Raw genomic sequence first — 57671 nt, forward strand, 5'->3', positions numbered from 1 at the left:
GTCGGCGACGGCGTCGCCGGTGTGCGCGGGGACGTCGGTCTCGGGGATGTCGAGCGCCGAGTGCACGACGGGGTAGTACAGGTTGCCCGCGGTGCGCTGCACGATCTGCACGGGCTTCGAGCATTGCACGGCTTCACTCGCGCGCTGCCACGGGTTGCGTCCGGAGCAGCGCAGGCCGTGGGTGCCGAGCACATCGAGCAGGTCTCGAACGGCTCCACAGCTCTTCGCGGTGCAGGCGATGGAGAGCGCTTCGAGCCCGGATGCCCGTTCGGAGACCAGGAACTTCAGCTTCTCCCGCTCCCCGCACTGCCGCCGCTCGCCCCCGTCCCGCCGCGAGTGCGCCCAGAACCACCAGTCGACGTCGCTGAGGTGCCCGGCCTGGCAGATCTGCACGAACCGCATCGGCGCCAGCGTCCGCGCCAGGGAGCAGGAGGGGCAGCGCGGCGCCTGCCCGTGCTTCTCGTCGGCGATCCGCCACCGCTTCATCCTTCGGCACGCTCCGCAGAACAGCCAGGACGGGAAGCGGATGTACGGCGCTCCCGGGGCTTCGGCGACGTCGAAGCGGTCGTTGGCGGTGGCTGGCGCGGCGTAGAAGCCGGAGACGCCGAGGCGGTCGGCGAGCCGGGCCGACTCGATCGGCTGCCGGCCTCGGGTCGGCCAGTCGCCGATCCCGGTGGCGACGAACGACTCGCCCTGGATGTCGAAGACGGCCCCGACTCCGAAGGGCACCACGGTCTGCGACTGGCGTACCCGGAGTGTGCGGCTCACAGGTCGGCTCCCTTCACTGTCACCTGGCATTCACGGTCGACGTTGCGCATCGAGTTGGGGGTCTCCCACAGGCCGTAGATCTGCTCGAAGCTCTTGATGAGGTTGGACTGGCCCTTGCCCTGGCTGCGGTAGTACAGCTCGCGGCCGTCCTTGCGGGCCTGGCGCGCGAGGTCCTCCCAGTCGGCGAGCAGCCCGGTGAGTTCCTTGTGGACCACCTCACGGACGCCGGGTTCCGCGGTTTCCGCGCGGTCGGCCAGTTCCCCGATCAGTGCCTCCACCTCCGGCATCCGGTCGAGGACGTCTCCGGCCTGGTTCTCGGCCGCGAGTCCGAGGCGGTGTCGTACGAGGACGACGAGCACCGCGTGCAGGGCGCGGCGGCGGGAGGGCACGGACCAGGGGGTGACGCTGGTCGGCTCGACGTGCCGGTAGAGCGCCCGGTGGTAGACGTCGAAGGTCTCGTAGTGCGAACGGTCCCGGGGGCGGGTGGCGTTGAAGAAGGTCACCACGAGGCCGGGTACGGAGTGGCGGCCCACTCGGCTGGTGGCCTGGATGTACTCCGCGGTCGTCTTGGGCTGGCCCTGCATCAGCATCAGTGCGAGTCGCTTCACGTCGACGCCCACGGACAGCATGTTGGTGCAGGGCAGGAAGGACACCGACTTGGCGTCGTCCCAGCTCTTCTCCAGCCGGTCCAGCAGCACGGGCTGTTCCGAGCGGGGCAGGTTGCTGGTGAGTTCCTCGACCTGCTGGTCCGGCAGCGGGCGTACGCCGTTGCCGGAGTCCAGTCCGGCGAGCTGGGCGGGGATGTCGTCGGCGGCGGCGGTGACGGTGCGGCCGAGTTCGCGCAGGCTGTGGTGGTAGGCGACGAGCGTCCAGTAGGCGTCACGGTGTTCTTCGGGCAATTCATACGCGCCCTGGAGCAGGGCGGCGGCGGTGGCGACGGAGGCGCGGCCGGCGGTGTGTCCCTGGGCCATGACACCGACGTAGCGCCGGCCCGGCCGGGTGGTGTCGGGTTCCGCGAAGTAGGAGTGGCGGGCGTCGAGTCCGGCGGGCGGGAACAGCTGGACGTCTCCCCCGTACAGGGCGCGGACCTGTTCACCGGAGCGGCGGATGGTGGCGGTGGACGCCACGACCTTCGGCCCGGTGCCGTCCGGGGCGGTGCACAGGCCGAGGACGGCGGCCTCGTAGAGGCCGACGGTGGTGCCGAGCGGGCCGGTCAGCAGGTGCAGCTCGTCCTGGATGATGAGGGATGGCGGCCGGTGCCCGGTGCCGGCTCCGAAGAGCCGTCCCGCGCGGGACTCCCAGGCCAGCCTGGCGAACTTGTCGACCGTTCCGAGGACGAACGTCGGCGGCCGGTCGTACAGGTGCTCGTCCACGACGGCGACGGGCAGTTCGTCGTGGAAGAGGCACTCGTTCCTCGGGCAGAAGAAGGCGAAGGAGTCGGCGGCGGCGCGCACGCCGTAGTCGTCGATGTCGGGTGACTTGTGAGCGGGCAGGATGCGCGTGCCGCACCATGGGCAGCGGTCCAGGATGAATACGTCGTCCGGGGTGGCGGCCGCCCGCGCGGTCTCGAAGTCGCGTCGCGCCTTCTCGTAGGTGTTCGCGGTGGTGGTCTCACCGACCCACAGGCCGATGGAGAACGGCTCGTCGCCGTAGGTGGCCGGGTCGGCGCGACGCATGGACTCAAGGGCGCACACGGTCGTGGCGGCGCGCTGGAACTGCTGGGTGGTCAGCAGACTGAGTGTGTAGCGGCTGAGCACGGCCGTGCCCCCGCCGTCGGGCCCGCCTCGGCGCAGCACCATGACGAACGCGGCCAGCAGCAGGTAGGCCTCGGTCTTTCCACCACCGGTCGGGAACCAGATCAGGTCGGTGACGGCGCGGTCCGGGTGCCGGGGATCGGCGGCTCCTTCGACGGCGAGCAGGAAGAACGCCAGCTGGAAGGGACGCCAGGCGGCGTCCGGATGCGGCTGCGGGTCCGGGGGCACGCCGTTGTCGTGGCGGGGACGCCGGGTGCCGGCGAGATCGGCGGCGGAGTGGCGCATCTGCAGCGCCATGGCGTGGTTGGCGGCCCGGAACGCGTGCAGCAGCTCGGGGCGTGCGGGGTCGCAGAGTGTGCGCACGCCGGACTCGATGCGGGCAACGGCGGTGCCGATCCGTCCGAGGACGCGCTCGGCTGCCGCGCGGCCCCACTCGGGTACCTCCGTGTTCAGCTGTCCGACGTACCAGGCGCGGTACGCCGACGCGAACTCGGCTAGGCCCTCGCGGAGTTGTTCGACGGAGACGGAGGGGTCGGCGAGGTGGGCGAGTTTGAGTACCGGGGTATCGGTGAGTCCGGCAGCTCGTACGCCCGTGACCTCCGCCTCGGGCATGACGGCCGCCCGGAGCCCGGTCACCGCCTGCCCGTCGTCGTCCCGCAGTTCTTCGACGGCGCACCCGTGCCCGACGGCGTGGGTGCGCACGTGCCGGTACTGGAGGCGCAGTTCCTGCTCCTCCGCATCCCGGCTGGCGAGACGCACACTCGGGTACTGGAGCACCTGTCCGTCGACAGGCCGGGCCCTCAGCTCCACCTGGAATAGCATGCGGTCCCAGTGGGCGTTCTTGCCGAGGGCGGAATCGTACTGGGCGGCGTTGACGAGGGCGACGGTGACGAGCTTGCCACTGCCGAAGGCGCGCCGGGTGATACGGAGTTCGGCTCGCGCGTCCAGCACGGAGACCGCATCCCGGCCGGGACCTAGGAGGTGTGTCTCGGCGGGTATCGCGACCCTCTGCCATGTCCGTCCGCGCCGACCGCTGTGCGACTGGGTCAGATAGCGGGCGGCTGAGCACTCGACCTCGAGGGTCTCGGTGTCGGTGTAGAAGCTGAACCCGAGGGACGACGGCAGCCAGGAGTTCGACTCGGGCACGGGGTCGCCCGCCGGTGCGGTGTCCTCGGCGCCGCGCTCCGTACCCGCGCCCTCGAACTCCTCCTTGGCGAGGTCCAACTGCCCCTGCAGATCGGCTTCCTGCGGGTAGAGGGTGCCCATGAGGTACTGCCGGTCGGGTGGCGCGTCGAGCGTCTCGTCGTCGCCGTTGACCGGACCGACGAGTTGTCGCCGCAGGTAGGAGACGAGTTCCTGTCTGGGATCCATGGCATTCCTGGTGATCGTGAAGGGAAGAGGGGACGAACGGGCGGCCGTCGGGCTCAGGAGGACCGGCGCCAGCGGTCGCGCAGGAGCCCGCGGCTTCGTTCCGCTTCCTGCGTCGCGGCCAGCCGTGCCTGCGCCTCGTTGAGCTGTGTCTGCAGGTCGGTGATCCGGAGCCAGGCGCTGTGCTCGCTCTGCGCGATGCGCTGTGCCGCCTGCTGCTCGGCCTCCTCCGCGTGACGGCGGGCCGCTTCGACGAACCGGTCGCGCTGCTCGAGGGCCGCCTCGGCGTCCCGCAGCCGGGCTTCCAGCTCGGCGATAGGCAGTCGGGCACCCTGGCGGTACTCCTCCCGCGCCGACGCGGCAGCCCGTTCCTGTTCGGCGACGGCCGCCTCGGCCTTCCGTACTCGGGTCTCCAGCTCGGCGACCCGCGCGCCGGCGGCGCGTTCACGCTCGTCGGCAGCCTTCTTGGCCTCGCTCAGCCGCGACTCGAGATCCGCGATGCGTGTCTCGGCACCTTCGCGGTACTGGCGAAGACGCAATTCCAGGACGGCGGTCCGGTCCCGCTGCTCCTGCACCGGCCGGGCGGTCGCCTCGGCCTTCTGGGCTCTGTGCAGCACCGACTGGTACGCCGCGTGGTGCTGCGCCTTCAGCTGCGCGACGCGTTCCTCGGCCTCGGCACGGATGCGCCGCTCGCGCCGGAGCAGCAGGGCGTCCATGCGCGCGAACAGCACCTCTTCCCAGGCGTCGAGTTCACGTTCGACCTCCGTCCGGACGGCCGCGACCCGCTCGTCGGCGGCACTCCGCTCCTCGTCCCGCCGCCGCTCGTGTTCCCGCGTCACCGAGGCGAGGTGGCCCTCGCACGCGTCGTGGTCCCCCGTGGACGGCAGCTCAGCGGCGGCCGGCGGCCAGGGGTTCGGGCCGGGATCCACGGAAGCCGACGCCGGGCTCTCGTCCCCTGGCTCTGCCTCGTCAGCCGGGACCGCAGTCGTGGCGACGTCGCTGTCGTCCCCTGCCTCCGTGTTCCGGACCCGCTCGGTCAGTGCCGCCACGAACTCCCGGAGTGCGTCGCTTATGGCGAGGCGCGCCCCTGAGTGAACCAGGGGGTTGGCGGCCAGGTACCCGCGAGGAGTTGCCCCCGCCAGCCTGTCCGCGAGCGACTCGAAGAAGTGCTCGGGACGGAGTCCCAGCTTCCTGACCGCGGTGAAGACCTCCACGAGTGTCTCGAGGGCTTGGACGACAGGACGGTCAAGAGTGCCCCGGTGCCGTGCCGCGCGTACCACTGCGTCGGCGGCCGGCGTGCCGAGGAGCACGGACAGTTGCAGGTGCCCGAGCGCCAGCAGTGCGTATTCGGCACGCCAGGCCACTCCCCCACCCAGCGGCGGCTCCGTCAGCGCCAACGCCTTGCCCCAGTCGGCGGTGGCCTGCGGCGACTCGGTGTCCGCATCCCTCGCGCCGGCGGACGGGGAGGGCACCGGTGTGTCCGCGACCGGCTCCGGCTGTGCTTGCGCACCTGGCGGAACCACCGCAGAGGCTTCCTCCTCCACCTCTTGCGTGTCCGGATGCCGAGTCTCGGCGGGTGCGACGGCGAGGAACTCCCGCAGCGCGTCCCGTACGGCCAGTCGCGACTCGCGGTTCGTCAGCGGCCGGCGCACGAGGTAGTCGCGGGGCGTGGCACCGACGAGCGCTTCCGTGGGTCGGTCGAAGAAGTCACCCGGCTGCTGTCCGGCCGTGACGAGGGCGTCGAAGACGCGCCGCAGCACTTCGAGGGCTGTCAGCACCGGCCGTGACAGGCGTCGGCCGTTACGGGCGTCCCGCGCCACGACATCAGCCGGCTGTCCCAGGAGGTCGGTGAGGTCGTCGTTGCCCAGCGCCGCCCGGGCGTAGTCGACGAGCCACCGGTCCTGGTCGACGGGTGCCTCTGCCAGGCGACGGGCGCGCTCCCAGTCGGCGGCAAGGGCTTCCCGCTGCGCCTCGGCGTCGCCGGCCGCTTCGGTTCGTGCCTGCTCCTGCACGCTCGTCGCCCCGGTGCCCTGCGGTTCCGCCGTCGCGTCGGCTTCCGCGGGGGAGTCGGTCAGCGCGTTGTCCGCGCCCGCTTGTGCCGGCTCCGTTCCGACGACGGGTGTGCTGGCGGTCTCGTCCGCCTGCCTCTGGCGTACCAGGACCAGGTGTTCCGCCGTCGCCTTGCGAAGGGCGAGCCGGACCCGGGCGGTGCGGGCGGCGTGCGTGGCCCGAGCGATACGAGCAGCCTTCCGGGCCTGGGCGGCTCGTTCCGCCTCGCGCTCGGCCCTTTCACACGCGGCGTCCAGATTGACGAGGCCCGCCTCGCGCAACCGGAGTAGCAGCACCGGCTTGGTCTTGCCCTCGATCTGCCGGATGCGCTCCCTGGTCACACCGAACTCGCGTCCCAGGTCGTCCAGCGTCGACGGCTCGTCACCGTCGAGGCCGAGACGGCGCACGAGGATGCGCGCCTCCCGTTCGGTGAAGGTGTCCACCACGGCCAGCACATCGTCCACGTACAGGGCACCGACCACCTGCTTCTCCAGCGACGGCGTGGTGTGGGTCTCCGCCACGAAGTCCGCCAGGGTCGCCCCGTCGCCCATGACACGGTCCAGAGAGTCGGTCCGACGGCTCAGCCGCCGCGCCTCTTCCACCTTCTTCAGGCTCAGGTCGCACAACACCGCCACGTCGGCCGCGGTCGCCGGCCTCCCCTGCGCGGCAAGAGTCCGCTCGGCGTGCGCCACCTTCCGGATCTGCTCCTTCATGTGAACCGGGATCCGGATGAGAGCGCCCTCGTCGTCCACGCCACGGCCGAGCGACTGCCGGACCCACCAGGTCGCATACGTCGAGAACTTGTAGCCCTTGGACGGGTCGAACTTCCGCGATGCCTTCATCAGCCCCAGGCAGCCATGCTGGAACAGGTCGTCGTAGTCCAAGCCCTGCTCCAGGTACGGACGTATCAGGGAGTGCACAAGACGAAGGTTGTGGACCACCAGGCAGTCCCGGGCCCGGATCCTGAGGTCGCTCCGGGGCAGCGTTTTCAGCTCATCCTCGCTCGGCTCCGCCCCGATCCGCTCGGCTCCCCCTCGTATCAGCACAGCGAGCCCAACCTCGGCCTCTGCACTCAGCAGACGATTTTCAGGGCGTCTCTCGAACCGGTCGGCACGCAGGACTGCCAGGGCCGCCTTCACAGCGTCGGCGACCGCTCCGGTCACCATCGAGTCCGGCACTTCTTCCTCGTCCGCACCTGCGGTTGCCGCAACGCCGCCGGCTGTGACGGCTGCACCCCGTGTCACCACCGTCGACGACGACCCTGGCCCGGTCGACCGCTCGTCACCCTCGTTCCCAGGGACGTTCCTGTCGTCCCGCACCTTGGCCCACGCCCGAAGAGCGGTCTCCTCCTGCCGGTCAAGACCGGCCAGTCGGACCACGCCGTCCATCAGCCGCGTCGTCACATACCCGTCGTCATCGGCATAGCGCAGGAGCAACGCACGCACCGGCGCGAGACGGGCGAACACATTTTCTCCACCCTTCCATGCAACCTTTTCCACATCCGGACGGTCGATGTCTGCATGCACCACCGACCTCTCGACGGGCACTCCCAGCCTGGCGAGTTCCTCACGCAGCCGCTCCCGCTCGGCATCACCCAGTCCAAGCTGATGCGCTTGCGCAGCGAACGCCTCATCCGGCACTACGCCGTCCACGGCGGCACGCCGAAGTCGAGCCAACAGCTCGGTCAGCGCCGCCCTTGTGACGGCTACCCCTTGCGCACCGACGGGTTGATGCCCCATGTCGCCCACCCCCAGACCAACTACACGCAAGAGCGTAGGTCTGACGCGTTAACAGTGTCAACAGATCTGAAAGCTATACACGTTGACCCCTCTCGTGTACGGTGACCGCAACAGCACGCTCCGCTATGGAACTTGAGCACAGCGGTGGCATATACAGGGGGCAAGTCCCTTTGTGGGACGGTGAGTAGAGGGCAGAGGAGCGACCGTGGGCCACGAGCTCATCGATGCCAGATTCCGTATCGGGCAGGTCATCGGCAAGGGCAACATGGGGGAGGTTCACCGGGCCGAGGACCTCCAGGCCCCGGAGGGCAGTGTCGACCGCGTTGTCGCCGTGAAGACGATCCTGCGCAGTCGTACGGGCGCTCTGATCGACACCGGCGCAGACAACAAGGCGGTGGACCGCTTCGCCCGCGAGGTCCGCATCATGCGCCGCCTCGACCACCCGAACCTGACACGGCTCATCGCCGGCGGCGTCACCGAAGACAGTGGACTGCCGTATCTGGCCATGGAGTTCCTCGACGGCGAGACGCTCCGCGACCTCGTCGAGGAGGAACGCCAGCTGCCCATCTCCTGGGTGGCTGCCATCGGCGCCCAGATCGCCGACGGCCTCGCCACCGCACACGCCGCCGGCGTGGTCCACCGCGACCTGAAGCCGTCGAACGTCATGCTGACGCGGGGCGGGACCATCAAGGTCCTCGACTTCGGCATGGGGTGCATCGTCGACGACCCGGACGAGGCACGGCTCACCAGCACGGGTGTCAGCGTCGGCACCGCCCGCTACATGGCTCCCGAACAGTTCAAGGCCAGGCAGATCACCCAGGCCGCCGACCTGTACGCGCTGGGCTGCGTGCTGTACGAGATGCTCGTCGCCGTACCGCCCTTCACGAGCGAGTCGCCCTACGAACTCGCTCACAAGCACCTCGAGACCGAACCGACGCCCCTCGCCGTCATCCGCAGCGAGATACCCGCCGAGCTGATCCGCCTCGTCGGCCGACTCCTGGCGAAGGATCCGGCGGACCGCCCCGCGGAGGCGGCAGAAGTACGCGACGCGCTGCTCCCGCTGGCCGTGCAGGGTCCGAACGCACCTCAGCTCCCCCACTGGAGCGCCCTCGACCCGACGCTGCCCCTGCCCACCTCCGGCAGCCGCACCGCCGCCCCCTCGTCCGCACCCGCCCCGCGGCCGACCCCAGTGACCGCCTCCGGCACGGCCATGGACGTCTTCGGCGTGCACCGTGCGCTCATCAAGGACTACCGCTCCTTCACCGAGGGCGGCACCGTGATCCGCGACGACCGGGTCGCCGCGTTCGTGGAGAAGGACCTCGACGACAAGTCGCAGTGGCCCGATCCCTGGCTGTCACTCAACCCGTTCTTCCACAGCGGCGGCACGGTCGTGGAACTCGTCGGGCAGAACGTCCTGCACCCCGAGTGCGCCCGCATCTTCCAAGCCGGGAAGACGGAGGGTGGCACGGTCCCGGACGGACGGCCGCTCACCCTGCACCAGCACCAGCGCGAGGCCATCGAGGCCGCCGACCGACGTGCCTCGTACGTGCTCACCACCGGCACCGGTTCGGGCAAGTCGCTTTCCTACATCGTGCCGATCGTCAATCGGGTACTGCACGAGCGGGATACGGAAGGCCCCAAGGCCCAGAAGCGGGTGCGCGCCATCATCGTCTATCCGATGAACGCGCTCGCCAACAGCCAGCTCAAGGAACTGGAGAAGTACCTCCGCGACGGCTACGGCTCGGGCCGAGAACCGGTCACCTTCGCCCGCTACACGGGTCAGGAGGACGACGAGAAGCGCAAAGAAATTCGCGACAACCCGCCGGACATCCTCCTCACCAACTACGTGATGCTGGAGCTGATGCTGACCCGGCCCGCCGACCGGGCCAGCCTCATCAAGATGGCGAAGGGCCTGGAGTTCCTGGTCTTCGACGAACTCCACACCTACCGCGGCCGGCAGGGCGCCGACGTGGCTCTACTGATCCGCCGGGTCCGCGAGGCCTGCCAGGCTCCGCACGTGCAGTGCATCGGTACCTCGGCCACCATGTCGACCGAGGGCACCGTGGAGGACCAGAAGCGGGTCGTCGCGGGTGTGGCGAGCACGTTGTTCGGTACGACGGTCAGCCCGGAACACGTCATCGGCGAGACGCTGGTCCGCGCGACCGGCGAGGCGCCGGAGGCCGTCCCCGCCGAGCGTCTGACGTCGCCTGCGGCCCCCCGCGCGTACGACGATCTGGTGCGCGACCCCCTCGCTCGCTGGATCGAAACGCGCTTCGGACTTGCCACGGACGAAGCGACCGGCCGACTGGTGCGTCGGCAGCCCACGAAGATCGAGGTCGCGGCGCGTGAACTGGCCGAGCGGTCGGGGGTCGCCAAGGACGACTGCGTGAGGGCCATCGAAGCGACCCTCGAGGCCGGCTCGCAGGCCAGGCACCCGGTCACCGACCGTCCTCTGTTCGCCTTCCGGCTGCACCAGTTCCTCTCCAAGGGCGACACCGTGTACGTCACTCTGGAGGACAAACTCTCCCGTCACCTCACCCGCTCCTACCAGCTGGAACAGCCCGGCAGCGGGGGCAAGTTGCTCATGCCGCTGGCCTTCTGCCGGGAGTGCGGCCAGGAGTACATGACGGTCTGGCGCAACGAGAAGGACGGCGAAGTCCGTTACGAGGCACGCCGGGACACCTCGGCCACGGGCGGACGTCAGGGCGATGGCTACCTCTACGTCGATCACGAGCGGGCCTGGCCGTCCAGCGTCCAGTACGCCGTGGACGACCGTCGGCTGCCGGAGTCCTGGCTGGAGCTGGACGACAAGGGCCAGGAGGTCGTCAAGAAGGCGTACCGCGACCGGGTGCCGCGCGCCGTCACGGTGGACCCACTCGGCTACGAGGGCCGTGGCGAACTTCAGGCCGCCTTCGTGCCCTCGCCGTTCCTGTTCTGCCTCCACTGCGGAGTGGCGTACGAGCAGACGCGTGGCCGGGACTTCGCGAAGCTGGCAACGCTGGACCAGGAGGGCCGGTCGTCGGCGACGTCGCTGATCTCGGCGTCGGTCGTGCGGTCACTGAAGTCGGTGCCCGAGGAGGCACTGGACAAGGACGCGCGCAAGCTCCTGACGTTCGTGGACAACCGTCAGGACGCCTCCCTCCAGGCCGGCCACTTCAACGACTTCGTGCAGATCACGCAGCTGCGCGGTGCGCTGTACCGGGCCGCGCTGGACGCGGGCGAGGACGGTGTCCACCACGAGGAGTTGGCCTCGGCGGTGACGAACGCGCTCGCGATCGAGCCCGCCGACTACACGGGCGACAGCGACCAGCCGCCGTCCCTCGCCAAGGCGGCGGCCAAGACGCTGCGGGACGTGATCGCCTTCCGGCTCTATCTCGATCTGGAGCGTGGCTGGCGCATCACGATGCCGAACCTGGAGCAGACCGGTCTGCTGGAGATCGACTACGAGGACCTGGACTGGGTCGCGGGCAAGCAGGACCGCTGGGCGCACACCCACGCGGCGCTGCGGGACGCCGATCCCGCGCTGCGTGCGGAGATCATGAAGGCGCTGCTGAACGAGATGCGCCGCTCGCTCGCCATCGACGTGGCCTACTTCCGTGACGACTTCGACTCGTTGCAGCGGGCGAGCGAGGAACGGCTGGTGGACCCGTGGGTACTGGCGGCCTCCGACCGGCCGCGCGTCGGCACCGCCTATCCGCACCCGTCGCGTCCCGGTATGGACCGCTCGGCGTTGTTCCTTTCCGCACGCGGCAAGTTCGGCAAGTACCTCAAGCGCGCGGACAGCTCGTTCAAGAAGCTCTCCCCTGACGATCTGCAGCTCGTCATCGAGGAGCTGCTGAAGGTCCTGGCCAAGGCGGACCTGGTGAAGGAGGTGGCCGAGGCCCCGAGGCCGTCGGGCCGCTACCGCAGGCCCAGCGCACCTGCCGCGACCGGCTACCGGGTGGCCGCCCAGTCGCTGATCTGGCGGGCGGGCAAGGGCGAGACGGGCACACACGACCCGCTGACGCGCACCTACCAGAGCGGCGACGGTCCGCGGGTGAACACGTTCTTCCGCGATCTGTACAAGGAGGCGGCGAGCGCGCTGTCGGGCCTGTTCGCGCGCGAGCACACCGCCCAGGTCGCTCCGGAGGAGCGTGAGAAGCGCGAAGAGGCCTTCCGCAAAGCGGAGTTGAAGCTGCTCTACTGCTCCCCGACGATGGAGCTGGGCGTCGACATCTCCTCCCTCAACGCCGTGATGATGCGCAACGTGCCGCCCACCCCCGCGAACTACGCCCAGCGCTCCGGCCGCGCGGGCCGCAGCGGGCAGCCCGCACTGGTGACGACGTACTGCGCGACGGGCAACAGCCACGATCAGTACTACTTCCGCCGTTCCGAGCGGATGGTGGCGGGCGCGGTCGCACCGCCACGCCTGGATCTCGCCAACGAGGACCTCGTCCTCTCCCACCTGCAGGGCATATGGATCGCCGAGGCCGGCCTGAAGCTGGGACGCGCCATACCCGAGGTCCTCGACGTGTCGCACCCGGACACCGGCGACCGCCCCAACCCGGCCCTTGAGCTTCAGCCCGACATCCTCGCGGCCTCCCTCGACGAGAGCGCTCAGCGGCGCACCGTCGATGCCGCGCAGCGCGTACTGGGGCCACTGCTGCCCGACTTCGTCGACACCACCTGGTGGCACGACGACTGGATCCAGGACCGGGTGCGGACGGTACCGGAGCGGTTCGACCGAGCTTTCGACCGGTGGCGGCAGCTGTTCCGCGCCGCCCTCGACGACCAGTACATACAGAACAAGCGGCGCCTCGACTACAGCCTGACCGAGAGCGACCGCAACCGTGCGAATGCCCGCCGCCGCGAAGCGGAAACGCAGCTGAACCTGCTGATGAACGAGAGTGCCGACAGCAAGTCGGTCCTCTCCGACTTCAACCCGTACCGCTACCTGGCCTCCGAGGGCTTCCTGCCGGGTTACAGCTTCCCGCGCCTGCCGCTGGCGGCCTACATCCCGACCATCGGCCGTCGCCGGGGCGACGGCGACTACCTCCAGCGGCCCCGCTTCCTCGCAATCCGCGAGTTCGGTCCCGGTGCGCTCATCTACCACGAGGGCGCTCGCTACCAGGTGACGCGCATCCAGCTGCCGCCGGACTCCTCCGGTGACCTGGCCACCAGCGAGGCCCGCCGTTGCGCGCACTGCGGCTACCACCATGACCCGGCCGAACGCCAGGACCGCTGCCAGATGTGCGATGAGCCGCTGGGGGCGGCGACCCACGGCCTGCTGCAACTGCACACGGTGTACACCACGCGCCGCGAGCGGATCTCCTCCGACGAGGAGGAGCGCCGCCGGGCGGGTTACCGCCTGGAGACGTCGTACCGCTTCCACGACCACGGTGCTCGCAAGGGTCGCCTCAACGCGTCGGTCGCCGACGCTTCGGGCGCGCCGCTAGCCGACCTGGCGTACGGCGACTCGGCGACGGTCCGCATCACCAACATCGGTCGGGTGCGGGCCAAAAAGGACGAGCCGGCGGGCTACTGGCTCGACCTCGCCGACGGCCGCTGGATGAACGACAAGGACGCCGCCGAGGCCTCCGGCGACTCCAGCGAGCTGCCGGTGGTCGACGAGGACGGCAAGGAGCGTCGCCGCAAGAAGCGGGTCATCCCGTACGTGGAGGACCGCCGCAACATCCTCGTCGTCACGCTGGACGAGGCCCTGCCCGAGCCCGAAGCGCTGTCCCTCATGTACGCGCTGGAGCGGGGCATCGAGGCCGCGTTCGAGCTGGAGGACGCCGAGCTGTCCAGCGAACTGCTGCCGCCGGACGGCGGACCGTGGGGCCGGTTCCTGTTCATGGAGGCCGCGGAGGGCGGCGCGGGCGTGCTGCGCCGCCTCCAGGCCGAGCCGGACGCCCTGGCCAAGGCCGCCCGGTACGCCCTGTCGATCTGCCACTTCGACGCGGACGGCACCGACCTTGGCGGCCCGCACCCGAACCGCCCGTGCGCCCTGGGCTGCTACGAGTGCCTGCTGACGTACGGCAACCAGCTCGACCACGCGCTGATCAACCGCCATGCCGCACAGCACTTGCTGGTACGGCTGGCCACGGCGACGGCGGAGCGCGAGTCGCGCGGTGAGTCCCGGTCGGAGCAATACCGGCGGCTGCTCGACCAGGTCCCGGCGGCGCCGACGACGGTCGAGGCGACGGCCGCCACCGAACTGGCCGCGCGCGGTGACTTCCTGGGCTGGGCGAAGGCACGGGGACTGAACCTGCCGGACGAGGCGGGACCCTTCCTCACCGAGGCGAACGCGATGCCCGACTTCGTGTACCGGCTCCCGGGCGGAAACGTGGCCGTCTTCGTGGACACGTCCGACAAGGAGCAGGACACCTTCCGGGACGAGGACGCCGAGGACCGCCTCTTCAATGCCAGTTGGGACGTGGTCCGCTTCCCGCGCGGCGACGACTGGGACGCCATCGCCGCCGCCAACGCCCGCTACTTCGGCACGCCGTCCGCCAACTGACGACCGGCTTCTCCTGAGGACTCGAAAACACACATGGCACTCACGTACTCCGCAGGTTCCCTGGTGAAGGCCCGCGGCCGCGAATGGGTGGTGCTCCCCGAGAGCAAGCCCGACCTGCTCGTCCTGCGCCCGCTGGGTGGCTCGGACGACGATGTCGCCGCCGTCTTCCCGGCGTTCGAGAAAGTCGAGGAGGCCCGGTTCGCCGCGCCGGAGCCGAGCGATCTCGGCGACCAGCGGGCGGCAGGGCTGCTGCGCACGGCCCTGCGCGTCGGCTTCCGCTCGGGCGCCGGTCCGTTCCGCTCACTGGCCGGCATCGCGGTGGAGCCGCGCGCGTACCAGCTCGTCCCGCTCCTGATGGCGCTGCGTCAGAAGACGGTCCGCATGCTGATCTCCGACGACGTCGGCATCGGCAAGACCGTCGAGGCGGGCCTGATCGCGAGCGAACTCCTCGCGCAGGGCGAGGCGTCGGGCCTGGCCGTGCTGTGCTCCCCCGCGCTGGCGGAACAGTGGCAGCAGGAGCTGCGCAGCAAGTTCGGCATCGACGCGGAGCTGGTGCTGTCGTCGACGGTGACGCGCCTGGAGCGAGGCCTGGACCTCGGCCAGTCCCTCTTCGACCGCTACCCGAACGTCATCGTCTCCACGGACTTCATCAAGTCCACCCGCCACCGCGACGACTTCGTACGGCACTGTCCCGACCTGGTGATCGTCGACGAGGCACACACCTGCGTGGCGGCCGACGACACCAAGACCGGCACACAGAACCAGCTGCGCTACGAGCTGCTGCGACGGGTCGCCGAGGACGCGGAACGGCACCTGCTGCTGGTGACGGCGACGCCGCACAGCGGCAAGGAGTCCGCGTTCCGGAACCTGCTGGGCCTCGTCAAGCCCGACTTGGCGCACGTGAACCTGGAGTCGGACGCGGGCCGAAAGCTGCTGGCCCAGCACTTCGTGGCCCGCAAGCGCGCGGACGTACGCCAGTACCTCACCAAGGAGGACGGCCTGGCCGACGACTCCCTCGCCGAGCGCACCGCGTTCCCCTCGGACCGCTACTTCAAGGACGAGACGTACAAGCTGTCCCCCGAGTACCGGGCCCTGCTGGACGACGCGATCGCCTACGCGAGCGAGCGGGTGGAGGAGGCGGACGGACGGGGCCGGAGGGAGGCCCGAATAGCCTGGTGGTCGGCGATCGCGCTGCTGCGCTCGCTGGTGTCCTCGCCGCGTGCGGCGGCGCAGACGCTGCGGACGCGGTCGGCAGCGGCCATCGCGTCCTCGGCGGAGGAAGCCGACAAGCTGGGGGCTCCGCTCAACAGCGACGCCGCCGACAGCGACTCCATGGAGGGCATGGACGTAGCGCCGGGCGCGGAGACCGAGGAGAGCGACCCGCGCTCGCGGTTGGCCGAACTGGCGGACCGGGCAGCTGAGTTGGAGGGCCCCACCCAGGACCTCAAGCTCAAGGCCCTGATCAAGCACCTCAAGTCGCTCCTGGCCGACGGCTACAACCCGATCGTCTTCTGCCGCTACATCCCCACGGCCAAGTACCTGGCGGAGCAGCTGTCGAACGACCCGGAGACGAAGAAGCGCGGCCCGCTCGGCGCGAAGACGGTCGTCAAGGCGGTCACGGGCGAGCTGTCACCGCAGCAGCGCATCGACAACATCGAGGCGCTGGCGACGGAGGCCGGCGAGGACGCCGCCGCGCGCCGGGTGCTGATCGCCACCGACTGCCTGTCGGAGGGCGTGAACCTGCAGCACTACTTCGACGCGGTGGTCCACTACGACCTCGCGTGGAACCCCACCCGCCACGACCAGCGCGAGGGCCGCGTCGACCGCTACGGCCAGCGCCGCGACGAGGTCCGCGTCATCACCCTCTACGGCGAGGACAACGGCATCGACGGCAAGGTCCTCGAAGTCCTCATCAAGAAGCACCGCCAGATCAAGAAGGACCTGGGCATCTCGGTGTCGGTCCCGGACGAGCTGTCCACGGGCGTGACGGACGCGATCGTGGAATGGCTGCTGATGCGTGGCCGCGAGAACGAGGACGCCTTGTTCAGCGCGGACGCGTTCAAGGTGAGCACGGCCAAGCTGGACAGCGACTGGAATTCGGCGGCGGAGCGGGAAAAGGCGTCGCGATCGCGGTTCGCGCAGCGATCGATCCACCCGGAGGAAGTGGCGCGAGAGGTAGCCGCGATCCGGGAGGCGCTGGGCGGTACCGGCGAGGTGGAGACCTTCGCACGGGAGTCGCTGGGCGCGCTGGGCGCGGTTCTGCGAGACGTGGGCGCCGTCGACTTCACGGCGCAGGTGGGTGGGACACCGGCGGGTCTGCGGGACGCCCTGGCCACGGTTGTGGGCGGGGAGGTGATCGAGCAGGACCGCCCGATTCCGTTCCGGAGCGATCCGGCGGTGCCCAGGGGTGAGGCTGCCCTGGTACGGACGGACCCGGTGGTGGGCGCGCTGGCGTCGCACGTCCTGAACGCGGCGCTGGACGCCCAGGCGGACGGCGCCCGTCCGGCTCGCCGCTGCGGTGTGGTGACGACGGATGCGGTGTCGACGCGTACGACGCTGCTGCTGGTCCGTTACCGCTTCCATTTGACCCTGCCGTCGCGGAGCGGTGAGAAGCAGTTGGTCGCGGAGGACGCGCGGTTGCTGGCCTTCGAGGGTTCCCCGAAGAACGCGGTGTGGTTGTCGCAGGAGCGCGCGGGGGCGCTGCTGGACGTGACGGCGTCCGCGAACACGGACCCGCACTTCGGCGAGCGCATGATGCAGCGGGTCCTCGACCAACTCCCCGATGTGTACGGCCACCTGGAGTCGTACGGCGAGGAACTGGCCGCCGAGCTGGACTCCTCGCACCGCCGAGTGCGCCAGGCCTCCGGCGAGATCGTCCGCGGCCTGTCGGTGACGGCCCAGAAGCCGGCCGACGTCCTGGGCGCGTACCTCTACCTGCCCGCGAACCCCTCTGCTTCCTCCCCCGCCCCTGCTGCTGTCTCTGGAGCGTCCGCCTGATGTCCGCCACGACTCGCAACCAGGTGTTCACCGCCGTCCACACAGTCGGAGGTCTGCTGCCGGCCGACATGCTGCTGCGCATCTCCGAGGGCAAGGACGTCCCGGGCTCGAAGCCCGCCGACTACGGCCTGCCGTCGTCCCGTTCGGTCCGCGACGAGGCCGAGCGCAGCTGGGAGTACCTGAAGCCGCTCTGGCGCGAGCTGCGCAAGCACCTGCCTGAGGACGGGGAGACGGGCCTGGCCGCGACCGACCCGACGGGCCGCGCGGTCGCCGACTGGCTGTCGCCGCTGTGGCGGGAGCTGGGCTTCGGCCGCCTGACACCGATCGGTGGAGAGGGGGTCACGGCCGACTCGGACACGGAGAAGCGGTTCTCGGTCTCCCACCGCTGGCAGCACGCATTGATCCACCAGGTGCCGTGGAACGCCAACCTGGACAAGCGTCCCGGTGGCGCGGGTACGGTGCCGCCGCAGTCGATGCTCCAGGAGTGCCTGAACCGGACCGAGGCCCACCTGTGGGGCGTCCTGACGAACGGCCGTCAGATACGTCTGCTGCGCGACTCCAGCGCGCTGGCGACGGCGTCGTACGTCGAGTTCGACCTTGAGGCGATCTTCGACGGCGAGCTGTTCAGCGAGTTCGTGCTGCTGTACCGGCTGCTGCACGTGTCGCGGTTCGAGGTCGCGGAGGACGCGGCGCCGGCTACGTGCTGGCTGGAGAAGTGGCGCACGGAGGCGATCGCGCAGGGAACGCGTGCGCTGGACCAGCTCAGGAAGGGCGTGCAGCGGGCAATCACAACACTCGGCACGGGTTTCCTGAAGCACCCGGACAACCGGGAGCTGCGGGAGACCCTGGAGGTCAAGACCTTCCACTACGCGCTGCTGCGCCTGGTCTACCGGCTCCTGTTCCTGTTCGTGGCCGAGGACCGCGAGGTTCTGCTGTCCCCGTCGGCGGGTGAGACGGCGAAGGAGCGGTACGCGGCGTACTTCTCCTCGGCCCGCCTCCGCCGACACGCGCAGCGGCGTCAGGGTACGGCCCACGGCGACCTGTACCAGGCGCTGCGCTTCGTGTTGGGTGGTCTCGGGAACGACGACGGCCTCCCGGAACTGGGTCTGCCGGGCCTCGGCGGCATCTTCGACGACACGGAGGCGGACAAGCTCCTGCACGGCCTGTCCCTGTCGAACGAGCCTCTGCTGGAGGCGGTGCGGGCGCTGTCGATCGTCCGGGACACGACCAGCAAGCGCAATCGGGTGGTGGACTACCGCCACCTGGACGCGGAGGAGCTGGGCTCGATCTACGAGTCGCTGCTGGAGCTGGTCCCGAAGCACAACGCGACCGAGCGCACCTTTGAACTGGTCGAGCTGGCGGGCAACGCTCGTAAGACCACGGGCTCGTACTACACCCCGTCCTCGCTGATCGAGTGTTTGCTGGACTCGGCGCTGGACCCGGTAATCGACGACGCGGTGAAGAGGGGCGAGATCCAGGCGACGCGCGCAGGCCAGCCGGACCCGGGCCCGGCCATCGTCGAGGAACTGCTGAACCTGACGGTCTGCGACCCGGCCTGCGGATCCGGTCACTTCCTGGTGGCTGCGGCACGGCGAATCGCCAAGCGGGTGGCCGCTGTGCGGGAGCAGAACCCGGAGCCGACGATCGACGCGGTGCGGCACGCGCTGCACGAGGTGGTCGCGCGCTGCATCTACGGCGTGGACCTCAACCCGATGGCCGTCGAACTGGCCAAGGTGTCGCTGTGGCTGGAGGCCCTGGAACCGGGCAAGCCCCTGGGCTTCCTGGACGCCCACATCAAGCACGGCAACGCGCTCATCGGGGCTACGCCGGCACTGCTGGCCAAGGGCATCCCTGACGACGCGTTCAAGCCGATCGAGGGCGACGACAAGAAGATCGCTTCCGCCATCAAGAAGCGGAACGCGGCGGAACGCGGCGGCCAGTTGAGCTTCCACACGGAGGAGCGCATCTGGGTGTCGAACGCGGCGTTCGCGGCGAGCTTGCGGGACATCACCGCGGCGTCGGCTGACACCTTGCGCGACGTCCGGCTCCAGTCCAGCCGGTTCCGTGACCTGGAGCAGTCGGCGGACTACCTGCGCTCACTGCACATCGCCGACGCCTGGTGCGCGGCATTCGTGTGGCCCAAGGTTCAGGTCGCGCCTACTCCCGTCACCGAGGGTATCTTCCGCGACATCCAGAGCCCTGGTGCGGGCATCCCCGCCACCACCAACGAGGAGATCATTCGTCTCGCTCAGCAGTACAGGTTCTTCCACTGGCATCTGGAGTTCCCCGAGGTCTTCCACGTCCCCGCAGCCACGGACGCCGATGTGGACACGTCCCTCGGCTGGGCTGGGGGCTTCTCCTGCCTGCTGGGCAACCCGCCGTGGGAGCGCATCAAGCTCCAGGAACAGGAGTTCTTCGCTCAGCGCGACGCGGCCATCGCCAACGCTCCCAATGCTGCCGCCCGCAAGAAGCTCATCGCGACCCTGCCGACAACCAACCCCGAACTCTTCGCCGAGTTCGGCGAGGCCAAGCGCCGCGCCGAGGGCGAGAGCCAGTTCCTGCGCTCCTCACTGCGCTACCCGCTCACCGGCCGGGGCGACATCAACACCTACGCCGTCTTCGCCGAGACCGACCGCAACCTCACCGGCCCCGGCGGCCGTACGGGCGTGATCGTACCCACGGGCATCGCCACCGACGCCACCACCCAGTTCTTCTTCAAGGACCTCGTCCAACACGGCTCCCTAGCCTCGCTGTACGACTTCGAGAACGCAGCGCCGCTCTTCCCCGGCGTGCACCGCTCATTCAAGTTCAGCCTGCTCACCCTCGCCGGCCGCGCGGTTCGCGAACCTGCCGCCAGCTTCGCCTTCTTCCTCCACGACACCACCGAACTCGACGGCCCCGGCAAGCGCTTCACCCTCACCCCCGAGGAGATCACTCTCCTCAACCCCAACACCGGAACATGCCCCGTCTTCCGCACCCGCCGTGACGCGGAGATCACCCTCGGCATCTACCGCCGGGTCCCGGTGCTCATCAAGGAGGGCGACCCCAACGGCAACCCCTGGGGCCTGTCGTTCATGACCATGTTCCACATGTCGAACGACTCCCACCTCTTCCACACCCACGAGGAGCTGGAGGCCGAGGGCTGGCAGTTGGATGGCAACGTCTTCACCCGCGGCACCGCCCGCATGCTCCCGCTCTACGAAGCGAAGATGCTCCACCACTACGACCACCGCTGGGCAACCTACGAGCCAGAGGGCTCCACCCGCGACCTCACCCTCCCCAAGAAGCAGGACCGCACGAGGTCCGTACTCCCCCGCTACTGGGTCGCCGAGCGCGAGGTCGAGGCCCAGCTCACCCGAAAGTCCTGGGGCCACGACTGGCTAATGGGCTTCCGCAACGTCTGCCGCAGTACGGACGAGCGCACGGTAATCCTGGCGTCAATTCCGCGATCAGCTGTTGGGCACAGTACGCCACTTCTGCTGGCTGGCGACGCGCACTTTCTCCAGTCCGCTCTAACTTCGTTTGCTTGCGACTACTCCCTCCGGCAGAAGCTCGGCGGGGTGAACCTGACCTTTAACTATTTCGAGCAGATTCCCGTCCCGACTCGCGCCGGGCTGTTGCCCCAATCGTCATTCATCACTCCGCGTGTCCTTGAACTCGCCTACACAGCAGACGACATGGCCCCCTTCGCTCGCGACCTCGGCGACACCGGCGTACCCTTCCGCTGGGACGAGGACCGCCGGACGATCATCCGCGCCGAGCTGGACGCGCTGTTCTTCCACCTCTACGGCATCCCCCGCGACGATGTGGACTACATCCTCGACACCTTCCCCATCGTCAAGCGCAAGGACGAGGCCAAGTACGGGACCTACCGCACCAAGGAACTGATCCTGGCCGAGTACGACCGCATGGCCGCAGCCGGCGTCAATCTGGAGAACCCGTTGGTGGACGGCGAGAACTACACCTCCACCCTCACCCCGCCCCCGGGCCACGGCCCTCGGCACCCTGCCTGACCGCCCGGCGGTCGCCGCGCGCACGCCGACCACCCTCAACTGCGAGAAGCCACTTCAGGAGCGGGCAATGGACAACGAGATTCAGCTGATCAGTGACGGTGATGGGCTGGCGGTCATCGGGAATGCGACGGATGTCGAACGCTTCCTCCTCTCGGAGGGACTGCCGTCGAAGGACCTCGGCGTGCAACGCCTCAAGTTCGTCGTCGGTACCGGGGCCGCAGCCGCTCAGGCAGGTTCGGAGATTGCCGCCAGCTCCGGTCGCTGGGTGAAGCTGACCAAGGAGTCTGCGCAGCGTGTCAAGAAGTTCGGGCTGACGGAAACCAAAACGCCAGGCATCAGCCACGCAATGGCGGGGAAACGCGGCTCAATCAAGTCATGGCTCCAGATCGAGAAGGGGGCCGGCTCGTTCCTGACCAACCCGGCGCTTCTGTCTGGTGCCGCGGGGATCATGGCCCAGCTCACGATGCAGCAGGCCATGGACGAGATCACCGACTACCTCGCCACGATCGACGAGAAGGTCGACGACGTGCTGCGCGCCCAGAAGGACGCTGTGGTGGCCCGCATGATCGGAGTGGACCTCATCATCGAGGAGGCCATGACCATCCGACAGCAGGTGGGCCGGGTCTCCGAGGTCACCTGGTCGAAGGTGCAGGCCGCGCCGGCGACGATCGCAGACACCCAGGCGTACGCGCTGCGTCAGCTCGACGCACTCGCGGAGAAGATGGAGCGCAAGACCACGATCGGTGACCTCGCCGCGACGGCCAAGGAAGCCGAGTCCACGGTTCGGGAGTGGCTTGCTGTGCTGGCTCGCTGCTTCCAACTGCAGGACGCGATCGCCGTGCTCGAACTCGACCGAGTGCTGGACACGTCCCCGCATGAACTGGACCAGCATCGCATCGGGCTTCGGGCTGCCCGACAGAACCGCCTGGATCTCATCGCGCGGAGCACCGAGCGTCTGGTGGCCCGGATGGATGTGGCTGCCGGCACGGCCAACGCGAAAGTGCTGCTGAACCCGTTCAAGTCCCCGGCCCTGGTCCAGTCGAGCAACCATGTCGCAACCAGCGTCCATGGCTTCCACGGGCGGCTCGGGATCGAGTCCGGTCGCCTGTCATCGGAGGCGAGACGATGGGTGGACGCGGCCACGGAGGCGAGGGACAAGGCGCTCGAGACAGGAGCAAAAAGCGTCGACGCCGCCATAAGCTTCGGCAACGAGACCCTCGACCGGGCCAGCTCAGTAACGGGCAAACTCTCCAGCGAGATCGCCGACCGAGCGCGCCGTCTGCTCGGGGACGAGGAGGAACGCGACGCGGACCGCTGAGAGAGCGCCGACCGTCAGCCACGTGTGCAGCCCGACTACACCCTCACTCCGAAGAGCCGGTTTACGCGTCACGGTGGCATGCGTCTGCCGGCCTGCCATCGTGACGCGCCGCCTTCAGGCCTCCGCCACAAAGTCCAGGAAGCGCGACCAGCCGTCCCGGCCCACAGCAAAGGCCGGACGGGTCACGTCCTTGGAGTCCCGTACACGGACGGCCTGTTCGGTGACGGCGACCTCGACGCAGTTGTCACCCTGGGTGCCGCTGTAACTGGACTTGAACCAGGCCAGTTCCGTCGTGCTCATAGCTCTCCTTGCAGTCGCTCCAGCAGACCCCGTGACTCCGTGGGGTTCAGGGCCTGCGACCGCAGTGTGTCATAGCGCTGGCAGAGGAGGCTCACCTCTTTCACGTCGGAGATGAGGCGGCCGTTCTGCTGGCCTTCGGAGTACGCGAACCGCTGGCCCTTCGGCGTTTCCAGGAGCCATACCGGCCCATCCAGGCACCCATGAAACTCGGTGTCCACCGGCATGATTTGGAGCGTCACGTTCCGCAAGGCGCTCAGCTTCAGCACGTGGGCGAGCAAGCCCCGCATGACCTCGGTCCCGCCGAGCCGACGCCGGAGCACATGCTCCTCCATGATGAAGGTGAATGGGACGTGGGCCCGCTCGTACAACACCTTCTGACGCTCCAGCCGTGCGGCGACCTGCGCCTCCATCTGGTCGTCCGACAACAGGGGGATGCTGTTGTCGAACACCGCCCGCGCATACCCCTCCGACTGCAACATCCCCGGCACCAACCGGCACTCATACGTACACAGACTCACCGCGACCTTCTCCAACTTCGCCCACCGCCGGAACCAGGCTGCCAGCCCCGCCTCCCCTCGCGTCAGAAATTTCGCCGCCTTCCTCAGCGCCCCGGTGTTCCCCAGCACCTCCTCCGCCCGCTCCACGAAGGACTCGTCCGGCATTCGCCTCCCCAACTCCACTGACTCCACCGTGTGTTTGGAGAACTGGACCAGCTCGGCGAACTCCGCCCTGCTGAGCCCCGCATGCTCGCGCAGGGCCTGGACGACCGCCCCGAACGTCCGCAGACTGTCCGACGGGTCCGGTTCCCGTACGCACTCCCCTTCCGCCACCGGGTCGACGTTGTCGGTCGTCATTCGAGGCCCACCTCCAGGTGCACACGTGCCAAACCCGCCATCGCAACCCCAGCGTGGCCAAGTGGAATTCGTACTGTCCACCGAACGTGTCCGTACGCTGACTCACCGTACGGAGGTCTGGCTGTGTCAGCCCGTGCCCTCCACATATGGACGGGCCAAGCGGCGCAGCGGGGACGTCCTGTCCCACACGTGCCAGCGCGCGCCACACACGGGGTCGGTCTCATAGGTCACCTCCGCAGGGAAGCCGTCGGCCCTGACCCGCTGGGGAGGCGGACCGGCGAGCATCCTGCCGCAGTGGGGACAATGGTCCGGGGTGCGCATGGGGTACATGCCCATCGGTCGTTCTCCTACCTACTTCAGCGCTCGTCGAAGCGGTGGCCCGACGGACCGTCCGAGCGGTCGCGCCCGGCGTCGCCACGTGGGCGAAGCGATGAAAGCCGGCCGCTCGCGGACGCGGCCCATCCGCTCGCAGCCACGGCCGCACTGTCGCATGCCAGAACGCGCCAGGCGTCTGGAGTCCAGGCGAAGATCGCGTCCTGGCCGAAGCGGCGCCCCAGTTCAAGCGCCGCGGCATCGCTGAGGCCTACGACGGCGACGCTCTCCTCTCGGTGGGTGCCGGACACGTCGCCTCCTTCGGCGACCCACCAGGTGAGCGCACGGTTGCGGATCTCGTCGAGCAACTGGCCCTGGGCGCGGGCGTTGTCGTCGGCGGAAGCGGTACGCCCACGGGGATTCCAGGCCGTGATCACGTGGACGGTGCCCACGCCGGCTGATTCCGGAAAGGGGCCTTCAGCTGTGCCCCAGGGACGCGGTTCGACTCGTACCGTCCGGCCCTGGTACTGAATGTGGGCGATCGCTGTCCGGTAAAGATCCCAATTACGAGGCGTACTGGTTGCGTCGGTGGCGTGCACAAGGGCCTCCTGTGAAACGAAGGACCCCCTTACACGTCGTGCAGGGAGATCGGTACTCGTCCCCACGGGTTCATGGGGCGTTGTCCTGGCCGGAAGGGCACTCTCGCGGTGGGCGAGATGGCCGGCCGGCGGCTGTCCCGGCCGTGCGCGACGGCTGGGTGGGCCGAGCCGCAAGATGTCATGACTCCGCTTCCGGAGTAAAGGGTTGTGAGAGACGTTGCGGGAGATCGACACGGGTGTTAGCTTCCCGGTCGGTCGTGTGTTCCAGCGCCAAGTCCCGGCTTGCTGGACGGCATCCCGCCCGAGGCGAGGTGCCCCGGGTGACGGCCAAGCCACGCGAGATGCGTGGGAAGCAGCAGATCACCGGGGTGCGGCGCGCTACCGGGGTCCTTCGACTCCGGGAGGCTACTGACATGCACGTTCCCTCCGAGACATCTCCTGGCCGCGAAGGCCTTCCGCTCATCGACGCCGCTGCCGCGCGGGCGCTGTTCCGCACGGCCGAGTCGAGCGGCCTCGGCCGGCTGGGGACCGACGAGCGCTTCGACGAATGGCTCGACAGCTCCTGCGATATCGCCTTCTACCGCAACGGGGACCATCCAACGCAGGCACGGGCCGTCGACATCCGCGACGAGGTGCCTGAATGGCTGAGCAACAGCCGTATCGGAAAAGCACGGCTGGAAGCCGTCTACCTCAATCCGGGCCGGCCCGAACCTTCTCCGAGTCAGGAAACTGCCCCCGATTCCACAGGGCTTGAGGATGCCGCAGACGCCACCCAGGCCGACGAGACGGACACCGACGCGTGTTGCTGCATGCCCGGTCTCTGCTGGTGCTGCGAGGCGGACAAAGAGCGCTACGCCAAGGTGGACAACCCTGAGGAGGCGGAGGGCGGTGGCGGCAATTGCCTCTTGGAACTCGTGGATGCCTTCCCCGGAGGGATGGCACAGGACCCGTCCTACGACCTGCGCGGCGAGCACCCACCGGACTTCGACAGGCGCTCGCTCCTGGGACTCGCCCTTCTCACCGAAGTTGCCCAGAGGAAGCTCGACACGGAGAGATGGGACACGGCCGGGCCGTGGCGTCTCTGGTGGTCCTCGTGCGTCTGTGATGTCACAGCTTCCCTGAACGAAACCCGGGATGCGGATCCCTCCGGCGATGACGCGGATGGGGACTCGGGCGAGGTCAGCTACTACGTGTCGGTCGAGTACGGCGGTGACACGCACACCGTCCAAGTTGTCGGGACACGTTGGGGAGATCAGCATGTGATGTACCGCGGACCCTTGTCGGAGCCCAGCGGCATGTTCGAGGACACCGGAACCCTGGAAGGGCTGCGGAGCGTACTGGAGCGGGCGACCGAGCAGGTACGGGAGATCGGTTATGAGGTCGATGGCGAGTGGAACGTCAACTGGTCCCGCTGCTACGTCCTTCTGGACCTGGAGCATTACTGACAGCCCCTTGACGTTGCCGCACCGGGTTCAGTGACGGCTGACCGTCGTACCGTCCAGGGGATGCGCCCGTACCCTCACGCAGCGTACGGGCCTCTCCCCTGGCGTGTGCCCCCGCGTGACCCTCACGGTGGCTCTCATGAACGCGACCACTCCCCACGCATCCACCGCCGTCAGGACTTTCGCGCAGCAACTGTCCTCGACCCGTCGCGGCGCAAGGCTCGCCCGGTTGCTCACCGCTGCGGAGTTGCGGGCCTGGCAGGTTTCACCCTCCGTGGTCGAGCGGGCGGAGCAGATCGTGGCGGAGCTGGCGGCCAACGCGGCGCTGCACGGTCGGGTTCAGGGCCGCGACTTCCGCTTGGCGCTCCACCTCGACCCTACGCCCGGACTCCTGCGGATTGCGGTCACCGATGCTCGGGGTGACCGCATCCCGTCAGCCGCCATGGACTTCGAGACCGGGCTCGACAGCGAGACAGGCCGTGGCCTGCTCATCGTTACCGCCCTGGCCGACCGCTGGGCCTCGGAAGCGTACCCGCCGGGTGGCAAGACCATCTGGGCGGAAATCGACACCTCCACCGCTCACGAGCCGCAGCAGTTGGACGGAGCCGACTGACGCCGGTGAGGGGCCTGTCGCACGCACGTGGCGTGTGCGGCGTATGGGACACCTGCGGCCGGACTGTGCCGGGCCCGGACCCATCCCGGGTTCCGGCCCCGGCTCTGAGCTGCCCCACCGTGCGAAGGATGTGTGGACTGCGTGAGAGAACGGCGAGCCCTACGTAAACCTCGCGGAATTCTAGGTGCCGTTTCGCCACAGCAGTGATGCAAAGCGCAGGGCCGTGGAGTCGCCATATCGGCCCGAGGATACGGCCGTTGACGGCGGCCGGAGGCGTTGGAACACCTTGTCTCACGTCGACATCAGTGAGGAACTGCTCCACATCACCTGCTCTATGATCGTTGAACATTTGACTTCATCGCGCCTGCAACCAGTCTCCGGTTGGTCCGGCCGCACGTGGACGTGGACACGTCCGTGAGGCTCGCGGTCGTGATGCGGGGAAAGAAAGGTGAAGAGCATGGCCTTCGGACTGCTCCGGCGTCGGCGTTCCCGCACTGCCGCGCTGGGCCTCTCAGTACCCCTGCCGGCCGGCGCGGGCGCATACGGCTGCGAGGTCGTCGACCCCATGGGGCAGCCCCTGGGGGGTGCCGAGGTCACGGTGACCGCGTTGGACAGCCACCGCGTCGTCGCCCGCGGCAGCACCGATCCGTACGGCCTGTTCATGGCCATGCTGCCGCCGGGCTCCTACAGCGTGATGGCCGCGACGGAGGGGCTCACACCCGCCCGCGAGAGCGTCGACATAGCCGCCGGAGTCGTCGTCTCCCCGATGCGCATCGCGCTGCCGCCCGCCCGTCAGCTGGAACTCCCGCCGCCCGGCACCTGGCTGTTCGACCCGCCGCACACCGCGATCCGGTTCATCGCCAAGCACGTGGGCATGGCCCACGTCCACGGCCGCTTCACCCGTTTCAACGGCGGCATCCGTATCGCGCCAGACATGGCCGACTCCCAGGTGTCGGTGCGCATCGACGCGTCCAGCATCACCACGGGCAACAAGACCCGCGACAACCACCTGCGTTCTGCGGACTTCCTCGACGTCGAGCGTTATCCGTACATCGACTTCACCAGCACCCGGTTCGTCTACCGGGGCGGCTCCAAGTGGACGCTTCACGGCACGCTCACCATGCATGGCACCAGCCGCTCCGTGGGCCTGGACACGACATACCTCGGCACGGTGAACGGCGGCTACGAGCAGGAACTGCGCTGCGCGGCGCTGGCGAAGGCGGAGCTGCACCGGGAGGACTTCACCCTCAACTGGCGTTCCATGCTGGCCCGTGGCATCGCGGTCGTCGGACCGACCGTGCAGCTGGAGCTGGACGCCCAGGCGATGTACCGCACCCCGGAGACCCCCACGCCCCCGGAGTAGGCGACAGGCCGGCCCTCCACGTTCCACCGACCTGGGGAGGCCGGTCTCCGGTGCTTCGGGCTAGCCCGACACGGATTCCTTCCAGCGGTAGCCCTCGGCCGCCTCGTCGTAGGGGCGCAGCAGCGGTTCCAACTCCGCACGCACCAGGTCGGCATCAGCCGCGGGCAGCGTCAGCGACGCACGCCGCATGCGGACGCTCCACGTGGCCGGGTCGGGGAACACCGACAGGCGCGGTACCAGGTCGCGCAGGACCAGCCCCTCGCGGAAGCGGGCCAGGCCGGACACCTCCAGGCGGCAGCCCTCCGGGAAGGTCCGCTCGCCGAAGACGACCGGCTCGTCCAGGGCCCGCACCGGACTGGCGATCGTGGCCCGGCCGACGATCCGTCCGAGGTCCCGCGTCGGGTTCCGGAAGCAGCCCCGTGTGGTGTAGAGGAAGATCTCATCGCCTTCCTCCAGCGCCCGGGCCGCCTTCGCCCGTCCTGCGGGGAACGCCATCCGCTGCTCGGTCACCACCCAGCTCAGGGCGGCCCTGTCTCCGATGATCAGCAGGTGCGACGACGGCATGCCGATCACGATAGCTGGCGGGGTGTCGGGCACTCGACGAGCGAAGGCTCACGAGCCGTGGGACGCGTCTCCTCCCCCGTCCTGGTCGTCCTACAACCCCGCCCTCGGCCGGCAGCAGCACGGGCAGCGCCTCGGGCTTCACCTTCTGCACCGACCTCACCTGTCCGAGGCCCAGTTCCTCCCGGCTGACCGGGCTGTTGTACAACGTGTTCGTGGCCTCCGGCAGAGCCGCCCCGCACAGGAAATGACCAAGACCCAGCGGCGGGCTCGCGCTCATCGGCATCATGGCGGCATGACAGGTGGGGCGGATGTGCGCGTGGCGACGGACCAGTTCAATCAGGCGGCCGTCGCTGAGATGGAGTCGGCAGCCAAGGACGAGCGCGAGCGAGTGCTGTCCCAGTTCCCGTTGGAGGGCTGGAGGACGCTGCCGCTTGAGCGCTATGCGCTCGGGCAGCCTGCGCCCGTCGGATCGGAACCGACGTACTGCCGGATGCTGGAATTCCTCACTCCGAACCTCGGCAGCATCAAAGGCGGCAGCGCCGCGAAGCACATCATGTACCGCCACAACTCCGGCGAGTGGCGCTTGGCGGCTCCTTTGCGTGGCATGGAACCGCAGGACGCCTGGAGGGACCTGCGCGAGCAATTCACGCAGGCGTTCGATGCTGTCGCTGCGGGGGACTTCGAGGCTCTGGATGACCTCGTAGCGCTGCGCTTTGGGCCGGCGTTGGTGACAAAGTCACTGGCGACCTACTTCCCCGAGCACTTTCTCCCCATCTATGCGGGAGAACACCTGCGCCGATTCATCACCCGGTTGGGCGGCTCGGCCCCGGGTGACGCACCAGCCTGGCGCAGCAATCGGCGCCTGCTCGAACTCGTACGGTCTCGTGGGGAGTTCGAGGGCTGGACGGGCCAGGAGGTCATGCACTTCCTGTACGAGCAGTTCGACCCGCGTCCCCACCACCGCACCATTTGGAAGATCGCACCGGGCGAACGGGGCAGGCTGTGGGACGAGTGCCGGGAGGGCGGGTTCGTCTGCGTCGGTTGGGATGAACTCGGGGACCTCGCCCTCTACCAGAGTGACACGGATCTGAAGCAGGCTCTGGACGCACGCTGGCCTGGCAGCAGCGGCGGCAGTCTGACCACCGCACGCAGGCTCCTCGCCTTCCGGGACCTCGAGACCGGCGACCGGATCGTGGCCAACCGCGGGATCGACGAGGTGCTAGCCACCGGCACCGTCGCCGGGAGCTACCAATTCCTCCCGGACCGGCCCGAGTACCAGCACGTGGTGCCGGTGACCTGGGATCTTTCCCACGCGCAGAAGCTGTCCAAGCCCCAGCGCGGCTGGCGGTCCACCTTCGCCAAGGTCGACCCGACCACATTCGCCAGGTTCACCGCGCAGCGGTCCAGCACCGCCCCGGGGGACGGTCCCACGTCGGCAAGCACGCCCGTCGCACTGCCCGAGGACGTGCAGGCCGTCCTGGACGCCCTCGATCGCAAGGGCCAGGTGATCCTGCACGGGCCGCCCGGCACCGGCAAGACGCGGCTCGCCCTCGGCGTCGCCCTCGCCCTGGCCGGCCGCGCGGACGTACTCGACGGTTCGGAACCGGAGCGACGTAGTGAGGCGCAGGTCGAAGTGCTCAGCGGTGACCGGGTACGGCTGGTCACCTTCCATCCCTCGTACGGGTACGAGGACTTCGTCGAGGGCTTCAAGCCCGACATCGACACCAAGGGTTCCGGGCTCACCCTCGACCTCGCGGACGGCCTGTTCCACACACTGTGCAGCCGAGCCGCCAACCATCCTGACCAGACCTTCCTCCTGGTCATCGACGAGATCAACCGCGGTGATCTGCCTCGGATCTTCGGCGAGTTGATCACGCTCCTCGAACTCGACAAACGCAACCTGCCCGTCGATCTGCCGGTCAGCAAGCGCAGCTTCTCCGTGCCGGCGAACGTCCGGATCATCGGCACGATGAACACGGCGGACCGGAGCATCAGCCACCTGGACGCCGCGGTGCGCCGCCGCTTCGCCTTCCTGCCCGTGGGTCCCGACCCGGACGCCGTGTCGGGAACGGTCGGCCCGCTCGACCTGGCGGCCTTCTTCGAGTCCCTCAACAGCCGTATCGCCCGCCATCTGGACCCCGATCACCAGATCGGGCACGCCTACCTGATGCGCGACGGGGAGCCGCTCGCCACCGAGGAGGATCTGGCCGCCGCCTTCCATCACGAGGTGGTCCCGCTCCTGGAGGACTACTGTCTCGGCCGGGCCGACCTGCTGCACCGCATTCTCGGCGGCCTGGTCGACGAGGACACCGGGCGGTCCGTAGTCATGTCCCCGCAGGATCTCGCCGACGCACTGGCCACCGAATTCACCAGTGACGCAGCGGGCCCTGATGCCTGACCACCGCCCCGAGGTCCGGCTCGGCGAGTACGAGTCCACCGAGTTGGGCACCGACCAGCTCACCGCCGGGGACGTCACCCGGCTGCACGCCCTCCAGGCACGCGGCTGTCTCAGTCTGACCGCGGGTCGCACAGGATGGCGTCTCAAGGCCGAGGCCACCGTCGGTGTACTGGTCCTGGACCGCGTCCGGCTGGTCGTCGAGCCGAAGTTCGCCATCCGGGGCGAGCAGCTGATGACCTGGCTCGCCTACGCGCTGCACACCCCGGTTCCGGCGACGGCCAGGCGCTGGTCCACCGGCCCCGACGGTTACGCCGACCTCGTGGCCGCCGCGCTGTTGGAGGAGTGCGAGATGCTCCTCCGGGCAGGGCTGCGCCGGGACTACGTCCGCCGTCAGAGCCTTGAACCGGTACTGCGAGGGCGCCTGGACTTCGCCGCGCAGGCCACCCGCCGCTTCGGGCAATTGGATCAGCTGCATGTCCGCACCTTCGACAGAGAGTCGGACATCTGGGACAACCGCGTCCTGGGCGTCGCGCTGCGAGCCGCGCTGAGCCAGACGACCGACTCCCGCCTGGCCCGTGCCCTGCACGGCATCGCCGACGCGTTTCCGCATTCCGGTACGCCGGCCGCCGCGTTGCGTGCACTCCAGCGCACCCAGTACACGCGCCTCAACGCCCGATATCGTCCCGCTCACACCTGGGCCCGCCTGCTGTTGGTGGGCGGAGGCGTGACCGACCTGCTGACCGACCACGGCACCACGGCGGGCGGCCTCCTGCTGGCCATGCCCATGCTCTGGGAAGCCGTCGTCCGACGGCTCGCCGCCGAGGCCGCCACCCCGCGCGGCGGACGCCCCGTCCCCGGTCACGGAGCGTCCGGCATCACCGTCCGCGGTGACTTGGGCAAGACCTCGACATTCCGCCCCGACCTCCTGCTCAGCTTCCCCCGCCCTGACACGGACGCCCCCGTCCTGCTGCCCGTCGACGCCAAGTACAAGCGCTACGACCGCCACGGTGTCAGCGCCGGTGACATCCACCAGCTCCTGACCTACAGCGCCGGCTACACACCCGCCGACGCCCCGAGCGCGGTCATCGTCCATCCCCAGCCCGGCGGGCACGCCCGACGCACGCTGCGGATCGGGACCTCGCAGCGCAGCCTCGGCGTCGTCCACGTCCTCGGGATCGACACCCATGCCCGGCCGGAGCAAGCAAGCGCGTGGATGCGGACGGCGCTGCCGTCGCCGCCGTAGTCAGCTCGACCAGGACACGTACCGGAGCGGCGCCCGCTCACAACGGCGGCTTGCTTCCCAGTACCCAGTCGAAGCCGAACCCGTACGCCCGGTCGACGAGTTCCTGGTGCGACAGCCACGGCTTCCCGGTGAACCAGCGGACCTCGCGCCGGAGGTCGAGCGTGTCCCGCCCGGGGGTCAGCAGGGCGATGGCACATGCAGTGGCCCCGGTGGGCGAGTCGTTTACCCGGCTTCACGAGCCTCACCCTGGACAAGCTGTGAGCTGGCCGGTGAGCCACGAGGGGTTCGGCATCGGAAACAACCATCTGGGTGCGCATGGCCGACCCACCGATGCAGAGGATCTCGACGCACACTTCGCAGGCCTGCCCAGCGAGGTCACGCGGCAGGAGACGATCAGCCCGGTGCCTGGCCCCCCTCCGGCACAGCCGGCGCCTCCGGCACCGGAGCCTGCCGCTCCGTCTGCAGAGCGGGAGACCGAGTCCCTGCGGGAGTACCGGCGCACGTGGGGCATCGTCCCCCCAGTTATCCGCCCCACCCTTTGCGGTGCCCGTCCGTCCGGAACGGCGACAGCTTCGCGGCTTTCTCACCTGCCGTCCTGCTGGACGGGGGCCAAGCGGGACGGTTGACGGTGCGCGCCGCCTCTGTACGCGGCGATTCACACAACTGGGAGGGCACCTGCCGCCAGGACGCCATGACGGTGACACGCATCGGTCCACCGGAGGCGGAGATGCTCCTGCTGGCCGTGGCCGATGGAGTGGGCTCGGCACTGAAGTCGCATGTGGGGCATCCGCTCGCACCAGGTTCAGCGTGATGCGCTGCGAATCCGGTCAGACGTCTGTCTGTGGTAGCCCCTACAGTTTCAGCAGCTACTTCTGCTGGGGGGAGCCATCACTATGGCCGAGGAACATGTGCGGTACCCGGAGTTCTGGTTGCGGCTACCGAAGAGCGGGCAGGTGGCCCGAGGACGCCTTCTGACGGAAAAGGGCACGAAGGGGAGGCAGAAGTTCGTCGTGGCGGCCGGGTCTCCCGTACGTTCCAAGGTGGTTCCGTCATTCGCCGTGCGAAAGCCCGCCTCGTTTCGCGTGCGACAGGAGCTGATCGCGGCCGGATCGATCCGGGAGTCCGATAGTCGTCAGGGATCGCTGGAGACGACCCTGGACATCGAGTTCACTTCGCCGTCGGCAGCCGCGGAAGTCCTGATGGGATGCAGCGTCAACGGGTGGGGGGTATGGAAGTCCGCCGACGGTGAATCACTGGCTGCGCACCTCAATCAGACTGTGACCGGACCGAATCGACCCTGGCTGGTCCGCGGCTCGAACGTAACCGGCCTCGACCTGGTTCAGCGCCTCTGGCTCCCGGAGGGCCGCGTCACTCTCGCCGCCGCCCGGCTACGCCAGGGCGTGGAGCAGGGCGTCAACAAGGAAACGCTTCGCGCTTTCGTGGAGGAGGACTACGAGTCCACAGCCACCTACAGTCAGAGGCAGCAGTTGGTGGAGGAGTTGCACGTCTTCCTCTCCCGCATGAAGCCAGGCGACACCGTGTGCACCATCTCCGGCGGGCAACTCTACGTCGGCGAGATCACCGGGGACGCGGAGCAGGTGGACTCCGAGGACCGACGGTCCAATCTGCAGCGGCCGGTGGAGTGGCAACAGAACGGATACCCGTACGACGACCTGCCGGAGGAGCTCCAGCAGAAGCTCTCAATCCAGCACGACGTGGTCGACCTCACTCCCGTCCAAGCCCACGTTGAAGGACTTGGCCTCACCGACCAGGAACTGCTCGAGGAAGCCGAGGCGATAGAGCGGGACCCGAGCGTCGAGATCCCGGCACTCACCGCCCGCCGTGAACTGAAGCTGCCCGAGCCGACGGACGCGCTGGCCGCCGAGCTCCTCGTGCACGACGCCGACTGGTTGCGCGAAGTCCGTGATCTGATGTGGGACGAACGGCAGTTGGTGCTGTACGGGCCGCCCGGCACCGGCAAGACCTATCTCGCGCTGAAGCTCGCGGAGTTCCTTGGCGGAGGGCCCGAGCAGGTCAAGCTCGTGCAGTTCCACCCCTCCTACGCCTACGAGGACTTCTTCGAGGGCTTCCGGCCGCAGGAAGATCCGCAGACCAGGGAGGTGGCCTTCCGGCTCACCGCCGGCCCGCTCCGCGAACTCGCCGACCTGGCCTCCCGCGAGGGAAACCGGCACATTCCACACTTCCTGATCATCGACGAGATCAACCGCGCCAACCTGGCCAAGGTCTTCGGCGAGCTGTACTTCCTGCTGGAGTACCGCAACAAGTCGGTCCGGCTGACCTACTCCGGCGACGACTTCGCGCTGCCGCCGAACCTGTTCGTGATCGGCACCATGAATACCGCAGACCGGTCCATCGCCCTTGTGGACGCGGCCATGCGCCGCCGTTTCGCGTTCATCGAACTCTCGCCGCGCACAGAGCCGACCAGCGGGCTGCTGCGGCGCTGGCTGGAGAAGGAGGGCAAGGACGCCGAGCCCGCCGATCTGCTCGACGCGCTCAACTCCCGCATCGACGACCCTGACTTCCGCATCGGGCCTTCGTATCTGATGAAGAAGGGCGTGTACCGGGAGGGTGGCCTGGAGCGGACCTGGCGGACGAAGATCCTGCCACTGCTGGAGGAGCACCACTACGGGGAGGGTGTGGACATCGAGAAGCGGTATGGGCTGGCTTCGCTGCGGGAGTCCCTGGCGTGACGGCCGTCGTGGAAGGGGTGGCACCGTCCGTCGAGCTGGTCGAGCACGCGCCGGCGATCAGCCTTGCCCTGTCGGGCGGCGTCGGCCGGGCACTCGCAGCCGGAGACATCGTGGACGCGGCACCCGATCCGTACACGCCGGGCCGCTGGTCGCTACGAGCCGGCAGCAAGGTCGGCGCGGTGGCCGTCGCCGTGCCGGGCGGCGGCGCGCCGTTCACCGTGCGCGTTACACCCAAGGTGCCCATCGCTCGCCTCTTTTTCCTGCTCGGCTACAGCCTCAACCCCAAAGGCGGCTGGCGGGACGGGGAAGTCGAGGTGGCCGAGCACCGGGACCTGCTGCCTTCGGTGGCCCACGCAGTGGAACGGCAGATCGACCGGGCGCTGCGACAGGGGCTGTTGCAGGGATACCGGGCAACGGAGGAGACCGCTCTCGTCGTGCGCGGCCGTATCCGTGAGGCTGAGCAGATCCGACGGCGATTCGGGGTCGTGCTACCGGTCGAGGTGGCGTACGACGAGTTCACCGCCGACATCGCTGAGAACCGAATCCTGCGGACGGCCGTCGAACGTCTGCTGCGCTTGCCGGGAGTGCCACGAGATGTGCGTCGCAGGCTGATGCACCAGCGGGCCCGGCTCGCGGACGTGACGGCGATCGTTCGCGGACAGACAGTCCCCCACTGGCGGCCCACGCGTCTCAACGCCCGTTACCACCACGCCCTCCACCTCGCCCGAGCCGTCCTCGACGGCACCTCGGTCGAGCACGCGCCCGGTGGTCTCCGCATCGACGGGTTCCTGGTCGACATGAACAAGCTGTTCGAGGACTTCGTGACAGTCGCCCTGCGCGAGGCCGTCCGCGATTCGGGCCACACCGCACGGCTCCAGGACCCGCACCACCTCGACGACGACGCCGCGATCCGTATGAAGCCGGACCTCGTGCTGTACGGCCCGGGCGGCGCTCCGTGCGCGGTGGTCGACGCGAAGTACAAGGCCGAGAAACGAGGCGGTTACCCGGACGCCGACCTGTATCAGATGCTCGCCTACTGCACCGCCCTCGGGCTGCCAGAAGGCCACCTCGTGTACGCCAAGGGCAACGCCTCACACGCGGCTCACCGGGTTCGGCACGCAGGCATCGTCATCCATCAGCACGCCCTCGACCTCAACCAGGACCCGACGGGACTCCTCGCCGACGTCGCGGAGGTCGCCCAGCGTCTGACGGGCAGCTGACGCGACGGATCCCGGCGGACACAGCGCGCGTATGATCAACTGCACAGTGTCCGTCCGGGGTGGGGAGTGCACGTCGTGCCGCAGCTCGCGTTCGCCAACAGCTTCTGGGAGAGCTACGACGTCCTGGAGAAGCCCGTGAAAGCGGGTGTGCGCAAGGCGATGCACAAGTTCCAGCAGCTGACCGTGCCCGAGCTCCAGGCGGACAAGGGGTTGCACCTGGAGTCCGTCGAGAACGCCCGCGACCCGCGCATGCGGACCATACGAATCAACGACTTCTGGCGGGGCGTCGTCCTCGCCCCGGACGACGGCAGCGATGTCTTCCTGCTCGTCAACGTCGTCCCGCACGACGACGCGTACACCTGGGCGGCCAAGCGCCTGTACACGACGAACTCCGCGACGCTCGGTCTGGAAGTCCGCAACGTGGTGGCGATCGAGCAACTGACCCCGGCGCTGGAGAAGGCGGCGGCCCAAGCCGAGGCGCTGCTTTTCGCCAAGTTCTCGGACACCGTGCTGCGCGAACTGGGTATCGACGACCAGGTACTCAGGGCGGTGCGAACCATCCTCGACAGACCGCAGTTGGACGCTTTCCAGACCTTGCTGCCGGAGGACCAGTACGAGGTCCTGTATTTCCTGGCGGACGGGTTCAGTCCCGAGGACGTCTATAGGGACGTGGTCGCGGTACGCCGGCCGTTCGACGCCGGCCCGGATCCGGACGCGAGCCTCGCCGTCGCCATCGCCAACACTACGAGCCGCATCACGCTGGTCACCGGCCCGGACGAGCTCGCCGAGATCCTGGAGAAGCCCTTCGCGGCCTGGCGGGTGTTCCTCCACCCCTCTCAGCGCCGGGTCGCCTACCGGGTGTCGTACGGCGGACCGGTCCAGGTCACGGGAGGTCCCGGTACCGGCAAGACGGTCGCGGCCCTCCACCGGGTCAAGCACCTGCTCTCGCGCTCCCCGCACACCCGTGTCCTGCTCACCACGTTCACCAACGCCTTGGCCGCCTCGCTGCGCGAGAACCTCTCCCTGCTGCTGGACGGAGACCAGGCCCTGCTCGACCGCGTCGACGTCACCACGGTCAACGCCTACGCCCATGGCATCGTGACCCGCCTCGACGGCAAGGCGCTCTCCCCCATCGGCGACCGTGACGAGCGGCAGCTCTGGCAGCGGGTCGTCAAGAAGCTCGGGTTGCCGTGGACGGAGCAGTTCCTGGCGCAGGAGTACCGGCACGTGATCCTCGCCCAGGACCTGAAGACACTCGACGACTACCGGAGCGCATTGCGGCGCGGCCGTGGCAGCTCGCTGTCGACAGCGCGGCGGGAGCAGTTGTGGCCCGCGGTCGAGATGTTCGAGCAGATGCTCCGCGAGCAGAAGGCCACCACCCACCTCAAGCTGTGTGCGCGAGCCGCCGATCTGCTGTCCTCCTCCGACCCGACGCACGACCACGTGGTGGTGGACGAGGCGCAGGATCTTCACCCCGCTCAGTGGCGCGTCCTGCGCGGCGCGGTGGCGCCTGGCAGTGACGACCTGTTCATCACCGGCGATCCGCACCAGCGCATCTACGACGCGAGGGTCTCGCTTAAGTCTCTGGGGATCTCGGTGACCGGGCGGACCCACCGGCTGCGCATCAACTACCGCAGCACCGAGGAGATCCTCGCCTGGTCAGCGCTCATCCTCAGCCCGGTGACCATTGATGACCTGGGGGGCGAGGGCAACGACAGCCTGGCCGGCTACCGGTCACTGCTGCACGGCCGCAGGCCGCTCGCGGAAGGGCACGGCTCGGAGCACGCGGAGGTGGCGGCACTCGTCGAGCGGGTGGAAGGCTGGATCGCCCAGGGCATCCGGCCGTCCGAGATCGGCGTCTGCGCCCGGTTCAACGTGCTGCTCGACAAGGTTTACGACAAGCTGAACGCGGCCGGGGTTCCCGTGGTCCGGGTCAAGGACAACCCGGGTCCGGACGTGGACGGGGTGCGCCTCGCCACGATGCACGCCATGAAGGGGCTGGAGTTCCGCTGCGTTGCCGTCGTAGGGGTGACGGAGACCGCGGTGCCCTTCGCACGGGAGGTCACACCTGTCTCCGTGGACACAGTCCAGCACGAGTCGGATCTGCTGCGGGAGAGGTGCCTGCTGTTCGTGGCGTGCACACGGGCCCGGGAAGTGCTGGCCGTGTCGTGGAGCGGAGCAGGGAGTCCGTTCGTGCCACAGGCGAAGTGAAGCGCGGGCCGGTTTGCGTCAGTCGCGGGGCGCGAGGGCTCCGTTGCCGAGCCCGTCCCGTGCCAGCGCGGCGGCCTCGCGGCTCAGCTCGGCCACCCTTCGCGACCGCTCCTCGAACTCCTGGAGCGCTCTGAACGCGGCCCCGTACCGGCGCTGTTCAGCGAGGTCCATCTGAGGGATGCGCGCACCCTTGCCGTCGAGCCGGAAGGTACCGCTGGCGCTAGTGGAGCGGCGAGTGTTGGCCGCACTACGCAGAAAGCCCCGGAGGAAGTCCGTGTCGAGCTGGTCGCTGACCGAGACCGGCTCCGGGTCGCCGTATGCGACCAGTCCGGCGCGGGCCAACTCGGCGACGCTGACGGAGGGGCCGTCCAGGACGCTGGAGCCGTCGCCGGCGGCCAGTGTGGGGAGCAACTCGTCCAGCAGTCGGAGCTGTTCGGTCAGTTCTCGACGCAAGGCTTGGTACTCGGCCTCGAAATCCCGGTGGGTTTCCACGACATGGCGTCCTGGCGTGAGGTCCACGATGTCGTCGAGCAGGTCGATCAGAGAAACGTCGGCCATCTGATCGGGTCTTGGCTTCGGGGAGTCGTCCGGGTGGTTCGCGGTCAAGTCGACCATGCGCACCTTGGTGACAGCGTCACCAAGTGCCTCAGGGCGGCGCAGGTGCCAGAGGTGCACGGAGAGCGCGTGCGAAGCCGCTGTTCCCGGCGGCAGGGCGGTGACCTGAGTGAGGACGCCGCGACGGACGAGTTCTGCGCGGATGCGACGGCCGGCCTTGCGGTAGGCGACCGAGGCAGGCATGACCATGATGACGCGCCCGCCGGGTGCGGTGTGCGCGTAAGCGTGTTGCAGCCATGCCAGTTCACCTTCGGCACGTGAGGGCGTACCGAGCTCCCAGCGGGAATCGAGGAGCAGTTCCTCGCGCCCCCAGTCGGCGTCGCTCACGGGCGGATCGCACACGACCAGGTCGGCCTTGAGGTCCGCCCACCGGTCGTCCCGCAGGGAGTCGCCTGTACTTATGTGAACGTCGGTGCGTCCTGCCAGGTCGGCGCGCAGCTGAGAGAAGCGGGCGCTGCGGACGTCGGACTCCTGCCCGCACCGCCGCGGCCCTCGTTCTGGTCCTACGGCGAGCAGAAGGGTGCCTATGCCACACGCCGGGTCAAAGAGGGTCGCATCGATGGACACTTCGCCAGCGAAGTGTTGTATCGCGCGGACGATCCGGGGCGAGGTGACCTGGTCCGACCCGGCTCTGCGCACGGAGTCCGTGAACCGCTCAGCGAGAGCGTCCACCACCTCGCCGGCGGAGCTGCTGTCGACCAGACCGCGGGCCAGGCGCTGAGCGTCCTCGGGGGGCGTCGGTGCGTCGCTCCGATCCCCGGCGAGAAACGACGCCAGGTCGGCGAGTCCGCCGACCATGTCGTCCCCGTAGGCGCCGCGCAGAGCCTGCCAGAGCAGCACCTCTTGCGAGACGTCCTGCCCCTTGCGCTGTCTGTCGAGCCAGGCCTGCACCTCGGCCAGATCGAACAGCGGACTGTTGGCACCGCCGCCCGCGGGCGTCGGGAAGTCGTCGTACCTCCGCCGCCAGTTGGAGACCGCTGCTCGGGTGACCCCCGCGAGTCGCGCGATCTCCGAGCCGGTGACGAGCGGCCCGTCAAGTGGCGGCGCAGCATGGTCCGTCATGCGGCCACCGTACACAGGACCACTTACACCTGCAACGTATATACGCGTTGACGATGTTAACGAACCGACGTGAATGTAGGTCAATGATGCCTGACGCCTCCCGGTGGACACAGGTCCCCTCGCCCATGTCCACCGGTCACCCGGGCCCCGGCTCAGGCGGCCCGGATTCCTTGGCCTCGGTGGATGCGGATGATGTCCGCGTACCGGTGGCCGCTGCCCTTGATGGTGCGCACTTGGGTGCGGTAGTCGACGTGGACGAGGCCGAAGCGCTTGTCGTAGCCGTAGGCCCACTCGAAGTTGTCGAGGAGGGACCAGGCGAAGTAGCCGGCCAGGGGGGCGCCCTGGCGGGCGGCGGAGGCGCAGGCGGCGAGGTGGTGTTCGAGGTAGGCCTGGCGTTCGGGGTCGTCCACCGTGCCGTCGGGGCGGACGATGTCCGGGTACGCGGAGCCGTTCTCGGTGACGTAGATCTTGCGGGCGCCGTAGTCGTCGGTGAGGCGGAGGAGGAGGGTCTCGATGCCGTTCGCGTCGATCTCCCAGTCCATGCCGGTGCGCGGGACGCCCTCGCGGCGGATGGAGCGGACGTAGGGCGCGGGGCCGGAGGGGTCGTCGATGACGTAGGCCGGGAAGTAGTAGTTCAGGCCCAGCCAGTCCAGGGGGGTGGCGATCGTGTCCAGGTCGCCGGGTTGTTCGGGGAGTTCGACGCCGTAGGTCTCGACCATGTCGGCGGGGAAGCCGCGGCCGTGGACCGGGTCGAGCCACCAGCGGTTGACGTGGCCGTCGTGGCGGCGGGCGGCCGCGTGGTCCTCGGGGCGGTCGGTGGCCGGGTGCACGGTGGAGAGGTTGTTGACGATGCCGATCCGGGCGTCGGGGGCTGCCGCGCGGACGGCCTGGGTGGTGAGGCCGTGGCCGAGGAGGAGGTGGTAGGAGGCGCGGACGGCGGACGGGAGGTCGGTCAGGCCCGGGGCCATCGTGCCTTCCAGGTGGCCGATCCAGGCGGAGCAGGAGGGCTCGTTGAGAGTCGCCCAGAGTTTGACCCTGTCGCCCAGGCGGGTGGCTACGGCCGAGGCGTACTCGGCGAGGGCGTACGCGGTGTCCCGTTCCGGCCAGCCGCCGCGGTCCTGGAGCGCCTGGGGGAGGTCCCAGTGGTAGAGGGTGACGGCGGGGGTGATGCCGGCTTCCAGGAGGGCGTCCACCAGCTGGTCGTAGAAGGCGAGGCCCTTGGGGTTGACCGGGCCGGTGCCGTCGGGGACGACGCGGGGCCAGGCCACCGACAGCCGGTAGGCGTTGGTGCCGAGTCGCCGCATCAGGGCGATGTCCTCGCGCCAGCGGTGGTAGTGGTCGCAGGCGACGTCGCCGTTGTCGTCGTTCGCGATCTTCCCGGGAGTGTGGGAGAAGTTGTCCCAGATCGAGGGTGAACGGCCGTCCTCGGTGACGGCGCCTTCGATCTGGTACGCCGCTGTGGCCGTGCCCCACAGGAAGTCGTGCGGGAGTGCGGCGAGGTCGATGCGTTCGGACACGGAAGTCCCTTCGGGATCAGGGGTGTTGGTCACTTCGGTCACTTGACGGCGCCTGCCGTCAGACCGGCGACGAGATAGCGCTGCAGGAGGAGGAAGCCCGCGACCACGGGCACGCTGACGACCAGCGAGGCGGCCATGATCTGGTTCCAGTAGACGTCGTTGAGGGTGGAGTAGCCCTGGAGGCCGACGGCGAGGGTGCGGGTGGTGTCGTTGGTCATGACCGAGGCGAAGAGGACCTCGCCCCAGGCCGTCATGAAGGCATAGACGGCCACCGCGACGATGCCGGGGATCGCGGCCGGCACGACGATCCTGAGGAGTGCGCCGAGCGGGCCGCAGCCGTCCACCAGTGCCGCCTCGTCCAGGTCGCGCGGCACGGAGTCGAAGTAGCCGATCAGCATCCAGATCGAGAAGGGGAGGGAGAAGGTGAGATACGTGAGGATCAGGCCGCCGCGGGAGCCGAACAGGGCGATGCCGGTGGCGTTGCCGATGTTGACGTAGAGGAGGAAGAGGGGGAGGAGGAAGAGGATGCCCGGGAACATCTGGGTCGAGAGGACGGTGACCGTGAAGACGCGCTTGCCGCGGAAGTCGTAGCGGCTGACGGCGTAGGCGGCGAAGACCGCGATCACCACCGAGCAGATCGTCGCCGAGCCCGCCACGATCAGCGAGTTCATGAAGTACTTCGCCAGCGGGACGGTCGACCAGATGTCGATGTACGGGCGGATCGTCAGGCCGCTGGGCAGCCAGCGGAACCTTCCCGTGACGTCGGCCAGCGGCTTCAGCGAGCTGGAGATCATGACGTAGACGGGGAGGAGGACGAACACCGTGAGCAGGGTGAGGAAGATCCGCCGGGACCAGACGAAGGAGCGCGGCGGGGCCATCGGGGAGGCCGGGGGGCTAGACATCGGCGGACCTCCGTCCGCGGGAGGTGAGCAGGAGGTAGACGCCCGTCACGACCAGCAGGAAGAGCAGGAGCAGGACGGACATGGCGGAGCCGGTGCCGAAGTTCCAGGTGACGAAGGACGCTTGGTAGATGTGCACCGAGATGAGGTCGGCGGCTTCCGGGGCGGCCTTGCCGAACAGGACGTACGGCGTGTTGAAGTCGTTGAACGTCCAGAGGAAGAGGACCAGGACCAGGACCTGGTTGACCGGGCGCAGTGAGGGCAGGGTGATGCGGCGGATCTGCTGCCACATGCCGGCACCGTCGAGGGCGGCGGCCTCGTACAGTTCGCGCGGGATGTTCTGCAGGCCGGCCATCACGATGAGGAAGGCGAACGGCCAGCCCTTCCACACCGACACGGTCAGCAGGGCGTAGAAGCTGTTGTCGCCGATGAGCCAGAAGGAGGGCTTGTCGGTGAGATGCAGCTGGTCGTGCAGGACGTGGTTCACCAGGCCGTTGTCGTGCTGGAACATGAACACCCAGGTGATGACGGCCGTGTAGACGGGCAGCGCGTACGGCACCAGGAACAGGGCGCGCAGCAGGCCCCGGCCGCGGAAGGTGTCCTGCATGTAGATCGCGGCGGCCGTGCCGATCAGCCAGCACAGGGCGACCGACAGCAGGGTGAAGCCGACGGTGACGAGGAACGAGTGGAGCAGGGCCTCGCCGACGGGTGCGTCGAAGTCCACCGACACCTTGTAGTTGCCGAGGCCGGACCAGGGGGCGGTGCTCCAGTCGCGGATGTAGAACTGGGTCAGTTCCTTGAAGCTCATCACGATGCCGATGACCATCGGCACCAGATGGACCAGGAGTTCGAGGAGCAGGGCCGGCAGAAGCAGCAGATAGGGGAGCCCGATGCGGCGGATCCGCCCGGTGCGGCGGCGGGGTTCGCGCGCCGCCGCACCGGGGGACGTCTTGCGCACCGGCTCCTGAAGAGCGGTGGTGGTGGTCATCGTGCTCACGCCGCCGGCATCTGCTGCTGGGCCTTCTCCAGCTTGGCCTTGACGGAGTCGGTGGTCAGCGTGCGTCCGGCGGCCGCGTCGGCGAACAGTTCCTTGACCGCCGTACCGACCGCCGTCTCGAACTGCGACTCGGAGGCCACCTGCGGCAGCGCGGCGGCGCTGGTGGCGAGGGTGCTCTTCAGGATGGCGGTGGACGGGGTGTTGAACGCCGCGTCCTCCTGGGCGGCCTTCACCGGCGGGATGGAGGTGTAGGCCTTGTTGAGGATCTTCTGCTCGGCGTCGCTGGTCATGAACTTCACGAACTTCGTGGCGCCGTCGAGGTTGTGGCTGTTCTTGAAGACGGCGATGTTGATGCCGGCGACCATCGAGTTGACCTGGGTGCCGGTGCCCGGGGTGCCGGACTGCACGGGGACGGGGGCGATGCCGTACGCGTCCTCGCTCATGCCCTGCGACTTGAGGTTGGCGGCGGCGGACTGCCAGAGCAGCATGGCCTGCTTGCCCTTGGCGAAGTCGCTGACGGACTGGTTCTGCGCGTACTCGGCGTCGCCGGTCGGGATGACCTTGTCCTTGGACATCAGCTCGACGTACTGCTTGACGGCCTCGACCACCTTGGGGTTGGTGAAGTCGGGCTTGCCGTCGGCGGTGAAGAAGTCGGCGCCGTGCTGCTTGGCGAAGACGAAGACGTGGTGGATGTTCTCCGAGAGGTTCGCGCCCTCGGCGCCGAGCACAGACTTGCCCTTCGCCTGGATCTTCTTGCCGTCGGCGATCAGCTCGGCCCAGGTCGCCGGGGGCTTGCTGATGCCGGCGTCGGCGAAGATCTGCTTGTTGTAGTAGAGCGCGTACGCCATCGAGTACAGCGGCACGGCGGCCGGGTCCTTGCCCGCGGCGCCGGTGGAGCCGAGCGCGGAGTCGACGAAGCGGTCCTTGCCGCCGATCTTGTCGAAGTTCTTGGCGTCCCACGGCACCAGCGCGCCGGTCGCCTGCAGGGAGGCGCTCCAGGTGTTGCCTATGTTCAGCACGTCCGGGCCCTGTCCGGAGGTGGTCGCGGTGAGGATCCGGTTGAGCAGGTCGGACCAGGGGACGACCTCCAGCTTCACCTTGATGCCCGTCTGCTTCTCGAACTTGTCCAGTTCGGGCTGCAGGACCTGCTTGTCGACGGCGATGCTGGCGCCCTGGTTGGAGGCCCAGTAGGTGAGTGTCTTCGGCGAGGCGTCGGATCCGCCGCCGCTGGACGAACCCCCTCCGCAGGCCGTGGCCGCGAGGGCGAGAGACATGGTGACGGCCCCTATGGCCGCGGCTCGGATGCTGCGCATGGCTCTTGGTGTCCCTTTCCGGGAGAACGAGAACCTTCAGGGCCACGCACGGACGCCGATACCGCGTTCGACTCCCGAAAGCCCCTCATGGCTTAATTTACGACGTGAGTTAAACCTCCGGAGAATCGATCGTCAAGGGGAAGTGCAGGGATATACAAGAACGTGGCCGGGTGAGGGACTTGAGCCGACGGTGGGCAGGGGGTACGACGGTCAGGATCATGGTCCTGACCGTCGTCCCCCCGTCGGTCGGCGGGCCCCGCCGTGCTCAGCGGGCCGGCGCCGTCACCGGTGCCGGCGCGTAGCCGGCGGGCCGGGTGGTGAAGGTGCCCCGGCCCTGGGTGCGGCTGCGCAGACGGGTCGCGTAGCCGAACAGTTCGGCCAGCGGCACGGTGGCGGTCAGCACCGCCGCGCCGCCACGGCTCTCGGAGCCGGTGACCCGGCCGCGCCGGGCCGCGAGGTCGCCGAGCACCCCGCCGACCGCGGCCTCGGGCACGGTGACCGTGACCTCGGCGACCGGCTCCAGCAGGGCCATCACCGAGGCGCGCAGGGCCTCACGGAGTCCGAGCCGCCCGGCGGTGCGGAACGCCGTGTCCGAGGAGTCCTTCACATGGGTGGAGCCGTCGGTCAGCGTGACCCGCAGCCCGGTCACCGGATGCCCGCCGAGCGGCCCCTCGGTCAGGGCGTCCCGGCAGCCGGCCTCCACCGCGCGCACGTACTCCTGCGGCACCCGCCCGCCGACGACGGTCGACCGGAACTCGAAGCCGACAGCACCGACGCCCGCCCCGACTTCGGTCCCTGCTTCGGCCGCGAGCGGTTCGACGTCCAGGACGACATGGGCGAACTGCCCCGCCCCGCCGTCCTGTTTGACGTGCCGGTACGTCAGCCCGCTCACCCCGCGCAGCACGGTCTCCCGGTGCGCGACCCTCGGCCGGCCCACCGTGACCTCCGGACCGCCGTCACGGCGGATCTTCTCCACCGCGACCTCCAGGTGCAGTTCCCCCATCCCGGACAGCACGGTCTGCCCGGTCTCGGGGTCCGTGCGCACCACGAGCGAGGGGTCCTCCTCGGCCAGCCGCGCCAGGGCGATGGCCAGCTTTCCGGTGTCGGTGGACCGCCGCGCCTCGACGGCCACGGACACCACGGGCTCGGCGACCACGGGTGGTTCGAGGAGCAGCGGGGCGCCGGGGTCGCACAGTGTCGAACCGGCGCGCGCCGACTTCAGCCCCACGAGCGCGACGATGTCTCCGGCGACCGCCCGGTCCAGCTGGGCGTGCCGGTCTGCCATGACCCGCAGGATGCGTGCGACGCGCTCGGTGCGCCCGCCGGCGCCCGTGTCGGCCACGGTGTCTCCCTTCTCGATCGTGCCCGAGTAGACGCGCACGTAGGTCAGGCGCCCGGTGCCGCTCGCGTTCACCTTGAACGCGAGCGCCGCGAACGGCGCTTCGGGGTCGGCCGACCGCCGCTGTTCGGCGCCCTCGTGGACGCCGCGTACGGCGGGGACGTCCAGTGGCGACGGCAGGTAGGCCACCACCGCGTCCAGCAGCGGCTCGATGCCGCGGTTGCGGTACGCGGAGCCGCACAGGACGACGACTCCGGCGCCGGTGCGGGTGAGGTCCCGCAGGGCGTCGGCGAGGGTGGCCGCGGACAGGGTCTCCCGGTCGCAGAACTCCTCCAGCGCGGCCGGATGCAGCTCCGCCACGGCCTCCTCGAGGACACGTCGCCGACGCAGCGCCTCCTCGCGCAGGCCCTCCGGCACCGGGCCCTCCTCCGGTGCCTCGGGTACGTCCGCGCCGCCGCCCCACACGAGCGCCCGCATGCGCACCAGATCCACGACACCGGTGAAGCGCTCCTCGGCGCCGATCGGCAACTGGACGACGAGCGGCGCCGGATGCAGCCGTTCGCGGATGGACGCGACCGCGGCGTCGAGGTCGGCACCCGCGCGGTCCATCTTGTTGACGAAGGCGATCCGCGGCACCTCGTGCCGGTCCGCCTGCCGCCACACCGACTCGCTCTGCGGCTCGACGCCCGCGACCGCGTCGAACACGGCGACCGCGCCGTCGAGCACGCGCAGCGAACGCTCCACCTCGTCGGCGAAGTCGACGTGTCCCGGCGTGTCGATCAGGTTGATCCGGTGCCCGTCCCAGGCGCAGCTGACGGCCGCGGCGAAGATGGTGATGCCCCGGTCGCGCTCCTGCGGGTCGAAGTCGGTGACGGTGGTGCCGTCGTGCACCTCACCACGCTTGTGGGTGGTGCCGGTGGCGTACAGGATCCGCTCGGTGACGGTGGACTTGCCGGCGTCGACGTGGGCGAGGATGCCGAGGTTGCGGATGACGGAGAGGGGGTTGGCGGAGAGGGGGTTGATGTTCGTGCGCACGGCCCGTGGCCTTTCTGAGGCTCAGGAGAGAGCAGGAAAAGGGCAGCGCGATTCCCCGGACGAGAGCGGACACACGGGTCCGACCGAACCTGCCCAGATGCAGGGCGGGTTGACGCATGAGGTCGATGAGGTCAGAGGCTCGTCGCGGGCATCCGGTGCCGGCCGCGCAGCGGGCACCGGACGGACGAGGACACCAGGATCACCTCGGACCGCGACGGGGGAACGACGACGGCGGTACGGTCACGCACGGCCGGGCTCCCCTCAGTGGTCACGAAACACGCCGCCTCGAGGTCGTTCGGGCGACGTGCGCTACGGGAGTGAGTCTAGGAAACGGACCCGGTCGGCGAACATCGATTTTCTCCTCCGCACGGCCTCCCGGGGCCAGGGCCTGCTAGAGCCGTGCGAGTTCGTTGTCGAGCCAACGGCTGTCGCGCCGGTGGATGTCGGCCAGTCGGTGCCAGGCGGGGGCGTCGAAGAGCGCGGCGCGGGCGTCGTCCAGGGTGTGGTGGCGCGGACCGAGGAGTTCCCGGGTGATGACGATGGATGCGAGGGCGGGGAGGCCGTCCGCGTGCATCTTCTTGTGCACGGTGCGCATGCTCTTGCGGTGCAGCAAGTCCCGGTACCCGTGGATCCGCGGCTGCAGCCACCGTACGTGGCGGTCGTACTCGCCCTCGTCCTCCGTTCCGTCTTCCGTGTCCGGCGCTGCCGTCCGGAAGGTCGGTGCGAGGGCGGCGGACAGGCGGTCGACGAAGTCCGCCTCCGTGCCACCGATGTCCGGGTACTCGGCGACGAAGTGCTCCCACTCGACGGCCGTCCGGAGCGCGGCGATCTCTCCGGGCCCCACGGGGCGGCATCCGTCGGACGGTTCGGCCTGAAGGAAGACGTCCCGGAGCACGTCGTAGCGCAGCGAGGTGTGCTCGGCCAGCAGGACGGCGTCGTAGAGGTCCTTGCCCTGGGGGTGGCCGTCGCACATCAGCCACATGATCTTCCAGGCCAGGGAGAGTTCGGCCGTGGCCGCGTTGAGGAGGACCTCGGAGTCGCTCGTGGTGGAGGGCAGCAGGGCCGGTTCGGGGGCGGTGGGCAGGGACTCGTTGAAGACGAAGTCGAGCTGTACGGTCCCTCCGGGCAGGTCGTCGCAGGTCCACGGCAGGACCAGGCGCCGTCCGGGTACACGGTCGTACGTCCAGATGTCGTCGCTGACCGCGCCGGCGGCGTCGATCCGTACGCCGCTGCCGAAGCGGTGGGCGGTCGCCTCGGCGGCCGCGGCGATGGCGTCGAGCATGGCCGACGTCCGCGCCTCCTCGATCCGCCACGAGGCGGGCGTGACGATGAAGTCCAGGTCCCCGGGTTCGCGTGCCGCGTCCCCGAACCACGCCCGGAGCAGCACACTGCCGCGCAGCACGAGCGAGTCCGCCCAGGACGAATCGGCGACGGCTTCGAGGACCACGTCGATCGCGGTACGGCGGGCCTCACGCCATCTCTGTTCGACGTCCGGGTCGGCGAAGCGCGGATCGGCGGCCCGGTAGGCGTTGCTGTACTGCTTGAGCGCCGGGTCGAAGACGGAGCGTTGTACGGCGCGTTCGTCGGAGACCGGTCGTAGGGTCGAGGGCAGGTCGAGCCGGGACCGGGTGCCGTCGTCGAGCGGAACCTGCGGCACGGTGTCGCCGTGCCATGCGAACTCCTCCCAGGCGCCAGTCATTGCGTACCCCTCTCTGGCCCGTGGCCGTCTCCGTCTGATTCCGTCGCGGACGATCGCCGGGCGATCATCGTTCGCAGGGCCCGGGCGAGTCGGCGGAGCCAATCCTCCGCCGTCCCCCGGACCCTGGGGTAATCCTCCAACGCGGCCCAGTCCACGTCCCACCGGAGCACCGCGTCCGGGTCGAGAGCGTCCGCCGGCTCGCGCGCCGCCCGTCGGAAGACGGACCGCAGCAGGCGCGGCGGAAGGCATGCGCCCTCCGTCTCGGCCACGTCCGCGGTGACGGCCTCGGCGAGGAGTACCGCGTCGTACAGGTCCTTGCCGCGGGCCCGGCCGCCGTCCTGGCTGTCGGTGTGCAGCCACAGCAGCTTCCACGCCAGGGAGAGGTCACGGCTCGCGGTCCGTACGGCCGTGGGCCTTCCGCCGTCGCCTCGCGGTATCAGTGTCCACACCGGCGATTCGGGGAGTTGCTCGTCCCGGGCGAAGTCCAGCTGCACCAGCCCGCCTTCGTCGGATGGCGTGCCCTCCGCGTGCCACGGGATGAGCAGGCGTACGCCCGGGGTGTCGTAGCCTGCGTACGCCCAAGTGCCGTCCACGCGCGCCGCCTTCGCGTCCAGGAAGACTCCCGGGGCGGCCTGCGGCGACCGCGCCACGCGCTCAAGCAGGTCCAGGTACGGGGGGCTCGGATCAGAGACATCCTGTTCGCTCAGCCAGTGCAGGCCTTCGGGTGGCAGGACAGGCCGTTGCCCGGCGGTGTCGAACTCCTCGTACGTCCACATCTCGTACCGTGCCGCGCCGTCGGCGGCCTCGGGCCACTGCTGCACCTCCTCGACGTGGTCGACGTACGGGAACGGGTCCAGCGTGTCGACTCCTACGGCGCCCTCCAGGACCACCCAGTCGAGGTCGGCCGGTTCGCGGGCCGCGTCTCCGACCCAGGCCGGCATGACCATGCTTCCACGGAGGACCAGGCTGCCGCTCCAGGGGGCGTCCGCGATGAGACGCAGTACGTGATCCAGGGCCGCGCGCCGGGCCGGACCGTGGTCGTGGGCGCCCGCCGAGAGCGGGCCGTGCGGCGAGAGCGGACGGCGCGGCGCGGGCGGGTGCGAAGCCGTCATGCGAGCCCCGGTACCGGCCCCGGTATGAGCGACGCTGTGCGATTCGGTATGTGCCGCCCTATGTGCTTCGGTTCGCCTGCGATCCAGCCGGCGTCCACCGCGGGGTTGTCGTCGTGCACCACGAACTCCCGCTCCACCTCCACGACGGCGTGCCCGGCCTCCTTCAAGGCATCGAGCAGCAGGTCCAGGCGACGGCCCGCCTCAGGTCGTCCCACGCCCCGGCAGCGCTGGGTGACGAACCGCTCGTGCAGTCCCCCGGCCGCCGCCCGGCGGGCGTTGCGGGAGAGGTGCGCGGAGTGGGACTCAGCCAGCGTGCGCACCGCCGCGAGCTGTGACTCGTGCAGGAGCAGCTTGATGTGATGCTCGAAGTAGTAGTGGTCGGGGAGGGCCGTGGCCTCGGCATCCGTGCGCGGGACTCCGGCGTTCCACGGAGCGGCCTCGATCTTCACCCGGGTCACGCGGAAGCCGTCGTCACGCAGCCCTGCCGCCCATCGCCCGGCCGCCGTCATCTGCTCGGCCAGGGTGCCCTGCCCCCGGCCGGTGAGCATCGGCTGGTCCGGCGTCCTGCCCCGGTCGAGGAGGATCCGGGTGTACTTGAGGCCATGGCGTTCCGCCCACAGACGCGCGGGCGCGTCCTCCCCGCCCCTGCCGTCGTGCGGCTGGACCGTCAGGTGGATCTCGAACTCCCCCGCGAACTCCGCCATGGAGTCGCCCATGAAGTCGCCCATGGAGTCACCCACGGAGCCGCATTCACCGTCGCCTCGCTCTCTGATCATGCTGCCGACCGTACCGCCCGCCACTGACATCAACGGCCGTCCGCGGGCGGGCCCCGGGCCCCTTCACGCCACGCGCCCGCCGACGCCAAGTCAGTGAACGGCCGTCTCATCGCGCGCCATGCCGCGCCCCGTACACCGGCTGCGGCCGCTCCGCCTCGGCGAGCAGCTTCAGCGCCGCCTCGCCCGCCTCCGCCGGCGTCCAGCGGGCGCCCTTGTCGGCGGTCGGGCCCGGCCGCCAGCCCTCCATGACGGTGATCCGGCCGCCCTCGGCCTCGAAGACCCGCCCCGTCACCCCGGCACTGGCGGCGGACCCCAGCCAGACGACGAGCGGGGAGACGTTCTCCGGGGCCATGGCGTCGAAGCCGCCGTGCTCGGGAGCCGCCATGGTGTCGGCGAAGGTCTGCTCGGTCATCCGCGTGCGGGCGGCCGGGGCGATGGCGTTCACCTGGACGCCGTAGCGGATCGTCTCGGCGGCGGCCACGAGGGTCAGGCCGACGATCCCGGCCTTGGCCGCCGCGTAGTTGCCCTGGCCGACGCTGCCCAGCAGCCCGGCGCCGGAGCTGGTGTTGATGACGCGGGCCTGGGGCATGTGGCCGGCCTTCGCCTCGGCGCGCCAGTGTGCGCAGGCGTGCTTGAGCGGCAGGAAGTGGCCCTTGAGGTGGACGCGCATGACGGCGTCCCAGTCGTCCTCGTCGAGGTTGACGAGCATGCGGTCGCGCAGGAACCCGGCGTTGTTGACGAGGGTGTCGAGGCGGCCGAAGGTCTCCAGGGCGGTGGCGACGAGCGAGGCGGCGCCGTCGGAGGTGGCGATGTCCCCGCCGTGGGCCACCGCCTCGCCGCCGAGCGCGCGGATCTCGTCCACGACCTGCTGGGCCGGTCCGGCGGCCCCGCCCGTGCCGTCGAGGCCGACGCCGAGGTCGTTGACGACGACCCTCGCGCCCTCGGCGGCGAGGGCGAGGGCGTGCGCGCGGCCGAGCCCGCGGCCCGCGCCGGTGACGACGGCGACGCGTCCGGTGCACAGTCCGGTCATGGAGAGGGTGTCCTTTCTGACAGTTCGGTGAGGGAGATGAGCGAGTCGCGGTCTCGGCGGGAACGGCCCCGCACCTCACCGGAGTTGGTCACTTGTTGACGGTGGCGGCGTCGAGGAAGGCCGGGCGCTCGCCTCCACCGTGGACGTGCAGGCTGGCGCCGCTGATGTACGCGGCACGGCCGGAGGCGAGGAAGACGCACGCGTCGCCGACGTCGGCGGGCTCGGCGAGCCGGCCGAGCGGCACGGTGCGGCCGACGGCGGCGATGCCGTCCTCGTCGCCGTAGTGCAGCTCGGACAGTTCGGTGCGGACCATGCCGAGGACGACCGTGTTGACCCGTATCGTGGGCGCCCATTCGACGGCCATGGAGCGGGCGAGGTTGTCGAGGCCGGCCTTGGCGGCGCCGTACGCGGCGGTTCCGGGTGAGGGGCGGGTCCCGCTGACGCTGCCGATCATCACGATCGACCCGCCGCCGCCTTGGTGGCGCATCACCTCGTACGCGGCGAGCGAGGCGGTCAGGGGGGCGAGCAGGTTCAACTCGACGACACGGGCGTGCCGTTCGGCTCCTTCCGCTCCGCCCTCGCCGAGCAGCCGGAAGGGGGTGCCTCCGGCGTTGTTGACCAGGGTGTCCAGCCGGCCGTACTCGCTGCGCACCTGCGTGAAGAGGCCATTGACGCATTCCGCGTCGCGCAGATCGACGGGGAGGAAGCGGGCCGTGCGCCCGGCCGCCTCCACGGGCTGGTCCGGAGGCCGTCGCGCGCAGGCCACGACCTCCGCGCCCGCGGCGAGCAGGGCCCGGGTGATCCCCGCGCCGACGCCCCGCGTGCCACCGGTGACGACGGCCACGGAACCCGACAGATCGATGATCGCTGCCAATGGGCACCTCCCGCAGTGAGCGGACCGCTGCTACCTTGCGACCTAACAAACGTTTGGTGGAAAGGTAGCTGATCTGCCCATGGGTGTCTCCACCTCCGCCCCGGAACAGGGCGTCGCCGTCGTCACCGTGGACTTCCCCCCGGTCAACGCCCTTCCCGTACAGGGCTGGTACGACCTGGCCGCCGCCGTGCGCGCCGCCGGGGCCGACCCGAAGGTGCGCTGCGTCGTGCTCACCGCCGCAGGCCGGGGTTTCAACGCGGGCGTCGACATCAAGGAGATGCAGCGCACGGCCGGGCACAACGCCCTCATCGGCGCCAACCGCGGCTGCTTCGAGGCGTTCGCGGCGGTGTACGACTGCGAGGTACCGGTGGTCGCCGCCGTGCACGGCTTCTGCCTGGGCGGCGGCATCGGCCTGGTGGGGAACGCCGACGCGATCGTGGCAAGCGAGGACGCGACCTTCGGCCTGCCCGAACTGGACCGGGGCGCACTCGGCGCCGCCACCCATCTGGCCCGGCTGGTCCCCCAGCACCTGATGCGGGCCCTGTACTACACCTCGCGCACCGTCACCGCCGAGGAGCTGCACCGGCACGGCTCGGTGTGGCGGGTCGTTCCCCGCGAGCAACTCACCGAGGCAGCCATGGAGTTGGCGCGGGAGATCGCCACCAAGGACGGCTCCCTCATCCGCCTCGCCAAGGCCGCGATCAACGGCATCGACCCGGTGGACGTCCGCCGCAGCTACCGCTTCGAACAGGGCTTCACCTTCGAGGCGAACCTCAGCGGCATCGCCGACAAGCACCGCGACGCGTTCGTATCGGCCAGGGAGGACCGGCGTTGAGGAAATCGACCAAGGAGGACCGGCGTTGAGGAACAAGACGATGACCCCCGAGGACGTCGTCGGCCGCCTGCGCAGCGGCATGACGATCGGCATCGGCGGCTGGGGTTCGCGGCGCAAGCCGATGGCGCTGGTGCGCGCGCTGCTGCGCTCGGACGTCACCGACCTGACCGTCGTCTCCTACGGCGGCCCCGACGTCGGGCTGCTGGCCGCCGCCGGGAAGATCCGCAAGCTCGTCGCGGCCTTCGCGACCCTCGACTCCATCCCCCTGGAGCCCCACTTCGCCGCGGCCCGGCAGCAGGGTGCGCTGGAGCTGGTGGAGCTGGACGAGGCGATGTTCATGTGGGGCCTGACGGCGGCCGCGCACCGGCTGCCGTTCATGCCCATCCGGGCGGGCCTCGCCTCGGACGTGATGCGGGTCAATCCCCAGCTGCGGACGGTGAGATCGCCGTACGAGGACGGCGAGGAGCTGGTCGCCGCACCCGCCCTGCGCCTGGACGCGGCCCTCGTCCACCTCAACCGGGCGGACCGGCACGGCAATGCGCAATACCTCGGCCCCGACCCCTACTTCGACGACCTGTTCTGCGAGGCCGCCGATGCCGCTTACGTCTCCTGCGAGCGGATCGTGGACAGCGCGGACCTGCTCAAGGACGCCGGACCGCAGACCCTGCTCATCAAGCGCGCGTTCGTCAACGGCGTCGTCGAGTCCCCGAACGGCGCGCACTTCACCTCCTGCGCCCCGGACTACGACCGCGACGAGGCGTTCCAGCGTGCCTACGCCCTGGCCGCCAAGGACCCCGAGACCTGGCGGGCGTTCACCGAGCGGTTCCTGTCCGGCGACGAGGACGCGTACCAGGCCGCCGTCGCGGCGTTCCACGAGGAGGAAGCAGCAGCATGAGCAGTCGTACGACGACGGCGACGCGGGCCGAGTACTGCGTCGTCGCCTGCGCCGAGGCCTGGCGGGGCGCGGGCGAGGTGCTGGCCAGCCCGATGGGCACCGTCCCGATGATCGCGGCCCGGCTGGCGAAGCTCACCTTCTCCCCCGAGCTGCTGCTGACCGACGGCGAGGCGCTGCTCATCGGCGATGTACCGGCGATCGGCGCGCGGGCCGAGGTGGTGGAGGGCTGGCTGCCCTACCGCCAGCACCTGGCCCTGGTCGCCACCGGACGGCGGCACGTGATGATGGGCGCCGCCCAACTCGACCGGTACGGCAACCAGAACATCTCCTGCATCGGCGACTGGGCCCGACCGGCGCGGCAGTTGCTCGGCGTGCGCGGCGCCCCCGTCAACACCCTCAATAACCCCACGAGTTACTGGGTTCCCAAGCACTCCCCGCGCGTGTTCGTCGAGCGGGTCGACATGGTCAGCGGAGTCGGTTACGACCGTGCCGCCGCGGCCGGCCACTCCGCGACCCGCTACCACCGCATCCCGGAGGTCATCAGCGACCTCGGCATCTTCGACTTCGACACCTCGGACCGCACGATGCGGCTGCGCTCGCTGCATCCGGGAGTCACCGTCGAGCAGGTCGCCCGGGCCACCGGCTTCACGCTGACGATCCCCGACGAGGTGCCGTACACCCGCGACCCCACCGACGAGGAGCTGCGGCTGATCCGCGAGGCCGTCGACCCGAAGGGGCTGCGAGACCGCGAGGTGCCGGCATGAGCTTCACCCTCGACACCCCGCTGACCAAGCTCGTCGGCGTCCGGCACCCCGTCGTGCAGACCGGCATGGGGTGGGTGGCCGGGCCCCGGCTGGTCTCGGCCGTCGCCGAGGCCGGCGCGCTGGGCATCCTCGCCTCGGCCACCATGACCGTCGAGCACCTCCGCTCCGCCGTCCGTGAGGTCAAGTCCCGTACGGACGCGCCGTTCGGTGTCAATCTGCGGGCGGACGCCGGGGACGCGGCCGAGCGGGTGCGGATCATCATCGAGGAGGGGGTGAAGGTCGCCTCGTTCGCGCTCGCGCCCTCCCGGGAGCTGATCGCCCGGCTCAAGGACGCCCGGGTGGTCGTCATCCCGTCCGTCGGCGCCAGGCGGCACGCCGAGAAGGTCGCCGCGTGGGGCGCCGACGCCGTGGTGGTGCAGGGTGGCGAGGGCGGCGGCCACACCGGAAACGTCGCCACCACCGTCCTGCTCCCCCAGGTCGTGGACGCCGTGGACATCCCGGTGATCGCGGCCGGCGGCTTCCACGACGGACGCGGCCTGGTCGCCGCGCTGGCCTACGGCGCCGCCGGGATCGCCATGGGCACCCGCTTCCTGCTCACCTCGGACAGCACCGTCCCCGATGCGGTCAAGGCCAAGTACCTGGCCGCGACCGTCAAGGACGTCACCGTCACCACCAAGGTGGACGGCCTGCCGCACCGGGTGCTGCGCACGGAATTGGTCGACGCGCTGGAGCGCTCGGGCCGGGCCGCCGCGCTGCTGCGGGCGATCCGCCACGCCGCGGCCTTCCGGCGTGAGAGCGGCATGAGCTGGCCGCGGATGGTCCGCGACGGCCTGGCGATGAAGCACGGCAAGGAACTGACGTGGAGTCAGATCCTGCTGGCCGCCAACACTCCCATGCTGCTCAAGGCGTCGATGGTCGACGGCCGCACCGACCTCGGTGTGATGGCCTCGGGCCAGGTCGCCGGCCTGATCGACGATCTGCCGTCCTGCGCCGAACTCGTCGACCGGATCATGACCGAGGCACAGGCCACGCTCCGCGCCCTGCCCTCCGCGAGCCGCTGAAAAAGGATCACTTCGGGCGGCCTCATGCGCGACCTCCTCAGAACAGCCCACGTCTCACAACCGGTCCGCGTCTCAGAGCCGCTCGATGATGGTGACGTTGGCCTGGCCGCCGCCCTCGCACATCGTCTGCAGGCCGTAGCGGCCACCGGTGCGCTCCAGCTCGTGCAGCAGGGTGGTCATGAGCTTGGTGCCGGTGGCGCCCAGGGGGTGGCCGAGGGCGATGGCGCCGCCGTTGACGTTGACCTTCTCCGGGTCGGCGCCGGTCTCCTTCAGCCACGCCAGCACGACGGAGGCGAACGCCTCGTTGATCTCGACCAGGTCGATGTCGTCGAGCGTCATCCCGGCCTTCTTCAGCGCGTACGCCGTGGCGGGGATGGGCGCGGACAGCATCCGGATCGGGTCCTCGCCGCGCACCGAGAGGTGGTGGACGCGGGCGCGGGGGGTCAGACCGTGTTCCCGTACGGCTCGTTCGCTCGCGATCAGCAGCGCCGAGGCGCCGTCGGAGACCTGGGAGGAGACGGCGGCGGTCAGCCGGCCGCCCTCGACCAGCGGCTTGAGGCCCGCCATCTTCTCCAGGCCGGTGTCCCGGCGCGGGCCCTCGTCGGTCGTCACGTCCCCGTACGGGGTGATCTCGCGCTCGAAGCGGCCCTCGTCGATGGCCCGGACCGCCCGCTGGTGGGAGCGCAGCGCGAACTCCTCCATGTCCCGGCGGGAGATGCCCCACTTCTCCGCGATGAGTTCGGCGCCGTGGAACTGGTTGACCGGCTGGTCGCCGTAGCGGGTCCGCCAGCCCTGGGAGCCGGCGTAGGGGCCCTCGGTCAGGCCGAGCGGCTCGGCGGCCTGCCGGCTGGCGAAGGCGATGGGGATCTGCGACATGTTCTGCACGCCGCCCGCCACCACCAGATCCTGGGTGCCGGACAGGACGCCCTGGGCGGCGAAGTGCAGGGCCTGCTGCGAGGAGCCGCACTGCCGGTCCACCGTGACGCCCGGCACCTCCTCGGGCAGCCCGGCCGCCAGCCAGCAGGTACGGGCTATGTCGCCGGCCTGCGGGCCGACGGTGTCCAGGCAGCCGAAGACGACGTCCTCGACGGCGGCCGGATCGATGCCCGAGCGCGTCACCAGCGCATTGAGCACGTGTGCGCCGAGGTCGGCGGGATGGACCGCGCTGAGTCCTCCGCCGCGCCGCCCGACGGGCGTGCGGACCGCTTCGACGATGTATGCCTCGGCCATGGCCACTCCTCTTGGGACTCGTTCCGTGTCTACGACGTCAGGTCAGGTGCACCCCGTCTCAAGGGTGCTGGCTGCTGACCGACACGATCTCCCCCGTCATGTACGAGGAGTAGCCGGACGCCAGGAAGACGATGACGTTGGCCACCTCCCACGGCTCGGCACAGCGGCCGAAGGCCTCGCGGGAGGTCAGGTCCTCCAGCAGTTCCGGGGTGGTGACCTTCGCCAGGTGCGGGTGCATGGCGAGGCTGGGCGACACGGCGTTGACCCGTACCCCGTACTCGGC

37 protein-coding genes and 1 riboswitch (2 of these 38 cut by a window edge) are annotated in these 57671 nt (G+C 69.6%); of the genes, 17 read left to right on the forward strand and 20 right to left on the reverse strand.

The genetic code is table 11. The features are described from left to right. The 3 genes in view from ABZ865_RS07760 to ABZ865_RS07770 are tightly spaced (at most 53 nt apart) and all read right to left on the reverse strand, a layout consistent with a single transcriptional unit that may run on beyond the window. Positions 1 to 768 carry the 5' end (the start) of a DUF1998 domain-containing protein gene (locus ABZ865_RS07760; RefSeq protein ID WP_361225507.1) on the reverse strand. It extends 1083 nt beyond the left edge of the window, so the window shows 768 of its 1851 coding nt (coding positions 1–768); it begins with the start codon at positions 766 to 768; the stop codon falls past the left edge of the window. Next, complete coding sequence (locus tag ABZ865_RS07765; protein ID WP_361225510.1) at positions 765 to 3893, reverse strand: helicase-related protein; 3129 nt, start codon at positions 3891 to 3893, stop codon at positions 765 to 767. Before ABZ865_RS07765 ends, ABZ865_RS07760 begins: the two co-directional genes overlap by 4 nt. 53 nt (positions 3894 to 3946) lie before the next feature. Next, on the reverse strand, positions 3947 to 7678 hold the full coding sequence (locus ABZ865_RS07770; RefSeq protein ID WP_361225513.1) for a sigma-70 family RNA polymerase sigma factor: 3732 nt from the start codon (positions 7676 to 7678) through the stop codon (positions 3947 to 3949). A gap of 205 nt (positions 7679 to 7883) precedes the next feature. Between ABZ865_RS07770 and ABZ865_RS07775 the strand changes: the two genes are divergently transcribed. From ABZ865_RS07775 to ABZ865_RS07790, 4 genes are all read left to right on the forward strand, one after another. After that, complete coding sequence (locus ABZ865_RS07775) at positions 7884 to 14177, forward strand: protein kinase (protein WP_361225516.1); 6294 nt, start codon at positions 7884 to 7886, stop codon at positions 14175 to 14177. Positions 14178 to 14210: 33 nt separating this feature from the next. After that, positions 14211 to 17174 carry a DEAD/DEAH box helicase gene (locus ABZ865_RS07780; protein ID WP_361225519.1) on the forward strand — a complete coding sequence of 988 codons (2964 nt, stop codon included), beginning with the start codon at positions 14211 to 14213 and terminating at the stop codon, positions 17172 to 17174. Continuing rightward, positions 17174 to 21187: a DNA methyltransferase gene (locus tag ABZ865_RS07785; protein ID WP_361225524.1), complete on the forward strand. Its 4014-nt coding sequence runs from the start codon at positions 17174 to 17176 to the stop codon at positions 21185 to 21187. The genes ABZ865_RS07780 and ABZ865_RS07785 overlap by 1 nt, the downstream gene beginning before the upstream one ends. 67 nt (positions 21188 to 21254) lie before the next feature. After that, positions 21255 to 22505 carry a hypothetical protein gene (locus ABZ865_RS07790; protein ID WP_361225527.1) on the forward strand — a complete coding sequence of 417 codons (1251 nt, stop codon included), beginning with the start codon at positions 21255 to 21257 and terminating at the stop codon, positions 22503 to 22505. A gap of 114 nt (positions 22506 to 22619) precedes the next feature. On the opposite strand, the gene ABZ865_RS07795 is transcribed toward ABZ865_RS07790, so the two are convergent. From ABZ865_RS07795 to ABZ865_RS07805, 3 genes are all read right to left on the reverse strand, one after another. Further along, positions 22620 to 22805: a DUF397 domain-containing protein gene (locus ABZ865_RS07795; protein WP_361225530.1), complete on the reverse strand. Its 186-nt coding sequence runs from the start codon at positions 22803 to 22805 to the stop codon at positions 22620 to 22622. After that, the gene (locus tag ABZ865_RS07800; protein ID WP_361225533.1) at positions 22802 to 23659 is read right to left on the reverse strand and encodes a helix-turn-helix transcriptional regulator; all 858 of its coding nucleotides are present in this window, start codon (positions 23657 to 23659) and stop codon (positions 22802 to 22804) included. The genes ABZ865_RS07795 and ABZ865_RS07800 overlap by 4 nt, the downstream gene beginning before the upstream one ends. A gap of 356 nt (positions 23660 to 24015) precedes the next feature. Then, entirely contained in the window at positions 24016 to 24570 is a 555-nt protein-coding gene (locus tag ABZ865_RS07805; protein WP_361225536.1) for a DUF3293 domain-containing protein, read from the reverse strand. A gap of 253 nt (positions 24571 to 24823) precedes the next feature. After that, positions 24824 to 24931: riboswitch (SAM riboswitch) on the forward strand. A gap of 52 nt (positions 24932 to 24983) precedes the next feature. Here ABZ865_RS07805 and ABZ865_RS07810 point away from each other — a divergent pair. From ABZ865_RS07810 to ABZ865_RS07820, 3 genes are all read left to right on the forward strand, one after another. Next, positions 24984 to 26015 (forward strand): hypothetical protein, encoded by a 1032-nt coding sequence (locus tag ABZ865_RS07810; RefSeq protein WP_361225539.1) that lies wholly within the window; start codon positions 24984 to 24986, stop codon positions 26013 to 26015. A 136-nt stretch (positions 26016 to 26151) separates the two neighbouring features. Then, the gene (locus ABZ865_RS07815; protein WP_361225542.1) at positions 26152 to 26625 is read left to right on the forward strand and encodes an ATP-binding protein; all 474 of its coding nucleotides are present in this window, start codon (positions 26152 to 26154) and stop codon (positions 26623 to 26625) included. Positions 26626 to 27082: 457 nt separating this feature from the next. Next, positions 27083 to 27988, forward strand: coding sequence for a YceI family protein (locus ABZ865_RS07820; protein WP_361225545.1), 906 nt, complete (start codon positions 27083 to 27085; stop codon positions 27986 to 27988). 60 nt (positions 27989 to 28048) lie between these two features. Here ABZ865_RS07820 and ABZ865_RS07825 read toward each other — a convergent pair whose 3' ends face one another. Beyond that, positions 28049 to 28552, reverse strand: coding sequence for a hypothetical protein (locus ABZ865_RS07825; protein WP_361225548.1), 504 nt, complete (start codon positions 28550 to 28552; stop codon positions 28049 to 28051). A 292-nt stretch (positions 28553 to 28844) separates the two neighbouring features. Here ABZ865_RS07825 and ABZ865_RS07830 point away from each other — a divergent pair, with 292 nt between their 5' ends. The 6 genes from ABZ865_RS07830 to ABZ865_RS07855 all read left to right on the forward strand — a co-directional run bounded on the left by ABZ865_RS07830 (position 28845) and on the right by ABZ865_RS07855 (position 38335). Then, positions 28845 to 30950, forward strand: a complete 2106-nt coding sequence (locus tag ABZ865_RS07830) for an AAA family ATPase (protein WP_361225551.1) — start codon at positions 28845 to 28847, stop codon at positions 30948 to 30950. Continuing rightward, positions 30943 to 32193 (forward strand): PE-PGRS family protein, encoded by a 1251-nt coding sequence (locus tag ABZ865_RS07835; protein WP_361225554.1) that lies wholly within the window; start codon positions 30943 to 30945, stop codon positions 32191 to 32193. Before ABZ865_RS07830 ends, ABZ865_RS07835 begins: the two co-directional genes overlap by 8 nt. Positions 32194 to 32884: 691 nt before the next feature. Further along, positions 32885 to 33004 carry a hypothetical protein gene (locus ABZ865_RS07840; protein WP_361225557.1) on the forward strand — a complete coding sequence of 40 codons (120 nt, stop codon included), beginning with the start codon at positions 32885 to 32887 and terminating at the stop codon, positions 33002 to 33004. An 82-nt stretch (positions 33005 to 33086) separates the two neighbouring features. Continuing rightward, complete coding sequence (locus tag ABZ865_RS07845; protein WP_361225560.1) at positions 33087 to 34904, forward strand: DUF4357 domain-containing protein; 1818 nt, start codon at positions 33087 to 33089, stop codon at positions 34902 to 34904. Further along, complete coding sequence (locus ABZ865_RS07850) at positions 34901 to 36124, forward strand: restriction endonuclease (protein ID WP_361225563.1); 1224 nt, start codon at positions 34901 to 34903, stop codon at positions 36122 to 36124. Before ABZ865_RS07845 ends, ABZ865_RS07850 begins: the two co-directional genes overlap by 4 nt. A gap of 75 nt (positions 36125 to 36199) precedes the next feature. Further along, a complete protein-coding gene (locus ABZ865_RS07855; RefSeq protein ID WP_361225566.1) occupies positions 36200 to 38335 on the forward strand; it encodes a UvrD-helicase domain-containing protein in 2136 nt (711 codons plus the stop codon). 18 nt (positions 38336 to 38353) lie between these two features. Here ABZ865_RS07855 and ABZ865_RS07860 read toward each other — a convergent pair whose 3' ends face one another. The 11 genes from ABZ865_RS07860 to ABZ865_RS07910 form a co-directional block, all read right to left on the reverse strand. Then, complete coding sequence (locus ABZ865_RS07860; RefSeq protein ID WP_361225569.1) at positions 38354 to 40012, reverse strand: N-6 DNA methylase; 1659 nt, start codon at positions 40010 to 40012, stop codon at positions 38354 to 38356. 152 nt (positions 40013 to 40164) lie between these two features. Then, on the reverse strand, positions 40165 to 41529 hold the full coding sequence (locus ABZ865_RS07865) for a GH1 family beta-glucosidase (RefSeq protein ID WP_361225573.1): 1365 nt from the start codon (positions 41527 to 41529) through the stop codon (positions 40165 to 40167). A 38-nt stretch (positions 41530 to 41567) separates the two neighbouring features. After that, complete coding sequence (locus tag ABZ865_RS07870; protein ID WP_361227218.1) at positions 41568 to 42407, reverse strand: carbohydrate ABC transporter permease; 840 nt, start codon at positions 42405 to 42407, stop codon at positions 41568 to 41570. A 16-nt stretch (positions 42408 to 42423) separates the two neighbouring features. Next, positions 42424 to 43416, reverse strand: a complete 993-nt coding sequence (locus tag ABZ865_RS07875) for a sugar ABC transporter permease (RefSeq protein ID WP_361227221.1) — start codon at positions 43414 to 43416, stop codon at positions 42424 to 42426. 5 nt (positions 43417 to 43421) lie between these two features. Further along, the gene (locus ABZ865_RS07880) at positions 43422 to 44738 is read right to left on the reverse strand and encodes a sugar ABC transporter substrate-binding protein (RefSeq protein ID WP_361225576.1); all 1317 of its coding nucleotides are present in this window, start codon (positions 44736 to 44738) and stop codon (positions 43422 to 43424) included. 265 nt (positions 44739 to 45003) lie between these two features. Then, the gene (gene fusA / locus ABZ865_RS07885) at positions 45004 to 47112 is read right to left on the reverse strand and encodes an elongation factor G (RefSeq protein WP_361225579.1); all 2109 of its coding nucleotides are present in this window, start codon (positions 47110 to 47112) and stop codon (positions 45004 to 45006) included. A gap of 391 nt (positions 47113 to 47503) precedes the next feature. Continuing rightward, a complete protein-coding gene (locus tag ABZ865_RS07890; RefSeq protein WP_361225582.1) occupies positions 47504 to 48811 on the reverse strand; it encodes a nucleotidyl transferase AbiEii/AbiGii toxin family protein in 1308 nt (435 codons plus the stop codon). Continuing rightward, positions 48808 to 49923: a nucleotidyl transferase AbiEii/AbiGii toxin family protein gene (locus tag ABZ865_RS07895; RefSeq protein WP_361225585.1), complete on the reverse strand. Its 1116-nt coding sequence runs from the start codon at positions 49921 to 49923 to the stop codon at positions 48808 to 48810. The genes ABZ865_RS07890 and ABZ865_RS07895 overlap by 4 nt, the downstream gene beginning before the upstream one ends. Beyond that, the gene (locus ABZ865_RS07900) at positions 49920 to 50699 is read right to left on the reverse strand and encodes a hypothetical protein (RefSeq protein WP_361225588.1); all 780 of its coding nucleotides are present in this window, start codon (positions 50697 to 50699) and stop codon (positions 49920 to 49922) included. The genes ABZ865_RS07895 and ABZ865_RS07900 overlap by 4 nt, the downstream gene beginning before the upstream one ends. A 106-nt stretch (positions 50700 to 50805) precedes the next feature. After that, complete coding sequence (locus ABZ865_RS07905) at positions 50806 to 51729, reverse strand: SDR family oxidoreductase (RefSeq protein WP_361225591.1); 924 nt, start codon at positions 51727 to 51729, stop codon at positions 50806 to 50808. 88 nt (positions 51730 to 51817) lie between these two features. Further along, entirely contained in the window at positions 51818 to 52603 is a 786-nt protein-coding gene (locus ABZ865_RS07910; protein ID WP_361225594.1) for an SDR family oxidoreductase, read from the reverse strand. 79 nt (positions 52604 to 52682) lie between these two features. On the opposite strand from ABZ865_RS07910, the gene ABZ865_RS07915 reads away from it, so the two are divergent. The 4 genes from ABZ865_RS07915 to ABZ865_RS07930 are packed head-to-tail and all read left to right on the forward strand — an operon-like array spanning position 52683 to position 56158. After that, entirely contained in the window at positions 52683 to 53438 is a 756-nt protein-coding gene (locus ABZ865_RS07915; RefSeq protein WP_361225597.1) for an enoyl-CoA hydratase family protein, read from the forward strand. Between the two features lie 25 nt (positions 53439 to 53463). Then, entirely contained in the window at positions 53464 to 54333 is an 870-nt protein-coding gene (locus ABZ865_RS07920) for a CoA-transferase (RefSeq protein ID WP_361225600.1), read from the forward strand. Further along, entirely contained in the window at positions 54330 to 55097 is a 768-nt protein-coding gene (locus ABZ865_RS07925; RefSeq protein WP_361225603.1) for a CoA-transferase, read from the forward strand. Before ABZ865_RS07920 ends, ABZ865_RS07925 begins: the two co-directional genes overlap by 4 nt. Next, positions 55094 to 56158 carry a nitronate monooxygenase gene (locus ABZ865_RS07930; protein ID WP_361225606.1) on the forward strand — a complete coding sequence of 355 codons (1065 nt, stop codon included), beginning with the start codon at positions 55094 to 55096 and terminating at the stop codon, positions 56156 to 56158. Before ABZ865_RS07925 ends, ABZ865_RS07930 begins: the two co-directional genes overlap by 4 nt. A gap of 72 nt (positions 56159 to 56230) precedes the next feature. On the opposite strand, the gene ABZ865_RS07935 is transcribed toward ABZ865_RS07930, so the two are convergent. Both ABZ865_RS07935 and ABZ865_RS07940 read right to left on the reverse strand, forming a co-directional pair. Then, positions 56231 to 57388, reverse strand: coding sequence for an acetyl-CoA C-acetyltransferase (locus ABZ865_RS07935; protein WP_361225610.1), 1158 nt, complete (start codon positions 57386 to 57388; stop codon positions 56231 to 56233). Positions 57389 to 57446: 58 nt separating this feature from the next. Beyond that, a protein-coding gene (locus tag ABZ865_RS07940) for an SDR family oxidoreductase (RefSeq protein ID WP_361225613.1) crosses the window boundary here: on the reverse strand, positions 57447 to 57671 show its 3' portion. It continues 573 nt past the right edge of the window; only the last 225 of its 798 coding nucleotides appear in the window; its start codon lies beyond the right edge, outside the window — the gene reads right to left on this strand; its stop codon occupies positions 57447 to 57449.

It is taken from the genome of Streptomyces sp. NPDC047085 (assembly GCF_040643735.1).
Classification (GTDB): domain Bacteria; phylum Actinomycetota; class Actinomycetes; order Streptomycetales; family Streptomycetaceae; genus Streptomyces.

What these genes read in the sequence shown, in the direction of transcription:
- ABZ865_RS07765 (WP_361225510.1), bottom strand. Translation starts at nt 3,893, where the DNA reads ATGGATCCCAGACAGGAACTCGTCTCCTACCTGCGGCGACAACTCGTC.
- ABZ865_RS07770 (WP_361225513.1), bottom strand. Translation starts at nt 7,678, where the DNA reads ATGGGGCATCAACCCGTCGGTGCGCAAGGGGTAGCCGTCACAAGGGCG.
- ABZ865_RS07780 (WP_361225519.1), top strand. Translation starts at nt 14,211, where the DNA reads ATGGCACTCACGTACTCCGCAGGTTCCCTGGTGAAGGCCCGCGGCCGC.
- ABZ865_RS07785 (WP_361225524.1), top strand. Translation starts at nt 17,174, where the DNA reads ATGTCCGCCACGACTCGCAACCAGGTGTTCACCGCCGTCCACACAGTC.
- ABZ865_RS07790 (WP_361225527.1), top strand. Translation starts at nt 21,255, where the DNA reads ATGGACAACGAGATTCAGCTGATCAGTGACGGTGATGGGCTGGCGGTC.
- ABZ865_RS07795 (WP_361225530.1), bottom strand. Translation starts at nt 22,805, where the DNA reads ATGAGCACGACGGAACTGGCCTGGTTCAAGTCCAGTTACAGCGGCACC.
- ABZ865_RS07800 (WP_361225533.1), bottom strand. Translation starts at nt 23,659, where the DNA reads ATGACGACCGACAACGTCGACCCGGTGGCGGAAGGGGAGTGCGTACGG.
- ABZ865_RS07810 (WP_361225539.1), top strand. Translation starts at nt 24,984, where the DNA reads ATGCACGTTCCCTCCGAGACATCTCCTGGCCGCGAAGGCCTTCCGCTC.
- ABZ865_RS07815 (WP_361225542.1), top strand. Translation starts at nt 26,152, where the DNA reads ATGAACGCGACCACTCCCCACGCATCCACCGCCGTCAGGACTTTCGCG.
- ABZ865_RS07820 (WP_361225545.1), top strand. Translation starts at nt 27,083, where the DNA reads ATGGCCTTCGGACTGCTCCGGCGTCGGCGTTCCCGCACTGCCGCGCTG.
- ABZ865_RS07825 (WP_361225548.1), bottom strand. Translation starts at nt 28,552, where the DNA reads ATGCCGTCGTCGCACCTGCTGATCATCGGAGACAGGGCCGCCCTGAGC.
- ABZ865_RS07830 (WP_361225551.1), top strand. Translation starts at nt 28,845, where the DNA reads ATGACAGGTGGGGCGGATGTGCGCGTGGCGACGGACCAGTTCAATCAG.
- ABZ865_RS07835 (WP_361225554.1), top strand. Translation starts at nt 30,943, where the DNA reads ATGCCTGACCACCGCCCCGAGGTCCGGCTCGGCGAGTACGAGTCCACC.
- ABZ865_RS07840 (WP_361225557.1), top strand. Translation starts at nt 32,885, where the DNA reads ATGACGGTGACACGCATCGGTCCACCGGAGGCGGAGATGCTCCTGCTG.
- ABZ865_RS07845 (WP_361225560.1), top strand. Translation starts at nt 33,087, where the DNA reads ATGGCCGAGGAACATGTGCGGTACCCGGAGTTCTGGTTGCGGCTACCG.
- ABZ865_RS07860 (WP_361225569.1), bottom strand. Translation starts at nt 40,012, where the DNA reads ATGACGGACCATGCTGCGCCGCCACTTGACGGGCCGCTCGTCACCGGC.
- ABZ865_RS07870 (WP_361227218.1), bottom strand. Translation starts at nt 42,407, where the DNA reads ATGGCCCCGCCGCGCTCCTTCGTCTGGTCCCGGCGGATCTTCCTCACC.
- ABZ865_RS07875 (WP_361227221.1), bottom strand. Translation starts at nt 43,416, where the DNA reads ATGACCACCACCACCGCTCTTCAGGAGCCGGTGCGCAAGACGTCCCCC.
- ABZ865_RS07880 (WP_361225576.1), bottom strand. Translation starts at nt 44,738, where the DNA reads ATGCGCAGCATCCGAGCCGCGGCCATAGGGGCCGTCACCATGTCTCTC.
- ABZ865_RS07890 (WP_361225582.1), bottom strand. Translation starts at nt 48,811, where the DNA reads ATGACTGGCGCCTGGGAGGAGTTCGCATGGCACGGCGACACCGTGCCG.
- ABZ865_RS07895 (WP_361225585.1), bottom strand. Translation starts at nt 49,923, where the DNA reads ATGACGGCTTCGCACCCGCCCGCGCCGCGCCGTCCGCTCTCGCCGCAC.
- ABZ865_RS07900 (WP_361225588.1), bottom strand. Translation starts at nt 50,699, where the DNA reads ATGATCAGAGAGCGAGGCGACGGTGAATGCGGCTCCGTGGGTGACTCC.
- ABZ865_RS07905 (WP_361225591.1), bottom strand. Translation starts at nt 51,729, where the DNA reads ATGACCGGACTGTGCACCGGACGCGTCGCCGTCGTCACCGGCGCGGGC.
- ABZ865_RS07915 (WP_361225597.1), top strand. Translation starts at nt 52,683, where the DNA reads ATGGGTGTCTCCACCTCCGCCCCGGAACAGGGCGTCGCCGTCGTCACC.
- ABZ865_RS07925 (WP_361225603.1), top strand. Translation starts at nt 54,330, where the DNA reads ATGAGCAGTCGTACGACGACGGCGACGCGGGCCGAGTACTGCGTCGTC.
- ABZ865_RS07930 (WP_361225606.1), top strand. Translation starts at nt 55,094, where the DNA reads ATGAGCTTCACCCTCGACACCCCGCTGACCAAGCTCGTCGGCGTCCGG.
- ABZ865_RS07935 (WP_361225610.1), bottom strand. Translation starts at nt 57,388, where the DNA reads ATGGCCGAGGCATACATCGTCGAAGCGGTCCGCACGCCCGTCGGGCGG.